Raw genomic sequence first — 55,724 nt, 5'->3', positions numbered from 1 at the left:
GCGACCTCGAGCTCGATGCACGCGCGCCCGGTACGGTTGTCGATCGCGGCCGTATAGAAATTGAGTGCGGTGCCGACTGCCTGATGCAGCAGGCGCCGCACGACGGCGAGGTTGTCCGATTCGACACGGATCGACAGCAGCACGAGTTCGTCGGCAGGGGACCGGCGCCGCGCACGAACGGGCGGCAGATCGCGTGAAGCGGCGGTTTCGGTTCTGGTCGGTTTCATGCTGGCACCCCGGTCGCATCGTGCTCCGCACCGCGGAGATCTCGTCTTGGACATGCCGCTCATTCTAGGAATCGTGGTGACGAGATGGTGTATAGACTCGAACCGGCCCTGAAAAGAACGCATAAAAACGCCATGGCCACCGGCTTTCGTCTTTACAGCTTTTTTATTCCTTGTAAAGAAATTGAACACCGCTTTGATACGCGGATTTCTACACTGTCGCATCCCATTCGCCAGATGAGCATGGGGGCGTCACACGGGCCTGCGCCGGTACGGCAGGGCCCGGTACGCCAACGATCGCGCGGAGATATCGCGCATATGAAAAAAGGGGAAAGCCATGTTGTGGATCACCGGCGCGTTGTCGCTCGCGCTCTTTATCTATCTGTTTCATGCTTTGATCAAGCCCGAGCGGTATTGATCGGCACGATTCAACAGGAATTCGAAAATATCGGTGGATGTCATGAGCGATCTGCTTTTCATTCTGTTCACGCTCGCGTTCTTTGCCTTGACGGCGGGTTTCATCACCGGCCTTGACCGGATCTGAGCGAGCGTCGACATGTTCAACAATCTCATTCAATTTGCGATCGTTCTCGCGATCATGCTGGCGCTGGTGCCCGTCGTCGGGAAATGGCTCGCCCACGCCTTTACGAGCCCGCGCCACGCGTGGGTCGAACGCCGTACCTATGCGCTGCTCGGCGTGAACCCCGACGAAGCGATGTCGTGGCAGCGCTACGGCATGGTGCTGCTGCTCAGCAATGCCGGGATGATGCTGGTCGGCTACCTGCTGCTGCGCATCCAGGACGCGCTGCCGTTCGATGCGCTGCAGCGTGCCGCGCAAAGCCCCGACCTCGCGTTCAACACCGCCGCGTCGTTCATCACGAACACGAACTGGCAGGCGTATGCGGGCGAGAGCAGCCTGTCGAACTTCTCGCAGATGGCTGTCATCACGTTCCTGATGGTGGTCAGCGCGGCGACCGGCGTCGCGGCCGCAGGCGGCTTCATCCGCGGGCTGAGCCGCAAGAGCGCGGCGGACCTCGGCAACTACTGGGTCGACTTCACGCGCGTGACCTATCGCGTGCTGCTGCCGCTCAGCTTCGTGATGGCGCTCGTGTACGTGTGGCAGGGCATGCCGCAGACGCTCGCGTCCGATGCGTGGGCGACCACGCTCGAAGGCGCGCGCCAGCAGATCGTGATGGGGCCGGTGGCCAGCCTCGAATCGATCAAGCATATCGGCACGAACGGCGGCGGCTTCTTCAGCATGAACGCCGCGCATCCGTTCGAGAACCCGACGCCGCTCACCAACACGCTGCACATGCTGTCGATGCTGCTGATTCCGTCCGCGCTGACCTATGCACTCGGCACGATGATCGGCCGGCGCCGCCAGGGCTGGGTGATTCTTGCCGCGTTCGTCGTGATGTTCGTCGGCTTCCTGGCCGTGATCTATTCGGCCGAGCAGCACGGCAATCCGCTCGTGACCGGGCTCGGCGTCGACCAGCAACTGAGCGCCACGCAGCCGGGCGGCAACATGGAAGGCAAGGAGATGCGCTTCGGCATCGCGCAGACGAGCCTGTTCGCCACCGTCACGACGGCCGCGACCACCGGTTCGGTCGACGCGATGCATGACTCGCTGACGCCGCTGGGCGGGCTCGTGCCGATCGCGCAGATGATGCTGAACAACGTGTTCGGCGGCGACGGCGTCGGGCTGATCAACCTGTTCACGTTCGCGATCCTCACGGTGTTCCTGGTCGGGATGATGATCGGGCGCACGCCGGAGTTTCTCGGCAAGAAGATCGAGGCGCGCGAGATGAAGCTCGTGATGCTCGCGGTGCTCGCGCATCCGTTCAGCATCCTCGGCTTCACCGCGGTGGCGTCGATGCTGCACTCGACGATGGACAGCCTCGCGAACCTCGGCCCGCACGGCTTCAGCGAAGTGCTGTACGCGTACACGTCGGGCACGGCCAACAACGGTTCCGCATTCGCGGGCCTGAACGCGAACACGCCGTTCTTCAACACGACGATCGGCTTCGCGATGCTGATCGGCCGCTACCTGACACTGCTGCCGATGCTCGCGGTCGCGGGCAGCCTCGCCGCGAAGAAGAGCGTGCCGGAAAGCGCGGGCACGCTGTCCACGTCGACGGGCCTGTTCGCCGGCCTGCTGATCTTCGTGATCCTGGTCGTCGGTGGTCTCACGTTCCTGCCGGCGCTCGCGCTCGGCCCGGTCGTCGAGCACCTGATGATGTCGGGCGGCCAACTGTTCTGAGGAAAACATCATGATGCAAGGCAATCGCCAGGCAGCGGCCGCCGCCGCGCCGGCACCCGGTTCTTCGTTCGGCGCGGCGACGCGCGGCCTCGTGCGGCCCGTGATCGCGTCGTCGGTGCTGTTCATGCTCGTCACCGGGATCGCGTATCCGCTGCTCACCACGGGCGTCGCGAACGTGCTGTTCCCGTCGCAGGCGCGCGGCAGTCTCGTGCAGCGCAACGGCACGACGGTCGGCTCGGCGGTGATCGGGCAGAACTTCACGCACGCCAGCTACTTCCACGGGCGGCCGAGCGCGACGACCGGCACCGATCCGGCCGATCCGTCGAAGACGGTCGACCAGCCGTACAACGCGGCGGGCAGCGGCGCCAGCAACCAGGGCGCCACCAGCAAGAAGCTGCTCGCGGATATCGCGCAGCGTGTGCGTGCGTACCGGCAGGAGAACGCGCTCGCGGCCGGCACGCCGGTGCCGGCGGATGCGGTGACCGCATCCGCATCGGGGCTCGATCCCGAGATCTCGGTCGCGAATGCGCGGCTGCAGGTGGCACGCGTCGCGCAGGCACGCGGCGTCGAGGCCGCGCAAGTCACGGCGCTGGTCGACCGGATCGCCACACCGCGCCAGCTCGGCGTGCTCGGTGAACCGCGCGTGCGCGTGCTCGACCTGAACCTGGCGCTGGACCGCGCATTCGGCCAGGCGGCCGGCGCGAAGCAATAGCAGGAACCACGGAGTCACTCATGTCCCATATCGAAACCCCGATCACCCCCGCGGCCATGCCGCTCGGCGGCGTGCCGCCGATGCGCTGGACGGCCGTGCTGCGCGAGGCGTTCCGCAAGCTCGCGCCGCGCGTGCAGTTGAAGAACCCGGTGATGTTCGTCGTGTATCTCGGCAGCATCGTCACGACCTTGCTGTGGCTGCAGGCGCTGACCGGCAAGGGCGACGCGCCGGCCGGCTTCATCTTCGCGGTCGCGTGCTGGCTGTGGTTCACCGTGCTGTTCGCGAACGCGGCCGAGGCGCTGGCCGAAGGGCGCGGCAAGGCGCAGGCCGACGCACTGCGCGCGGCACGCAAGCGCGTGTATGCGAAGGTGCTCGACGAGCCGAAGCAATTCGGCAGCACCAGCCATCGCGTGCCGAGCGACGAACTCGCGGCCGGCAGCATCGTGCTCGTCGAGGCTGGCGACACGATCCCCGCCGACGGCGAAGTGATCGACGGCGTTGCGTCGGTCGACGAATCGGCGATCACCGGCGAATCCGCGCCGGTGATCCGCGAGTCGGGTGGCGATTTCTCGTCGGTGACGGGCGGCACGCGTGTGCTGTCCGACTGGATCATCGTGAAGATCACCGCGCAACCGGGTGAGGCATTCCTCGACCGGATGATCGCGATGGTCGAAGGCGCGAAGCGCGGCAAGACGCCGAACGAAGTCGCGTTGACGATCCTGCTCGTCGCGCTGACGATCATCTTCCTGCTCGTGTGCGTGACACTGCTGCCGTTCTCGCAGTTCAGCGTGCTGCTGAACGCGTCGGGCACGGCGGTGAGCCTGACCGTGCTGATCGCCTTGCTCGTCTGCCTGATTCCGACGACGATCGGTGCGCTGCTGTCGGCGATCGGCATCGCGGGGATGAGCCGCATGATGCGCGCGAACGTGCTCGCGACGTCGGGCCGCGCGATCGAGGCGGCCGGCGACGTCGACGTGCTGCTGCTCGACAAGACCGGTACGATCACGCTCGGCAACCGCGAGGCCGTGCAGTTCCGGCCGGCGCCGGGCGTGGACGAGCGTGCGCTGGCCGAGGCCGCGCAACTGTCGTCGCTTGCCGACGAGACCCCGGAAGGGCGCTCGATCGTCTCGCTCGCGAAGCAGCGCTTCTCGCTGGACGTGGCGGCAGCCGCTGGCAGCATCACCGTGCCGTTCAGCGCACGCACGCGGATGAGCGGCCTCGATATCGGCGAGCGCCAGGTGCGCAAGGGCGCGGCGTCGGCGATCCGCGCGCACGTCGATGCGCTCGGCGGTGTGTTTCCTCAAGCGGTCGAGACGGCGGTCAACGATATCGCTCGACGTGGCGGTACGCCGCTCGTCGTCGCCGACGGATCGCGCGTGCTCGGCGCGATCGAGCTGAAGGACATCGTCAAGCACGGGATCGCCGCGCGCTTTGCCGAACTGCGCAAGGTCGGCGTGAAGACCGTGATGATCACCGGCGACAACCGGCTCACCGCGGCGGCGATCGCGGCGGAAGCCGGCGTTGACGACTACCTCGCCGAAGCGACGCCCGAAGACAAGCTGCGGCTGATTCGCGAGCACCAGGCGAAGGGCCATCTCGTCGCGATGACGGGTGACGGCACCAACGACGCGCCGGCACTCGCGCAGGCCGACGTGGCCGTCGCGATGCACAGCGGCACGCAGGCGGCGAAGGAAGCGGCCAACATGGTCGACCTCGACAGCAACCCGACCAAGCTGATGCAGGTGGTCGAGGTCGGCAAGCAGATGATCATGACGCGCGGCGCGCTGACCACGTTCAGCGTGGCCAACGATCTCGCGAAGTATTTCGCGATCATCCCGGCCGCGTTCGTCGCGACCTATCCGGCGCTCGGCGCGCTGAACGTGATGGGGCTGCACAGCCCGACGTCGGCGATCCTGTCGGCGGTGATCTTCAATGCGCTGATCATCGTCGCACTGATCCCGCTCGCGCTGAAAGGCGTGAAGTATCGCGCGGAGCCGGCCGAGAAGCTGCTGGGGCGCAACCTGCTGATCTACGGTGTGGGCGGGATCATCGCGCCGTTCATCGGCATCAAGCTGATCGACATGCTGTTGACGCCGTTTATCTGACCGAACGCGCCGTCGCGGCCCCGCTCACGCCTTCGTGGCGTGTGCGGGGCCGTTCGGCGTTTCAATTGCCGGAAGCGATCATGGATGTGAATGTGAACGTGAGCGAAGCGAATCGACGGGCAACAGGGCAGCGGGACACCGCCGCCCGCCGCAGCGAGGCCGGCACGCGCCGCGACCGCTGGCGCGGCGTGCTGCGCGCGTGTGCGGCGCTGGCCGACCGCATCGCGGGCGCAGGGCCCGACACGCGGCCGACGCTGGCCGTGCGTGAAGCGCGACCGCGCACGCACGTGTGGGTGTCGCAGTACGCGGTGCCGCTGCTGCTCGCCACGCTCGTGTGCGCGCTGGCGACGCTCGCGGCGAGCGCGCTGCTGCGCGTGTTCGACCTGTCGAACGTCGTGATGCTGTTCCTGATGACCGTCGTGCTGATCGCGCTGCGGCTCGGTCGCCTGGCCGGCGCGTGGGCGGCGTTCGTGTGCGTCGGCTGCTTCGACTTTTTCTTCGTCGAGCCGAGACTGTCGTTCGCGGTGTCCGATACGCAGTACGTGTTCACGTTCGCGCTGATGCTGGCCGTCGCGCTCGCGATCGGCCAGCTCGCGGCGCGCCTGCGCGCGGAGGCGCGGGCCGCACGCGCGAACGAGAAGCGCTCGGCCGCGCTCGCGCGGGTCGCGCATGACCTGTCGGCCGCGATCGAGACCGAGCAGATCGCGTCGATCTGCACCGGCACGATCGCGCCGCTGCTCGGTGTGCGCGTCGCGCTCGTGCTGCCGGATGCGGATGACCATCTGATGCCGGCGCAGCACGCCCGGTTCGTCGAAGCGCCGATCGCCCGCTGGGTCTACGAGAATGCGCGCGGCGCCGGGTGCGGGCTGCCGCCGTTCGAGCGTGCGGCCGCGCAGTACCTGCCGCTGAAGGCGCCGATGCGCGTGCGCGGCGTGCTCGTGCTGTTCGGCGACGCGCAGCCGGTACCCACCGACCCCGACGATCGCCGCCTGATCGACGCATTGTGCTCGTCGATCGCGATGGCGCTCGAACGCGTGCACTACGTCGGCGTCGCGCAGCATACGCTGGTCCGGATTGAAGGGGAGCGGCTGCGCAACGCGCTGCTCGCCGCGGTGTCGCACGATCTGAAGACGCCGCTGACCGCGATCCGCGGGCTCGCCGAAACGCTGGAGCGGCCCGAGCGGCTGGCCGACGGGCAGCCGGCCGCACTCGCGCACGGCATTCGCAACCAGGCCGAGGCGCTGCACGGGCTCGTCGTGAACCTGCTCGACCTCGCGCGGATGCAGAGCGAGGGCGTGCGGCTGAATCGCGAGTGGCACATGCTCGACGAGATCGTCGGCAGCGCGCTCGCGCATTCGGCCGGCGTGCTGGCCGGCCGCGACGTGAGCGCCGACTTGCCGGCCGACCTGCCGCTGATCGACGTCGACGCGCTGCTGATCGAGCGGGTGCTGATGAACCTGCTCGACAACGCGGCGAAGTACGCGGGCACGGATGCGGCCGTAGCGGTGCGGGCACGCGTGTTCGGCGAAACGCTGTACGTGTTCGTCGAGGACGACGGGCCCGGCTTCGTCGCACGCAACACCGAGCCGCTGTTCGAGCCGTTCGAGCGCGAACGCAAGGAATCGTCGATCAGCGGCGTGGGGCTCGGGCTCGCGCTGTGCCGCAGCATCGTCAACGCGCACGGCGGCTCGATCCGCGCGGTACCACTCGATCCGCACGGCGCGCGGTTCGAGATTCGCCTGCCACTGGGCGCGCCGCCCGATATCGAACACGAGAGCCGGACATGATCAGATCGCGCGTACTTATCGTCGAGGACGAATCGGACATCCGCCGTTTCGTGCGGATGGCGCTGGAACAGGAAGGGCTCGACACCTGCGAGGCGTCGACGGCCCGCGAGGCGCGAATGTATGCGTCGAGCAGCAAGCCCGATCTCGTGATCGTCGATCTCGGGCTGCCGGACGACGATGGCAAGACGTTCATCCGCGAATTGCGCGAGTGGTCGACGGTGCCGGTGATCGTGCTGTCGGCGCGGCAGCAGGAAGTGGAGAAGGTCGCGGCGCTCGACGCGGGCGCGGACGATTACCTGCCGAAGCCGTTCGGCGTGCCCGAACTGCTGGCGCGGGCGCGCGCGCAGTTGCGGCGCGCGGCGTTCGTGTCGGCCGACGGGCAATCGTCGTCGATCGTGCGGTTCGGCGACGTGACAGTCGATCTCGGCAAGCACGAAGTCGCGCGCGGCGGCGAGCCGGTCCACCTGACGCGCCTCGAATTCCGGCTGCTCGCCGCGCTGATTCGTGCGCGTGGCGGCGTGATCGCCGCGCGGCAATTGCTGGCGGAGGTGTGGGGCATCCACGACGCGGAGCGCGCGCACTACGTGCGCGTGTACATGACGAACCTGCGGCAGAAGCTCGAACCGGTGCCGGCGCGCCCGCGGCACCTGCTGACCGAGCTGCAATTCGGCTACCGTCTGGTCGGTCTGGAAACGGTCGGAATGGCGGACGGGCCGCGCGGTGCGGCGTAGGCAGGTCTAGACAAGTGAAAGGCGCCCCTGGCGGCGCGTGTACGTCTGGAGAAAGCTGTTGTTTAGCTTGTCGTAATTCGCAATTAATTGAAATTTAAGGAAAAATCGCATTCATGAAACAATCCGCCGACAACTAGTGATAAACACGGATTGCTGGCAAACCTGCAGAAAAGGCAAAGTTGTATGTACAACTTGGGGTGTCGCCGGAAGGGGCGATCTCCGGGTTGGAAGGGTTCACGGCGGCGCGGATCGCCCGACGGGACCCCTGCCCAGTTCGCCTCTGACAGGAACGCCATGAAGAAACTCGCGCTCAGTATTGCCCTTGCCTGCATCGCGGTCGGTGCCCACGCCAAGGATTGGTCGACGATCCGGTTCGGCGTCGACGCCAGCTATCCGCCGTTCGAATCGAAGGACGCAAGCGGCAAGGTCGTCGGCTTCGACGTCGATCTCGGCAACGAGATCTGCGCCCGCCTGAAGGCGAAGTGCGTGTGGATCGAGAACGACTTCGACGGGATGATTCCCGCGCTGAAGGCGAAGAAGTTCGACGGCGTGCTGTCGTCGATGTCGATGACGCCGGCGCGCGCCGAGCAGATCGCGTTCTCCGACAAGCTGTTCAACACGCCGACGCGCCTCGTCACGAAGAAGGGCGCGAACCTGCAGCCGACGGCCGAATCGCTGAAGGGCAAGTCGGTCGGCGTCGAGCAGGGCACCATCCAGGAAACCTACGCGAAGGCCTACTGGGCGCCGAAGGGCGTGCAGGTCGTGCCTTACCAGAACCAGGACGGCGTGTACCAGGACCTGATGTCGGGCCGCCTCGACGCAGCGCTGCAGGACGCGGTACAGGCCGACATCGGCTTCCTGAAGACGCCGCGCGGCGCGAACTTCGACTTCGCCGGCAAGGACATCGACGATCCGAAGACGCTCGGCAACGGCGCCGGCATCGGCCTGCGCAAGGACGACGCCGACCTGAAGGCGAAGATCGACCATGCGATCGCCGACATCATCAAGGACGGCACGTACAAGAAGATCGAGAAGAAGTACTTCGCGTTCGACGTCTACGGCGGCTGACCGTCCATGCGGCGCGCACCGGCTGTGGCGCGCGCCGCGCTTTTTTGGGTGCAACCCGTTTCGCGTGATGCGTCCGACTTGATGAGCAGGTCGCATCAGGTAGTGCGCAGATATCGTTTGATGCGGGGTTAATGGCTGTCGAAAATCCAGCCACCTCGTTCTGGATCCCTCATATGATCTTCCAAGGATTTGGTCCGCTGTTGTGGGCCGGCACGGTGGAAACCGTGAAGCTCGCGGTGCTGTCGCTTGCCGCGTCGCTCGTGCTGGGCCTCGTCGGCGCGAGCGCGAAACTGTCGACAAATCGTGTGCTCAAGTCGATCGGCACCTTCTACACGACGCTGATCCGCGCGGTGCCGGACCTCGTGCTGATGCTGCTGCTGTTCTACGGGATCCAGATCCTGCTGAACAACTTCACCGACATGCTCGGCTGGGACCAGATCGACATCGATCCGTTCGTGGCGGGCGTCATCACGCTCGGCTTCATCTACGGCGCGTACTTCACCGAGACGTTCCGCGGCGCGTTCCTCGCGGTTCCGCGCGGCCAGCTCGAAGCGGGCTTCGCGTACGGGATGAGCGGCTGGCGCGTGTTCCGCCGCATCCTGTTCCCGCAGATGATGCGCTTCGCGCTGCCCGGCATCGGCAACAACTGGCAGGTGCTCGTGAAGGCCACCGCGCTCGTGTCGATCATCGGCCTCGCCGACGTCGTCAAGGCGTCGCAGGACGCGGGCAAGAGCACGCTCGATTTCTTCTTCTTCACGCTGGCTGCAGGCGCGATCTACCTCGCGATCACGACGGTGTCCAATGTCGTGCTGCATCACCTCGAGAAGCGTTATTCCGTTGGCGTCCGGAGGCTCGCACTGTGATCGAACTCGTCAGCCAGTACTGGCAAAGCTATCTCTACACCGACGGCTACCGCTTCAGCGGCCTCGCGATCACGCTGTGGCTGCTGGTCGTGTCGATCGCCCTCGGCTTCGCGCTCGCGGTGCCGCTCGCCATCGCACGCGCGTCGTCGAACCGCTGGATCTCGACCCCCGTGTGGCTCTACACGTACGTGTTCCGCGGCACGCCGCTCTACGTGCAGCTGCTGATGTGCTACACGGGCATCTACAGCCTGCAGGTCGTGCACAACCACGTCTTGCTCGACACGTTCTTCCGCAACGCGATGAACTGCACGCTGCTCGCGTTCGTGCTGAACGAATGCGCGTATGCGACCGAGATCTTCGCGGGTTCGATCAAGGCGACGTCGGCCGGCGAGATCGAGGCCGGGATGGCCTACGGGATGTCGCGCTTCAAGCTTTATACGCGGATCATCCTGCCTTCCGCGCTGCGCCGCTCGCTGCCGAGCTACAGCAACGAAGTGATCCTGATGCTGCACGCGACCACGCTCGCGTTCACCGCGACCGTGCCCGACATCCTGAAAGTCACGCGCGATGTCAACTCCGCGACCTACATGTCGTTCCAGGCGTACGGCATTGCGGCCGTGATGTACGCCCTCGTCGTGTTCACGCTCATCTGGGCGTTCCGCAAGCTCGAGACGCGCTGGCTCGCGTACCTCTCGCCGCGCGGCCATTAACGCTTTCGCAAGATTCGCAAGGAAGGACCAAGCATGTACAAGCTCACCGTTGACAACCTGCACAAGAAGTTCGGCGACAACGAGGTGTTGAAGGGCGTGTCGATGAAGGCGAAGGCCGGCGACGTGATCAGCATCATCGGCTCGAGCGGCTCCGGCAAGAGCACGTTCCTGCGCTGCATCAACTTCCTCGAGCAGCCGTGCTCCGGGCAGATAACGATCGGCAGCGAGCCGATCCAGACCACGCGCGACCGCAACGGCTCGCTGCGCGTGACCGACCAGAAGCAGCTGCAGCGGATGCGCACCAAGCTGTCGATGGTGTTCCAGCACTTCAACCTGTGGGCACACATGACGGTGCTCGAGAACGTGATCGAAGCGCCGATGGCCGTGCTCGGCGTCAGCAAGGACGAAGCGATCGCGCGGGCGCGCAAGTATCTCGAGAAGGTCGGCCTCGCGCCGCGTGTCGAGGGGATGTATCCGTCGCATCTGTCGGGCGGCCAGCAGCAGCGCGTCGCGATCGCACGTGCGCTCGCGATGGAGCCGGAAGTGATGCTGTTCGACGAGCCGACGTCGGCGCTCGATCCGGAGCTCGTCGGCGAAGTGCTGAAGGTGATGCAGAAGCTCGCGGAGGAAGGGCGTACGATGGTCGTCGTCACGCACGAGATGGGCTTCGCACGCAACGTGTCGAATCACGTGATCTTCCTGCACCAAGGGAAGATCGAGGAGGAAGGGGATCCGCAAGAGATTCTCGTGAATCCGAAGAGCGAACGGCTCGGGCAGTTCCTGTCGGGGCGGTTGAAGTAAGCCGGCTGGCGGCGTCGCGGACTGCCCGGGACGCCGCACACTGGAACGCTAAATGCTTGTCACGCGTGATCCTTTCGATGAAGGAGCACCGCGATGAGCACACCCACCACCACTGCCTTTTCCCATGTAAAGCCGCAGGACACCGCCTATCACGGCGAAGGCCTGCGCGATTTCTTCCTCTATCGCGATCTCGGTATCGCGGCCGCGACGAACGGCAAGGTCGTCGCGCAGCTCGTCAGGGCGAATCATGCACCGGAGGCGGGCACCGGCTGGCACCGCCACGAGGCCGAGTTCCATATCGTGATCATGCTGAAGGGCTGGGCGCGCTTCATGTACGGCGAGCGCGAGACGCTGGTGAGCGCCGGCGACTGCGTGCATCAGGCGCCGGGAATCGTCCACTACCTGTTCGACTACTCGCCGGACATGGAGTACCTGGAGATCGTCGGGCCCGCCGATTTCAAGTCGATCGACGTCGAAGGGCCGTGCGCCGTGCCGCCGCCGACGCCGTGGGGGGAGGTGGGGGCATAGCTTCGTGATTTCCCGACAAGCATCATCTGTCCACTTGCGATAAACCGCCTTCGGGCGGTTTTTTCGTTGCGCGTTCCACAAAAGCTTCCGTGCGTTCTGCTCGCACCTGCGATCCGCTTGCCCCTTCGTCACATTCTTTCGAATTCCGAATGGTTGCGAAGCTGAAGATCTGGAAAGAAAGGAAAGGCATTCGTCAGCTTCGATCCGTCGACAGCGCCGCGTTGTCAAAGATCGTCAATTGCGGGTGGATGCGGTGCACGGCCTGTCGACGACCGGCGTTAAGGAAGTACCAGCCGGATCACCGGTTGACTTACCCGGGAGAGTTTCATGAAGCGCATCGCGAAGATCCTGACGGCCACCGCAGTGGCATGTGCCGTTCTTGCTCCGGCACTGGCCGAAGCGCATTCGCACCGTGTGTGTCATTTCGATCACCACCACCATCGCGTGTGCCGCTGGGTGCGGTAACCGCGACTTTCCCGGGGATCCCCGGAACGCATTCTTCATTCAGGCAAATCAGGAGAGGACTATGAAAAAGACGATGTTGATCGCCGCGCTGGTCGCCGGCATGGGTATGTCGATCGGTGCGTTCGCGCAGGTTCCGGCCAGCGCGCCGGCCGGCACGACCGGTCTGTGCAAGGACGGCTCGTTCTACTCGGGCGCGTCGAAGAAGGGCGCATGCGCGGGCCACAAGGGTGTGAAGACCTGGTACGGCGCATCGTCGGCGGCAGCCGCGAGCGCACCGGCCGCAGCGCCGGCAACGGCAGCCTCCGCAGCCCCTGCATCCGGCACCGCGCCGGCGAAGAGCGCGGCCGCGACGACCGCGGCGGCAGCACCGGGCGGCGGCGCGGGCAAGGTGTGGGCCAACGACAGCACGAAGGTCTATCACTGCTCGACCGACAAGTACTACGGCAAGACGAAGCACGGCAGCTACATGTCGGAAGCCGACGCGAAGGCGAAGGGCTACCACGCGTCGCACGGCAAGGCCTGTTCGTAACGCAGGCTGACGCGCGAGGCCGCTTCCTCGCGCGTCGTCCGCACGCTGCTGCACCTCACGCCCCGCCTTCCCCGGCGGGGCGTTTCATTTTCAGTGCCGTCCGGCTTCAGTGGGCGTGATTCGATTGCGTGTCGGTCGCTGCATCGTGCGCGGTTGCGCGGGCATCGAGCAGCGCGCGCAGCGTCACGTAGTGCGTGCCGTCCGCGTTGCCTTCCGCACCCGCGGTGCGATCGTACGGCTCGTTGTCATGGATCGTCGCCCGCACGATCGGGTAGATCTGCGTTTCCCATCGGCTGCCGTTGAACACACCGTAGTGGCCCGCTCCAGTCTGCACGTGGTGCGTCTTCAGATACGGTGGTAACCCCGAACACAGTTCCTGCGCGGCCACCGTCTGGCCCACTGCGCAGATATCGTCCTTCTCGCCTTCGATCGTCAACAGTGCGGTGCGATGAATCGCCGCCGGTTCGACGAGCCGGTCGCCGACCGTCAGCTCGCCACGCGCGAGCGCGTATTGCTGGAACACCTTCTCGACCGTTTCCAGATAGAACTCGGCAGTGAGATCGGCGGTGGCGAAGTATTCGTCGTAGAAGTGCCGCAGCGTGTCGGCTTTCGCCGGATCGCCTTTTGCGCGCTCGTAGTACATGTCGGCGAACGATGCCGCATGGCGATCCGGATTCATCGACATGAACGCGCCGACCTGCACGAAGCCCGGATACACGCAGCGCTGCGCCCCGACGAAGCCCGCCGGCACGACGCTGATCAGGTTCCGCGCAAACCATTCGATCGGCTGGCTCGTCGCGAGCGCGTTGACCTTCGTCGGATTCACGCGGCAGTCGATCGGCCCCGCCATCAGCGTCAGGCTCGCGGGCTGCGCCGGATCGCCGCCGGCGGCCATCAGCGCGACCGCCGCGAGCGCGGCGACGGTCGGCTGGCAGATCGCGAGCACATGCGCGTCCGGGCCGATCTGGTGGATGAAGTCGATCACGTGCATCACGTATTCGTCGAAGCCGAATCGTCCGGCCGTCAGCGGGATGTCGCGCGGGTTGTGCCAGTCGGTGATGTACACGTCGTGGTCGGCCAGCATCGTATGCACCGTGCCGCGCAGCAGCGTCGCGAAATGCCCGGACATCGGCGCAACGATCAGCACGCGCGGCTGGCGCGCAACCGGCAGCGCCTTGCGGAAATGCAGCAGCGTGCCGAACGGCGTTGCCGCGGCGGCCTCCTCGACGATCGGCACCGTTTCGCCGTCGACGACGATCGACGCGATGCCGAACGGCGGACGCCGGTGCGAGAACGCGCAGCATTCGAGCAGTTCGCACAGCGCGTCGAGCATGCGGCCGGTCGGCGTCGCGGTGGCGGGCGGCCACAGCGACATCGTCGCGCGTGCGGCGGCGGCCCATGCGCGCGCCGGGCGCGTGCATTCGGCAGACCATTGATAGAACGGATAGGCAAGCAGATTCATGACCGTCGCTCGTTGTGCCGCGTTGCATCGAACGAGGCAAGCCATGTGCCAGCCCGCGGCTGGCACGCGCGTTGCACGTGGTTCGGGAGCGCGGCGACGCAGGCCGCACGCGACAACCGGCAACGGCACGCGATGCGTGGCCATGCCGATCTGGCGTGCGGCACGTGCCGCGCCAGTGTGCGGCGTTGCGCCAGTTCGGCGAATGTGCCGCACCGGCATGGTGCGGATGACGCCGCGTGGCGTCCGTTTTCGGTGCAGGGGCACGAACGGCTTTGGACAGGGGAGCGACATGGAAGTCACCGGACAGACGACGTTGACCATCAGCAGCCGCAATTACTCGTCGTGGTCGATGCGCGGCTGGCTGCTCGCAAAGCTGAGCGGGATTGTGTTCGAGACGGTCAGCGTGCCGATCGATGCCGCGTCGCGCGCGGAGTTGCTGCTGCTGTCGCCGTCGATTCTCGTGCCGTGCCTGACGCACGACGGCAACACGGTGTGGGACACGCTCGCGATCGCCGAATACCTGAACGAGATCCGGCCACAGGCGCGGCTGTTGCCGGAAGAACGGCAAGCCCGCGCGCATTGCCGCTCGATCTGCGGCGAGATGCATTCCGGTTTCAGCGCGTTGCGATCCGCGTTGCCGATGAACCTGCGCGCGCATTTCCCCGGCTTCCGGATCTGGTCGCGCGCGCAGCACGACATCCAGCGGATCGTGACGATCTGGCGCGAGTGCCTGGCCGCGTACGGCGGCCCCTGGCTGTTCGGCGCGGAGATCGGCATCGCCGACGCGATGTATGCGCCGGTCGTCACGCGCTTCCTGACCTACGACGTGAAACTGGAGCCCGATGTGGCCGAGTACTGCATGCGGGTGCTCGCGCATCCGTTCGTCGCGGAGTGGATCGAGGCGGCGAAGGCGGAGCACGAAGACATCGACGAACTCGACATGGAGTTCTGACGCGCGGAGTGGCTTGGCGCTTTCAATTGCACTACACGAATACGCATCGAAACGAACTTTTTGGTGTGGCTTCGAGCCTCGCAAACGTTTTACCTTGATTTCGCGTCGAAACGAGGACGAATTCCCTAAAGGATGTTGAGCCCGATGACGTAAACGGGTCACGGGGATGACTCGCGATCGCATGCTTCCGACCTGCGACGCGCAGTCCGCAACATTCAGCGCAGCAGGGGAATCGACTTGAATCGTCAGCAATCGTGGACGCGTACGGCGGCGCCCGGGGAAATCATTTACGCCGAGGGGTTCGCGGGCGAGCCCGTCATCTTTCTGATCACCGACGGCAAGGTCGAGCTGTCCACGCGCTGCGACGACAAGCGCGTCGTCGTCGCGACGCTCGGCCGTGGCGAGTTCTTCGGTGAGTCGGCGCTGCTCGGGGCCGAGCCGCGTGCCCAGACCGCGAAGGCGCTTTCATTCTGTCAGCTCACGGTCGTGCCGGTCGGCACGCTCGACGAAGAAATCGAGCGCGTGTCGGCGCTGCTGCGCCACATCGTGCGGACGATGATCCGGCGCGTGAAGCGCAAGGACGACCAGCTCGCGACCTATACGCACGCCGACTTCATGCCGGGCGTGCTGTCGTATGCGCATGTGCTGGCGCTGATGGCGGGCACCGAGGCGCGCGAGGGCGGCGATGCGTGGACGCGCCGGCCGATGCAGGCCCATGCGGCCGAAACCTCGGTGCCGCTCGCTGACGTAATCCGCAAATGCCGCGCGATTGCCGGCCACTCGCGGCCGCACGTGCTCGCGATGCTGCGACGCATGGAGAAGCTCAATCTCGTCACGATCGAAGCCGCGCAGGCGGACCATGCGGGCGGGGCAACCGACTATGCGGCGTCGTCGGACGCGCGCCAGGTCGTCACGTTCGACGCCGCGCGCGTGATCGATCGTGCGCAACAGGTTGCCGATCACGATCTCGACCTGTCGATCAACAGCGAACTCGAACTCATCGAGCTGGCCGATCTCGAGTCGCTGATCGGCGTCGAGAAGACCATGCTGCTCAACAAGCTGTCGAACGGCGAAATCGCCGACGAAGTGTTTGCGTTCCGCAAATCGAAGGTGCTCAGTTACGTCGAACAGAAGGGTGTCGCGTACTTCTCGCGACGCAATGCGCGTCGTGGCGAGGTGCGCTCGCTGGAGGATCTCGTGTCGATCGACCAGCGCACGCTGTTCGACGTCATCAGCGCGTTCGATACCTACGATCTCGCGAAGCTGATCGCGAATCTCGACGATCGCGCGGTGGCCGACAAGCTGTTCTCCGTGATGACCGAGGCGCGGCGCAACGAGGTGTCGTGGGTGATGCGACGCGAGCTCAAGCTCGATCCGGTCGAGATCGAGGACATCGAGCAGCGCGTGCTGGATGCCGTTCGCGCGGCGAAGGCGCCGGCGGCGGGCGCAGCGCCCGTCGCGTCGGCATCGGATGCATGACAAGGGGGCGCACATGGATCTGTTGACGCTGGCCGGCGTGGTGCTTGGGGGCGCTGCGATCGTGTTCGGTTTCGCGCTGGAAGGCGGGCATTTCTCGATGCTGTTCCAGTTCGAGGCGCTCGTGATCGTGCTCGGCGGCACACTCGGCGCGGTGATGATCCAGAACACCTGGGCGCGCTTCTTCGACGCGGTGAAGCAGTTGCGGCTCGCATTCGTGAGTGCGCGCGAGGTCGATCGCAAGAACCTGTCCGACCTGCTCGAATGGGGCGACCGCGCGAAGCTCGACGGGCTGCTCGCGTTCGAATCGATGGACGTGAGCGGCATCCATCCGTTCGCACGCCGCGGGCTCGAACTTCTGGCGAACGGTGTGTCGACCGCCGTGCTCGAGGATGCCTTGCAGCGCGAACTCGACGCCTACGAACGCAGCCGCCTGGCCGCCGCGCGCGTGTGGCAGCAGGCCGGCGGCTATGCGCCGACGTTCGGCATTCTCGGGTCGGTGCTCGGGCTCGTGCAGGTGACGAGCCATATTCTCGAACCGGCGCAGCTCGGGCCGGGCATCGCGGTTGCATTCATCGCGACGCTGTACGGGCTGGCGTTCGCCAACCTCGTGTTCCTGCCGCTTTACGGCAAGCTGCGCGCGCAGATCGACAGCGAGCTGCGGTTTCGCAAGCTGTATCTCGACGGCTTGCTGGCGATTTCGCGCAAGGAGTCGCCGCATACGATCGAAACGCGCCTGACCGGCGACGTGCGCGGGCGCGCGGCCGAGTCGCTCGCGTGATGAGCGTGCGTCGCACGACGAACCCGGAATTCCAACCGCATGACTGCTCGAACTGACGGCGCCTCCGCTGCCGATCGCGACGACGAACACGACGGCGCGCAATCCGGCCGCTGGCTGATTTCGTACGCGGATCTCATCACGACGCTGATGGTGCTGTTTCTCGCGCTGTATGTGCTCCAGCTCGCGAAATACAACGCACTCGATGCGCGGTACCAGACGCTCGCGCGGCATGCCGAAAGCGCGGCGAGCGCATCCGCTGCCGCTGCCGTGACGCCTGAGCACTCGCCGCCCTGGCTCGCGTTGCTAGATTCGTTGAAGTCGAACGGCCGGATCTCGCTCGTGAAAGCGCCCCATGGCGTGGAGATCGGTATCGACGCGAAGATCCTGTTCAATGTCGGCGATGCACGCTTGTTGCCCGATTCGTCGCCCGTGCTGAACCAGATCGCGCAGGCACTGAGCGATCACGCGACCGGCGACATTCTCGTCGAAGGGCATACCGACAGCGTGCCGATCGCGAACGCGAAATACGAATCGAACTGGGAGCTGTCGTCGGCGCGCGCGGGGAGCGTCGTGCGTTACCTGACCGAGCGCGGCGTCGCCCCGCACCGGCTCGCGGCGATCGGGCGCGCCGATACGCAGCCGCTCGTCGCGGGTGACGATGCGGCCGCACGGGCGCGAAACCGGCGGGTCACGATCTTCGTTGCATACTGATTGGCGCTGAATTTTTGTTGTTCGCGCATCTATAGGCGGCCGCCTACGCCCACCTGACAAGAACATAACGAATCTCGCATGATGAACATCTGAAATCAGCGATGCGGTTCTGCGCGTGCATGCCGATAACCCAAACTGGCTCAGACCGAGCGGTTATCGAGGGTTCCCCATGCATTTCTGGCGCAAGCTTTCCATACAGAACAAGCTGATTCTCAGCATGACGAGCTGCCTGCTCGTGTTCGTCGCGATCTCGAGCGGACTCAGCCTCCGTCTGATCGGCAACGCGGTGCGCGATCGCGTCGTCCGCGAAGAGCTGCCGACGGCCGTCAATGGTATCCGCGCCGACGTGCAGCGGCAGATGGCCGGGCCGATCGCTGCTTCGCGGATTCTCGCGCGCGATGCGTTCCTGCTGCAATGGGAAGCTGACGGCGAGCCTGATGCCGGCACGCGCAACTGGATCCAGCTCGCGAAGAACGTGAAGGATGAGCAGAAGGCTGCGTCGGTGCAGTGGGTGTCTGTGAAGAGTGGCAACTACTACAACGAGTCCGGGCTGCAGCGGAAGGTGACTGACAAGGATCAGTGGCTGACCGGCTTTTTGTCGTCCGGCAAGGCGTTCGACGTGAACATGGACCGTGAGGTGACGGTCGGCGGTTACATGATGTTCATCAACAGTCGTGTCGAGCTCGACGGTGTGCCGATCGGTGCGGCGTGTATGAGCTTGTCCGTCGATGCGCTCGCGAAGGGTATTGCTGCCTATCGGATCGGCGAGACCGGGTTCGCGTATCTCGTGCGTCCTGATGGCGCGATCATGATGCATCGCGATACGGCGCTGATCGATGGGAAGCATTTCATGAAGGACCAGCAGGGGTTGCCGGGCGATGCGTCGTCGACGCTGCTGGCCGGTCAGCCGTATGCGTACCTGAGCTACAACGGCGACGGCGGCGCGCGTTTCATCGCGACGTCGTTCATTCCGGAGTTGAATGCGTATGTGGTCGTCGAGGTGCCGCAGGCGGAACTGCTCGGGCCGGTGACGCGTGCGATTCGCAGCGCGGCGCTGGTTGCGGCGGTGGTGGGGCTTGGTGTCGCGCTGCTCGTGATCTGGCTGGTGGGTCGTGCGATTGCCGCGCCGATTCGTCGCGCGGCGACGCTGCTGTCGGAGATCGCCAGCGGTCAGGGTGACCTCACGCGCCGGATGACGGTTGAGAGCCAGGACGAGATCGGGCAGTTGTCGGATGCGTTCAACCGGTTCGTGTCGTCGCTGTCTACGCTGGTTCATAGCATTCGCGCGGCTTCCTCGTCGATTGCGACCGGGTCGGCGCAGATTGCGACGGGGAATGCGGATCTCAGCGAACGTACCGAAGGGCAGTCGAGCAACCTGGAACGCACGGCTTCGTCGATGGAAGAAATCACGGCCGTGGTGCGGAACAACACCGAAACGGCGACGACGGCCGCGAAGATGATCAACGGTGCTTCCGATACGGCGGCGCGCGGCGGGCAAGTGGTGGGTGAAGTCGTGACCACGATGCAGGAGATCAGCGACGCGTCGCAGCGGATCTCCGAGATCATCGTGATGATCGACAGTATCTCGTTTCAGACGAATATTCTTGCGCTGAATGCGGCTGTGGAAGCGGCGCGGGCTGGCGAGCAGGGGCGCGGATTTGCGGTGGTGGCTTCGGAAGTGCGGAATCTGGCGCAGCGTAGTGCGCAGGCGGCGAAGGAAATCAAGGTGCTGATCGAGCATAGCGCGGGGACGGTGAATACCGGGTCGCGGCTGGTGAGTGAGGCCGGGAAGGTGATGCGCGATGTTGTCTCGCAGGTTCAAGGCGTCAGCGCGATGATGAGCGAGATCGCCGAAGCGAGCCTGGAGCAGAGTGCCGGGATCGATCAGATTGGCGATGCGGTGCAGTCGCTCGATCAGATGACGCAGCAGAATGCTGCGCTGGTGGAGGAAAGCGCGGCGGCTGCGGCGAGCTTGAAGCAGCAGGCGGCAGAATTGACCCGGCTGGTGTCGGCTTTCAAGGTGGATGAGTAAAGTCTTGGTGACGCTTTAGAATGTGTCGCTATTGAAGGACGGCTACCGTGGAGTCACGGCAGCCGCTTTGCCATTCAGGCGCTCATAGTTGCGCTATCGCGATTATTTAGCGAAATAAAAGGATGTGATCATTTGGTTAACTATTTATTCTCAGGTTGCCATGTCAAGTAACCCTGCTTGGATCGCGTCTTGGAGTACAGAGGACGGACTTGCGCCCGTCGATAGCGGGATGACGAGGCGAAATCTGGCCCTTGTGATAGTAAGGTAGAGTTCACGAAGAGTCTGCTGCTCAATCGCAGTAGCAAGCGCATCGTTGTTAGAGACACGGGGTGGTACAACTCCTTGCTCCAACCCGACGGCGACAACGGCGTCAAACTCTTGCCCGCCGACATATGCGGGCCTAGTTAGAACGACCAGAGGTTGAGTCGGCGGCAATCTTACGCCGCGCTCTTCCAGCACCTGAAGGGGCAGATCTGTTCCGCGTAGTGCACTCAGGACATCATCCCAGTATTGATCTGCGTGGCAAATTACTCCTATTTGACGGATGTTTGCTTTGCGAAGGTCGCGGATGCGTCGCAGAACAAATTTCCCTAATTTACTTTCGGCTCCGCCAATTTCGACTTTCGGTCGAGCAACAAGAGGATGGTTTTCATCCTCCATTTTATCTGCTATGCCGGTGAAGTCCGGGAAATCAGCCCCGAAGAGGTCCGTGCTTCGCTGAATAACGAAGAATGCCAATCTAACAATATCACGAGTTGAGCGATGAATAGATGATAGATTTTCACTGGCCATGCCTGTAATTCCAAGCGAGGCGAAACCGGCGCTTGATTGACCATATATGTCTTGCGCCTCGTCGAGTGCAAGGACTATGGGGACGTGTTGAGATTTTCCGTTTGTCAGGAATGGAAATACTCTGCGTTCGTTTTCGTTGAACAGCTGGGTCTCGTCAACAAATACGTAATCGTACCCAAGGTCTTTTCTTTTCAGTTCCCATATTGGCGTGCGCAGCCTGCCTAGAAGCGACAAGGCGATATCGTCAGTGTCAAGAACTTGAAGTCCTTCAAATATGGTAGCTCGATAGCGCTCGAACACGTAGAACATAAAAAGTCTTTCGCTTTCGCTGAGCAATCCATGTAGGCGACTCAGTTGCTGTTCGGATTCTACGTATCGACGCTTGTCATTTTCCAGTCCATGTCCTTTGATGGCACTGGAGATTTCGGCCATGGCAAGTTTTACGAATGGGCGCATTAAATCCGGTTCTCTTTTTATCTCGGATAGTAATGTGCTGTTTCGTACAACTACTTCCATGTCTATAAATGCTTGTCCGATCGAGGACGTTAACTCATTAAACTGAAATTCTTTGGCGGCCTCGGCATCAGGGTCAATAATGGATGAGAATTCTAGTCCTAGTTGTTGGATGCCGTATTCGGTTAGGGTCATTACGTCAATGATCCTGTTGGTACCCCTCATCTCAGATCCATTCTCGAGGACGTCGAATTTCTCGATGACCTTCGTTGCCATGGCTGCGTTATGAGCTATGTAAAGTACGCGCACCGGAGTATTTCTTTTTTTTGCAATGTCTAAGCATCTAAGTGCGAGCAATTGCATGAGTAGGGTTTTCCCAGATCCCCCTGGCCCGACAATGCGTAAAGGATGCAAATCAATTGCCTGAGAGTTCAAGATGCGACGTTGATTGTTTGACAATGGACTCGTTGAATCTAGCCACTGATCGAAGCTTAGGCCGATTGATTTGATTAAATCTACACTGGCGAAAGCCCGATCCGATGCGCTAACTTCGACGTTGGCATATTCGTCCCAGTGGCCTCCATCCAGCCATGTGAATGTTGATAGTGCATCGGATAAACCTTTCAAGTCATTTTGATCCGCGGCAGGAATCCTGCGTGGTGACATTAAGATGTCGGATACATCCCGGTAAAGAGAGTTGATGTGAGAGAATTCCTGCTCTGCGGTTTCTGAAAGCTTGTTGAAGTCGTGCATGGGGCCAGCGCAGACAAATGCCCTATTGCCGGTGCTAACTGCGTCGATATTTCTCTCGATGAAGCCGACGCTATACTGGCGCGCGGTAGAGCCCCGTCCAGCCAAACAAGTATGAGTGCCATTGGCATAGGATCGATGAATAAATGCACCATCAATTCGATAACCGCGTAAGCGTTGATTGAGAACATATAAGCAGCGCTCAAACACCTCACGGGAAATTTCGGGTCTGTTTGCTAAGCCGGCAGCTGAGTCTAATCTAATAAATCCCCAAGCTTCTGCTCCGGTGCCGCTTAAATAGTCAATATTCCAAAATGCTAGAACTTCACCGTTTGTTGTGCCAGCAAGGCGCGCGGGACCTTGTGAAAATTCTTTTCCTATTAAGTTGTCGCTCGAGCTTGGGTTTAATGAAAAGCGCACTAACTCATCGACTACAGTTGGCTTGCTCAGTAACCAATCGGCTGTCGGTTGGGTGATTGCAAAATATTTCATTTTGGAAATCCAAGGTCAGAAATGTAGTTTCCGATTGTTGTCTGAGTAAAATCTGGTGAGCCGACGCGAACATGCATGGCAGCATATCTGGTAAGTAGGTCGGCAAAAAAGCCACTTTTTAGTACCGCCCGCTTCATTGGTCGAATCTCTGCAAATGCAGCCGCGGCTGGAACTTTTTTTGCCACTTTCGCGACGGAGGAATGCCAATCTCGGGTCGCGATTTCTTGCGCTTCATCGAATAAATCGACAGGGGCAGTAATCGGATAGCGAAAAAGAACTAACGAGTGAGAGTCGATTGCCGACCACTCTATTGGTTGGTTGTCTTTTGGGAGAAAATGTAAGTCGATGGAGTGTGAATTTTTTATTATATTCTCGTAGAGTGTTTTTGCTGATTTTGTTCCGAGTGCGTTGCATATCAATTTCGCGTCGCATTCAGATAATTCGCCATCGTGAATTTTCTTTAATATTTCAATACAGGCAATTGATTTTTCGGCGGCCGATTTTTCTTTTAATCCGGTTTTTGTGTCGGATGTGAGGTCATTTAGCTTCACTTCCGTGCGAATTATTGTGTCGATTGGTGGGGGTGAGAAGCGGCCGTTCGATGTAGCTAAGTCACCGATGTTCAATGTGGTTAGCTGTCCACGTAATTCCCGCATCACCACGGGTAGAAATGCGCTCGTGGAGAAATAGCTGCTCAAACTTATGATTGGTAGATAAGTGATTGTTTCTACTTTTCCTTGTGCAAGATCGCAGGGAGGGGTAATTACAATTCCCGCGCGACGACGCATCCCAAGTAACCCGTAGGTCGGGAGGTTTACCCAGATATCTCCGGCGGAGTGCTGAGTTTCGGGATTTGAATCGTAATAGTCGTTTGCACCTATCGGGAGGTTTGGTGGCATATTTTTTTGTGGTGTGGTCTCTAAGGGACTGTACACCACTGTCGATGAAAAGTGTGGCGTTAGAGCTATTCCGAATGATGAATCGGGTAAACCATGATTCTTATCTTGAGGTTGAATTTTGATGGGTGTGACTATTTGCGAGCGAAGTCGCTATTGCAATAGAGTCTTGTGCGAAAACTGTCGAATTGCTTCATCCATGAGGTTGTCTAATAAGTGATGTCCGACGAGTTTCTGGATAGACCAGGCAAGGTGTGGTCGACATAGTGTGATTGATTAAAAGCGCCAGTACCGCACCGATTGCAAACCCTCGCAACACGTCTCCCTCTACCTAACGGCCAATTCCCTTCAATTCCCCATTTCTGAGATGCCAGCCCAACTACACTGGTCATGAGGCCTCGCCTCTAGACCATCGAAAGTTGAACGCATCCCCCTTCGCCACGACGGTCGAAAAGCTCGTTTTGACCAACAAGACACAGGGGAAGAGGAGAAAGAAGGGGAAACCCAAGGCATCAAAGAAGCGCGGGCCGCATGGGCGGCAACCCATACGACCCGCTGACCACCACCAACTCACACAAGGAGTCGGCAATGGATAACGCCTATATTAAGATGTCCAAAGAAGCTCAAACGGTATCCCGAGGTTGAACTGATCCTCGACAACAAACCGGACCTTCCGCAGGAGGGCCAGCCGTACATGCCATGGATGCGCGCCATCGACGCGCATTTCGATATGTTCGGATTCCTACCAGGTGATCGCGTATATCTCGTATTCGATTTCGATCTTCGGATCATCACCATCAAACCTGATCGGAGCGCGCTGAACTGGCGAGAGCAGCCTTACGGTGCGGCTGCCCAAGAAGAGGAACAGTCATAATCAACAAGGGCCGCTTCGCGCGGCCCTTGTTGCAGGATTGCTATTTCGGCCCGAACACAACCGAGAGCGGGGGGCTATTGCGGGAGCCGTGTCCGTGTTGATGCTCACCTTTAACGATTGTCGTGACTGGTGTATGCGGAGGGACCCACGCAACCGCGAACCCTAACCCGCCCGCACTTTTACGATCTTCCCCCGCTGCAACACATATTCGACGCGCTCCCCCTGACCGGCCACCACGCCGATATCCTCAAGCGGATTCCCATCGAGCACGACCAGATCCGCGATCGCTCCCGCCGCAACCACCCCGAGCTGCCCCTCCATGTTGACGATCTCCGCCGCCACGGTCGTCGCCGACCTGAGCGCTTCCAGATTCCCCAGCACCTCCGCCCGAATCCGAAACTCTCCGCACTGGAATGCGTGCATTTCCCCGAGCAGATCCGACCCGAACCCCATCTTCACGCCGGCGTTCGCATAGATTTCCAGCGATTCGCGCCCTTTCTGCTGAACGGAAGCCACCTTTGCGCCCGATTCGGGCGGCATCCCGAACTCCGCGCCGTGTTTGGCAAGCGCGTCATAAGTGACAAGCGTGGGCACCACAAACGCCCCATGCTCATGCATCAGCTTCGCCGCAGCCTCATCCACAAGATTCCCATGCTCAATCGTCCTCACCCCACAGCGCACCGCCCGTGCAATCGCCCGCCCCGTATACGCATGTGCCATCACATAAGTATTCGCAGCCTCGGCTTCATCCACGATCGCCCGAATCTCATCCTCCGAATACTGCGTGTTCGCAATCGGATCGGTCGGCGAAGCAACGCCCCCTGACGCCATGATCTTGATCTGCGTCGCGCCTTTCTGAATTTCTTCACGTACCGCGAGCCGCACACCCTCAACCCCGTCCACCACCCGAGCAATCGCCCCCGTCCTGAAACAGCTCGAGCAAGGCTCCAGCAAATCCCCGCGCGGCCGAAAGTCCCCATGTCCGCCGGTCTGCGACAACGCCTTTCCCGACGGAAAAATCCGCGGCCCCGACACCAGCCCGGTCTCGACCGCCTGCATCAAACTCCAGTCCGCACCGCCTGCATCACGCACACTGGTGAAGCCACGCGACAACATCGCATCGAGAATCGGCAACGACCGAATCGCCGCAAGAATATTCGGCTGCGTCGCATTCGCGCCGAGATTTGCATTCGAAGCCAGCACATGCACATGGCAATCGATGAACCCCGGCATCACGGTCTTGCCGCGCACGTCGATCACCAGCGCATTCGGAAAATCCACCGGCCGATCGGTGACTTCGACGATCCGGTCGCCGTCGATCACGACATGATGATGGTCGAGCAGCACGCCCCGTTCGAGATCGAGTACGTTGCCGCCTTGAAGCACGGTAATGGTCATGGAGAAGATCCTTATCGAGTCGTTGACGTGTTGCGCCGTGCGTCCTTCACGAAGCGCGTCCCGATGAAGCTGACGGCCGCCGCGAGGGTCACGTAGAAGGCCGGCGCCATGTTGCTGCCGGTGCGTGCGATGAGCCACGTGATCAGGAACGGCGCGAAGCCGCCGAAGATCGTGACCGCGAAGTTGTAGGCGACGGACAACCCGGTCGACAGCACCTTGGTCGGGAACAGTTCGGCGAACGCTGCGAGGATCGGCCCCGTGTAGGTCGCGATCAGCACGCCGAACACGGCCTGGAACACGATCAGCGACGTGAACCCGGGCGCATGGTTGATCCACGCGAACATCGGCCACGCGAGCACGAAGATGGCAAGCGCCGATCCGGACAGGAACACGCGTCGTCCCCACACGTCGGCGAGCCGGCCGACGATCGGCGAGCAGCACATGATCATCAGCCCGCCGACCATGCCGGCCGCGAAACCGGTCGATTGCGGCAGATGCAGCGTGCGCACGGAATAAGTCGGCATGTAGAAGAGCAGCACGTAGGTGCAGACGGTCCACAGAATGACCATCGAAAAGCTCGCGAACGTCTCGCGCGGGTAGGTGGAGAGCACTTCCTTCAGCGGCGAGCTTTCTTTCGCCTGCGCTTCGACGGCACTGAACGCGGGCGTCTCGTCGAGATGGCTGCGGATGAAGTAGCCGACGGGCCCGACGATGATCCCGAGCAGGAACGGCAGTCGCCAGCCCCAGCTATGCAGCGCCTGCACGTCGAGCGACGTCGTGACGAACGTGCCGGTCGCGGCGCCGAGCAGCACGGCGAAGCCGATGCTCGACTGGATCCAGCTCGAGTAGTACGCGCGCTTCTCCGGCGGCGCGTATTCGGTGAGGAACGCGGTGGCGCCGCCCATCTCGCCGCCGGCCGAGAAACCTTGCAGCAGCCGCGCGACGACGATCAGCAGCGGCGCGGCGATACCGGCCTGTTCGTAGGTCGGCGCGAGCCCGATGAGCGCGGTGCCGGCGGCCATCATGAGGATGGTGAGCGACAGCGCGGCCTTGCGCCCGACCTTGTCGGCGTAGATGCCGAGCACGATGCCGCCGACGGGCCGCATGAAGAAGCCGACGCCGAACGTCGCGACGGTCAGCAGCACGGACGTCAGTTCGTTGCCGGTCGGAAAGAACAGTTTCGCGATGATGACCGCGAAGAAGCTGTAGACGGTGAAATCGAACCATTCGAGACCGTTGCCGATCACGGTCGCGACGATGGCGCGGCGGCGCTGCTGCACTGCCGCATCGACGGCAGGCGCGGCGCGCGGGGAAAGCGTTCCTTGCATGGTCTCTTCCTTGGTCAGAAGACGGGACGGGCGCCCCGCGTGAACCCCATGCTAAGGACAGCGCGATTTTTTTCTGAAACGAAAGATTCGCATGCACGCATGCGCTGGGCGCATGCGTCGCGTTCAGGGTAGGTCAGGGCGCCGTCTGCCGCTCCGCCTGTTCGAACAGCCAGCGCGTGAACAGGCGTGCGGCGTGGTTCTGCGCGCGGTCGTTGGGCGAGATCACGTAGTAGCCTCCACCGTGGCTCGCGGATGCGTCGGTCACGCGCACGAGCAGCCCGGCCTCGATGCATGCGTCGATCATGTAGCGCCAGCCGAGCGACACGCCCTGGCCGAGAATCGTCATCTGCACGATCTGCGGATACGAGTTGATCGTGATGTCTTGCGGCTGCGCCTTCTGCCGGTCGATGTCGTTCTGGTTGAACCATTCGGACCACGACATCCACTGACGCTGCCCGTCCTCGAGGCGCAGCAGCGTCTCGTGCGCGAGATCGGCCGCGTCGAGCGTGCGGCCGGCCAGGTAGCCCGGCGCGCAGACGGGAAACACTTCCTCGTCGAAGAGGCGCCGCGCGGTGTATTCGGCGGGCGCCTGCTGGCGCACGTAGTAGACGCCCACGTCGAACTCCGCCGGCGACATCGACGCGAGCCCGTCGCGCACGATCAGCCGCAGCTTGATGTTCGGATACGCGGCGCGAAATTCGGGCAGGCGCGGCGTGAGCCACAGCAGCGCCACGCCGGACGAGCATGCGATCGTCAGTTCGAGATCGCCGTAGGGCTTCATCACGTCGTGCGTGGCTTCCGCGCATAGCGTGAGCAGATGGTGCACCTGCGCCGCGTATTGCTCGCCGGCGATCGTCAGGCGCAGCGAACGATGTTCGCGCACAAACAGCGAGCGGCCGAGGAATTCCTCGAGCTGCTGGATCTGCCGGCTGATCGCGCTTTGGGTCAGGTGCAGCTCGGCGGCCGCGCGCGTGAAGCTCGCGTGCCGCACGGCGGCTTCGAACGCGACGAGGCACTGGAGGGGCGGCAGGGGCGTGATGCGCATGGCGGGCGTGAGGGTCGTGTGGCTCGCGACATCATAAGCGCGGATCACAAGAGAATCGCAAACCCGCGCATGGGTGAAAGCCCGCCCCTCGGGTTGTCGCCTGCCGCTTCAACGCGGGCTTTCGTCGGCCGTCTCGCGATCGTCGATGCGAAAAACGATCGGCCCTCGCGGATAGTTCTTGATATCCGGAGAGAAGTCGTACTTTCCCTCGCCGCAATAATATAAAAACGAAACGATCCAGATCGCGAAGGAGAAGATCAGGGAGAGGCGCCCCCAGATGAAGAAGGCCAGCAGGCCGAGCGCGGCGAGAATGGAGAAAAAGACGACGGCCTTGCGCCACGGCGTCCTGAGTTTCAGCCAGGTCTCCGGGTGAATGCCGGCGGCAATGAAGGTATTGCGATCGAAGCGCAGCCCCTGATGCGCGAGGCCGCACAGAATGGCGACGAGCAGGTCGTGACGATTCTTGAAGCCCGCGCAGCGAATGGCATCGTCGGCGTCGGTCGGGATGAGATTCATGCGCAGCGTATAGGCCGTGGCGGGTTCGCGCGTGGCGCGTCGCCAGAACTGGAAGTTCGCGGGGCTTCTGGTGACGCCGGACGCCGTGTTGTATTCGACGTCATAGGGGCGGTCGGGGTTGGCAACGGCTTCGCGCCATTCGACGCACTGTTCTTTCGGGATGGCGGCCGGTTCCGGACGTGTGCCGAGGCCATAGCGGAAACCGGTCGAGTCGACCTCGAACCAGGCGCCGGCATGTCTCACGCCGCGAATGACGATCCTCACGGCCCACGCGCACACACCCAGTATCGCGAGCCACAGGACGAACACGATGGGGCCTTTGTCGAAAAAGGAACCGTCGTAAAACGGACCGACGAGCAGCCCCGTGAATATCGTGCCGAACAGCAGCGCCAGCCCGATATTGGCCAGGTAGGTGTTGAACAGATCGGGAACGCCTTCGCAGGAAGGGATGCTGTGCAGATGCGCCGGCAGCGTAATGATCCGCGGCGTCGATTCCGCATCCCGGTCCGGTCGAGTCGGCGTGCTGTCGAGTTCGGGCGAGGCGGGGTCGTCGGAAGGTGTCGTCATGGCGCGCGGGATGGCTGTCGAGACCGATTGGATTTGTCATATGGTAGTCGATCTGGCGGGCGTGTCTGCCCACCACCCGGAGGCCGGTAGACGGTAAAAAGCGATACGACGGGCGCGGACTGAAAGGCAATCACATGCCGAAAGGGCGCTGTAGCGCTGCCGTATTCATGCGAAGATTGACCGCACAACACACTCGCCCGAGAACGACGTGACCCCATTCAACGCTGAGAGCAAACCGGACGCCGACCATCCACCGTGGATGCCCGTCGCGATGGCCGAACTCGGCATCCGCCGCCACCCACCCGGCAGCATCAACCCGCGCATCGTCGAATACAACAACCAGACGAACCTGGTCGGCTACGACGACAAAATTTCCTGGTGCTCGTCCTTCGTCAACTGGTGCATGAAGCACGCCGGCATTGGCGGCACCGGTTCCGCACTCGCACGCTCATGGCTCGAATGGGGCCGGCCGCTGGAGCGCCCCGTCTACGGTTGTATCGCGATCCTGACGCGCGACGATCCCGCGAGCTGGAAAGGGCATGTCGGTTTCTACCTGCGTCACGACGACGAACAGGTGTATCTCTTCGGCGGCAACCAGCTGGAAGAAGTCCGTGAACTCGCGTACCCGTTGAACGAAGTGATCGGATACCGCTGGCCCGACGCTGGATGACCTCGCAGCGGCAGCGGACACAAAACTGCAATCTCCGCCGTATCTGCCGCTGCTAATCTGTCACGCACTGTATTGACCCACCCGGAGCCCGTCGGCGCGCCAACCCGCAGCCGCCGGCCTCAGCACCCTCAAGGAGCCAGCAGTGCAAACCGGTAATCTCCGCCTCTACGCAGATACGCAATACACGAGCCCATACGCAATGTCGGTCTTCGTTGCGCTCGAGGAAAAAGCGCTGCCTTACGAACTGGTAACCGTCGATCTCGGCAACCGCGCGCATTTCGCCCCCGACTATGCGGCGACGTCGCTGACGCAACGCGTGCCGACGCTCGTGCACGACGATTTCGCGCTGTCGGAATCGTCGGCGATAACCGAGTATCTCGACGAGATATTTCCGGGCACGCGGCTCTATCCGGTCGAGCCGCGCCAGCGTGCACATGCACGACAGGTGCAGGCATGGCTGCGCAGCGACCTGATGCCGGTTCGTACGGAGCGGTCGACCGAAGTGCTGTTCTACGGGCCGTCGAGCGAGCCGCTGTCGAGCTTGGCGCAAGCCGCCGCGCAGAAGCTGTTCGCGGCTGCCGACAAGCTGCTCGCGCCGGGCGCGGCCAACCTGTTCGGCGAGTGGAGCATTGCCGATGTCGACCTGGCGGTGATGCTGAACCGTCTGGTGCTGAATGACGATCCGGTGCCGCAGCGCCTCGCCGACTATGCGCGTGCGCAGTGGGAGCGGGCGTCGGTGCAGCGCTGGGTGAAGCTGAAGCGGCCGCCGTTGTAAATCGCGGGGGCAAGGGGCGCGGTGCGACAGAGAGGGGGCTGGCTGCCCGCGTGCCGCGTCTCAGACCGTCCCCCATGCAACCAAAATCGGCGTGCTAGAGTAAGCCGACTTTCCCCCTTCACCCGAATCCTCCCGAACCGCCATGAGCTATCTTCCCCAACTCGCCGCAGTCGGCGGCGTGATGTTGCTGGCGTGCGTCAGCCCCGGTCCCGACCTGATCGCCGTTTCATCCCATGCGCTAGGCAATCGCCGCGCGGGCCTGCTGGCTGCGCTGGGCATCGCGTCGTCGCATGCGGTCTGGGCCGCGATGGCGATTTTCGGGCTCGGGCTGATCGTCGCGAAGCTCGCGTGGCTGTACGAGGCGATTCGCATCGCCGGTGCCGCGTATCTGATCTATCTGGGCATCAAGACGCTGTCGGGCCTGCGTCAGTCGGCACAGCAGGCTGAAGCCGCGAGCCAGCCGGTCGTTCGCGGCGGCGTGCATGCCTACCGGAAAGGGCTGCTGGTCGGCCTGACCAACCCGAAAGCCGCGGCGTTCTTCGGCAGCCTGTTCGTCACGCTGCTGCCCGCGCATGCGCCGGCATGGGTGCATGGCGCGACGCTGGCCGTGGTCGTCGCCGTATCGGTGACATGGTTCTGCACGATCGCCGTGCTGTTCTCGACGAACCGCGTGCAGACGGGCTACGCGAAACTGCGCAAGCCGATCGACGCGGTGATGGGGACGATCCTGCTGGGGCTCGGCGCGAAGCTGGCACTCGACCGATAACGCTGTAATGAGCGTGCTCGGCCCGATCCTCGTCGTGCTCCTGCTGGCAGCCGGCGTGTTCGTTGCGATCCGGTTCTGGCACAAACCCATCACGCGTATCTTCACCGTTATCGTCGCCGTTGTCGCAGGACTGGGTATTGCGTGGGCGGCGGTTTATCTGATCGCGTTGTCGTCGGTCCAATGTCTGGGATCGTGTGGCTGACGGGCGGGGCGCCGGCAAGTGTTGATGCCGGCGCCGTATCGTGATCACGCTCAGTTCTTCGCCACCGCCTCCACCTCCGGCCCACCCGCCGCGTCATTCCTGCTCCACCCACCCCCAAGCGACCGATACAGCGCCACCGCTGCCAGCGCATGCTCGCGCTTGACCTGATTCAACGAATCGGAATCCCGCAGATAAACCTCCTGCGCGGACAGCACATCCAGAAAATCAGTCGCGCCACCCTTATAGAGCTGATTCGCCAACCCAAGCGCCTTATCCGAAGCAGAAAGCGCACTACCAAGCCTGCGCGACGCCTCATCGGAGCTGACGAGGTTCGCGCGCGCATCCTCGACTTCCCTCAACGCCTGCAGCATCGTCTGCCGTAACCCGAGTTCCGACTCGCGCATCCGGCTTTCGCTCTGCGAGATATCGGCGGTAATCCGTCCCGCATTGAAGATCGGGCTAGTCGCGCTCAACGCGGCACTGAACAGGTTATCGGTCAACGTAGGCAACCCGAGATAGGAAGCGGCGAGAATCCCGTCCGTCAGGTTCAACGAAAACTTCGGATACCGCTCGGCCTTTGCCACACCGACTTGCGCCGCCCGCCGCTCGACCTGCGCATACGCGGTCAGCACATCCGGCCGCCGCAGCAACGCCTGCGAAGGCAACGTCCCCGGCGCACCCACCGGCGGCGCCGGAATCTCGCCGGCCTGCGCAAGCACGAGCCGATCGACCGATTCCGGCGTGCGCCCCGAATACACGGCAATCAGATTGAGCTGATGTGCAATCTGCGCCTGCGTCGGCGGAATCCGCGCTTCGAGTGCATCGAGCTGGTTCTGCGCACGCGTGACGTCGAGCTCAGTCGACAGCCCGAACGCCTGCCGCTTGCGCGTGAGTTCGAGCGCATGCTGCCGGATCTTCGCGTTGTCCTGCAGGATCTTCAATTCCTGCTGCGCCCAGCGCAGATCGACATACGCGGAAGCCGCATCCGCCGCGAGCGCGAGCCGCATCGCATCTTCCGCATGCTTCTGCCCGACGAGTTCGGCCTGCGCGGCGAGCAGGTCGAGCCGTTCGCCGCCGAACACGTCGGGCGACCAGCTCAGCGCGAGCCCCGCACCCGCCTGCCGCACATACCCGAGCGGCGGCGGCGTGTTCTGGCGCGCGTCGGCCGCATGCGCAGTCGCGTCGAGTTCGGGCAGCAGCACCGCACGCTTCTGCACGGTCAGCGCCTGCGCCTGCTTCACGCGTTCGGCTGCTGCCTGCAGATCGAGGTTGCCGTCGAGCACGGTGGCGATCAGCCGGTCGAGCACGGGATCGTGGAATTGCGCCCACCACGCGGCGGCGTCGATGTCCGCGCGCGGCACATCGGTATCCCAACCATCCGGCGCGAGCGTGCGAACCGAATCCTGAAGTGCCGGATGCTGCGCGGGCTGCACCGCACATCCTGCGGCGAGTGCGCTGACGGCGAGGGCGACGAGAAGTTTTTTCATGATGGTGATGACCTCAACCTCAGTGTGCGTCCGGCGGCGGCGCGTTCAGGGAAATGGGTTTGGAGAAGACGACGGCGATCAGCGCGACGACGAAGCACAGCGACAGCGCGTAGTACGCATCTGCGTAAGTGAGCGTCAGCGCTTCGCGATAGATCAGGTGGTGCAGGTTCGCGAGCCCGGCTTGCGCGGTGTCCAGCGTGTTGCCGGCCACCGACGTCCAGTACGCGGCCTGGCGATCGAGCAGCGACGCGACCTGCGGCTGGCCGGCGCTCACGTGCTCGTTCAGGCGCAGGTAGTGAAAGTTCAGCCGGTCGTTGAGCATCGTCGCGCTCACCGCGATGCCGATCGCACCGCCGAGGTTGCGCATCAGGTTGAACAGGCCGCTGGCCGATTTCAGGCGCGACTGCGGCAGCGAGCCGAGCGCCATCGTCACGATCGGCGGCACGCTGAACTGCTGGCCGATGCCGCGCAGCGCTTGCGGCAGCAGCAGTTCGCGCCAGCCCCAGTCATGCGTGATCGGCGTGTACAGGTAGCAGCCGAGCCCGAAGCAGATCAGCCCGAACACGAGCAGCGCGCGCAGGCTGAAGTAGCGCGCGGCGAACGCATACGCACAGAGTGCGACCAGCTGGAACGCACCGACCGACAGCAGCGCCATGCCGATCTGCAGCGAGCTGAACGCGCGCACCTGCGCAAGAAACAGCGGCGTCAGGAACACGGTCACGAAGATCCCGATGCCGGTCACGAACGACAGCAGGCTGCCGATCCCGAAGTTGCGCACCACGAGCGCACGCAGGTCGACGATCGGATCCTTCGCGGTCAGCGCATGCACGATGAACAGGAAGCCGCAGATGCCGGAGATCCATGCGCAGATCATGATGACGTCGTCGCCGAACCAGTTCTTGCGCGGGCCTTCCTCCAGCACGTATTCGAGGCAGCCGAGGAAGCCCGACATCAGCACGATGCCGAGATAGTCGCCGCGCTTGATGAGGCTGAGGTCGGGTTCGTCGATGTGCACGTAGCGCGGCACGAGTGCGGCCACCGCGATACCCGGCACGAGGTTCAGGTAGAACAGCCAGTGCCACGACCACTGGTCGGTGATCCAGCCGCCGATCACGGGGCCGATCGCCGGTGCGAGCGACGCGAGCGCGCCGATGGTCGTCGATGCGATCAGCCGCTGCTTGCCGGGGAACAGCACGAACGCTGTGGTGAACACGGTCGGGATCATCGCGGCGCCGAGCGCACCCTGCAGCCCGCGAAACAGGATCATCGAGTTGATGTCCCATGCGACGCCGCACAGCATGCTGGTGATCGTGAAGCCGACCGCCGATGCGGCGAACAGCCAGCGCGTCGACATCACTTTCGACAGCCAGCCCGACATCGGGATCACGATGATCTCGGCGATCAGGTAGGCCGTTTGCACCCACGACAATTCGTCCTGGCTGGCCGACAAGCCGCCGCCGATGTCGCGCAGCGACGACGCGACGATCTGGATGTCGAGCGTCGCCATGAAGAAGCCGACGCACATCAGCGCGAACGCGAACACGCGCTGTTTGGTCGGTTGCGACGCCGGGTCGCCGGAAAACGCGGTGGTCATCGTCGTCTCCCGTTCAGCTCGCGCGGCCGGTATGCACGGTCACGACCGCGGACAATCCGGGGCGCAGCACGTGATCGAGGCCCGGCTGCGGATCGAGATGCACGCGCACGGGTACGCGCTGGACGATCTTCGTGAAGTTGCCGGTCGCGTTCTCGGGCGGCAGCACGCTGAAGGTTGCGCCGGTGGCGGGCGCGAGGCTGTCGACGCGGCCGTGCAGTTTCGTGCTCGACGCATCGAGCGACACGTCGACGCGATCGCCCGCGTGCATCTTGCGCAGCTGGTCTTCCTTGAAGTTCGCGTCGATCCACAGCCCGGCAGCCGGCACGACCGTCAGCAGCGGCACGCCGACGTTCGCGAGCATCCCGACGCGGCCCGTGCGATTGCCGACGTAGCCATCGACCGGCGAGCGGATCGTCGTGTATTCGACGTTGAGCGCGGCGACGCGCTGCGCGGCGAGCGCGGTGTTCACGCGGGCCTGCGCATCGGCGAGCTGCGCGCCGAGCACGTCGAGCTGACGTTTCGACGCGAGCAGCGCGGCGTCGCTGCGCTCGACGGCGGCACCGGCCTTCGAGTAATCGGCGTCCGCGCGTTCGACGATCTGGTTCGACACGGCGTCGGATTTCACGAGCTCGCGGTAGCGCACGCGATCCGATGCGGCACGCGTGAGTTCGGCCGACGACGCGTTCTTGTCGGCTGCCTGCTGGCCGATCACCGCGTATTGCAGTTGCTGCTTCGCCGCGAGTTCGGTCACGGCGGAGCGGGCGCTGTCGACTTCGGCGCTGGCCTGCGCGAGCTTTGCGTCATAGTCGCGCGCATCGAGTTGCACGAGCACGTCGCCGGCCTTCACGCGCTGGTTGTCGGTCACGAGGATCTTGTCGACGAAGCCGTTGACCTTCGGCGCGAGCACCGTCACGTCGCCGCCGACATACGCATCGTCGGTGCTTTCCTGGAAACGCAGCACGAACAGCCAGTCGAGCGCGGCGGCGGCGGCGACGATGACGACGGCACCCACCGCGATGCGCATCCACGGCACGCGGCGCTGTTGCTTCGCGGGCTGGTCGAGTGTGGCTGCTTCACGGGATGAGGCAGCGGCTTGGGTCGTATCCATCGATTCACCTATGTATATGCACTTATCAAGTCGATCGACGGCATGTCGTCGATCGGGGAAAGGGCTAGCGTTCCGGCAGGTTGTGCGTGATCCGGAACAATTCGTCTCTCAGGCGGGCCGCCTGCGTCGACCCGAACCGCTGCTCGAACGCTTCCTGCGCGGCGAGCCAGTGCACCTGCGCGTCGGCGATCTTCGTTTCGCCGTGCGCGGTCAGCGCGAACGTCTGGCGGCGGCATCGTGGCTCGATCCGGCCGGCCACCAGCGCCGCGCCGACGAGCGGCTTGAGCGCGCGCAGCAGCGCGGTGCGTTCGATCACCAGCACGGTCGACAGTGTCGCCATCGTCAGGCCCGGCCGGTCGCGCAGCAGCGCGAGAATGCTGTACTGCGACGGCGTCACGCCCGCCCGCGACAGATAGCGCTCGTAGAACTGCGAGATCCGGCGGGCGGCTTGCCGGACCGCGAAGCAATCGTCATCGGTGAGCGTCGTCTTGTGCATGTACACATATTAGGGTGAGGGGCGGTGCGAATCGATGGTCGGGGCAGGATCAGATTGGTGTCGTGGCTGTACCAATCGGCGGCAGACCGGGGCGTTCGCGCGCCGGATCAGGCCGCCGCCGGAACAATCCAGCCTTCGCGGTCGCAGTAGGCGGCCGTGTAGTCGATGAACGCCTTGACCTTCGCGGGCAGCAGCGCGCGGTTCGCGTACGCGAGCTTGATCTCGACGAACGCGTCGACGAGATCGGCGTCGGCCAGCAACTGCACGAGCGCGCCCGACGCGAGCTGGGCGCCGACGAGCGTTTTCGGCACGACGCCGATGCCGAAGTCATGCAACACCATTTCGCGGTTGAAGACGGGGCTGTTCGACGAGATGTCGAAGCGGAACGGCACGGTCAGCGTGTTGCCGTCGACGCGGAACGACAGCGCGGGCCGGCGCAGCGACGGCGACATCGGCACGAACAGATGGTCGGCGAGGTCGGCGGGCGTGACCGGGCGCGAATGGGCGCGCAGGTACGCGGGCGTCGCGACGATCACGAGCGGAATCCGTTCGACGAGCCGCACGACGGTCGATTCGTTCGTCAGCATGTACGGCACGACGATGCCGATGTCATAGCCTTCGCCGACCAGATCGACCGGGCGCTCGGTCAGCGTCACGTCGAGGCGTACCTTCGGGTGTGCGGCCTTGAAGCCGGCGATCAGCGGCACCAGCTGGTTCAGCGCGGCCGTCGTGTGTGCGACGAGGCGCAGCAGACCCTCGGGCTCACGCGTGTGCGTCTGCGCTTCGGCTTCGAGCGAGTCGAGTTCGTCGAGCACGGCCGCGCAGCGCTCGTAAATGCGCTCGGCCGTTTCGGTCAGCGACACCTGGCGCGTGGTCCGGTGCAGCAGCCGGCTGCCGAAGCGCGCCTCCAGATCCGCGACCGCGCGCGACACGACAGGCCGCGCGAGGCCGTGCATGTCGGCGGCGCGCGTGAAGCTGCGCATCTCCACCACCGACCGGAAAATCCGCAGCTTGTCGATGTAGTCCATGTCCGTCTCCTTGACGCGAGGCCGGCCACCGGCCTTGTTACGGCGGAGTGTACATTGACTTTATGCATATGCACATATAAATTGCCAAGCATGAACGACACCTCGATTGCCCACGCGTGCAACTGCCTCGCGCTGCGTCAGGCGGCGCGCTTCGTCACGCAACTGTACGAGCGCCATCTGGCCCCGGTTGGCGTCACGCCCGCCCAGTTCTCGATCATGGCGAACCTGACGCGCACGCCTGGCCTGCTGATGAGTGAACTCGCCGATGCGCTCGTGATGGATCGCACAACGCTGCTGCGCGCGCTGAAGCCGCTGCAGCGCGACGGCTTCGTCGCGACGGCCGCGTCCGAACACGATACGCGCGCGCATGCGCTGAGCCTCACGAAGCTGGGCGAGCGCACGTTCGCGCAGGCAAAAGTCGCATGGCAGGCCGCGCAGGACGAATTCGAGACGCAGTTCGGTCGCGACCGCGCGAAGGCGCTGCGCGACGAACTGTTCAGTGTGACCGCGGAACGCTAGACGAGCTGGCGGCAAACTGGAGCGGAATTCGAGCCATTGGCCTCTTTAGTGGCGCTCGCGGGAGGGAATTGGTTTTTGAAACTGTCCGGTTCGATGGCGATCTGGACAGTTTTTATTTCCAGTTGTAGAGTCCCCTGACGGATTTCACGGGCCGGCGCCGCCGGCACGCGTCAGAGGAGCCACCGATGCTGCAGTTGAGTGACCGCGACAGCGCGATGCTGCGCGGGGATTTCGGCGAGGGCGTCGCGCGCGCGATGCGGATCGTCGTGCGCACGGCGCAAGTGATGTCCGCGCCGCACCTGATCGACATCACGTCCGCGCATATCGACGGCTGTCTTTACCACGGCCAGACCAGCCTCGACTTCGTCGAGTATTTCGTCGACACCGGCGCGAAGGTCGCGGTGCCGACCACGCTGAACGTCGGTTCGCTCGACCTGATCCATCCCGAGCTCTACCACGGCGACCGCACGATCCAGCGCGACGCGCAGCGCCTGATGGATGCGCATCTGCAGCTCGGCTGCGAATCGAGCTTCACGTGCGCGCCGTACCAGTTGAAGAACCGTCCCGCGAAAGGCGAGCAGATCGCCTGGGCCGAATCGAACGCGATCGTGTTCGCGAACTCGGTGCTCGGCGCGCGGACGAGCCGGTACGGCGATTTTCTCGACCTGGCCGCGGCGATCACCGGGCGCGCGCCGTATGCGGGGCTGCATGTCGAAGCGAACCGCGCCGCGCGGATCGTGTTCAACGCGCCGGACTTCCGCCGCCTGGCGTCGCGCGACATCTATTTCGCCGCGCTTGGGCTGCTGATCGGCAGGATCGCGGGCGCGGTCGTGCCGGCGATCGTCGGGCTGCCGGCGGACACCACCGAAGACGAACTCAAGGCGCTGGGTGCGGCTGCCGCGTCGAGCGGTGCCGTCGCGCTGTTCCATGCGGTCGGTGTGACCCCCGAGGCGCCCACGCTCGATGCCGCGTTGCACGGCCAAGCGGCGCAACGCACGGTCGACGTCACGATGGCCGATCTCGACGCGATTCGCCACACGCTGAACCACGGCGCGGCCGGCGACGCGCTCGTCGCGGTGGCGCTCGGCACGCCGCATTTCTCGCTGGCCGAATTCCGCACGCTCGACAGCTTGCTCGACGCGTTCGACGGCAAGCCCGCCTGCGATTTCTACGTGAACACGAGCCGGTTCATCCTGTGGGAGCTGGAGGAGGCCGGTCTCGCGGAGAAATTCGCGGCACGCGGCATCCAGATCGTCGTCGATACCTGCACGTACATCACGCCGGTGATGAAACAACTGTCGGGGCTCGTGATGACCAATTCGGGGAAATGGGCGTCGTATGCGCCCGCGAACATCGGCGTGACGGTCGCGTACGGCAGCATGCGCGAATGCGTGCGCTCGGCGTATGAAGGAAAGGTGCGATTCGATGACTGACGCGACAGGCAAGCTGTTGACGGGCGACACGCTCGTGCCGGGCAGCGCATGCGCGCTGACGTTCGTGCTCGACAAGCCGCTCAGCTTCTGGGGCGGCTACGACTCGGGCGCGGGAAAGATCGTCGATCGCGGGCATCCGCAGGCCGGCGCGAGCCTCGCCGGCAAGGTGATGGTGATGCCGCATGCGAAGGGCTCGAGTTCGAGCAGCAGCGTGCTCGCGGAGGCCGTGCGCAACGGCACGGGGCCGGTCGGGATCGTGCTGAAGGAGCGCGACCTGATCATCTCGATCGGCGCGATCGTGGCCGCCGAGCTGTATGCGATCGCGGTGCCGGTGGTGTGCGTGACCGATGACGTGTACGACGCGATCGTCGCCGCGACGGGGGACGTGCGGATCGAAGCGGCCGAGGGTGACGGTGCTGCGAAGATTTACGTCGGCGACGCGGCGCCTGACGCCGGCTCCCCCAATCCGCCTGCTGCCTCCCGGTAAGCACTCGGCGTCTGCCCGGCCCAGCGCCGGAACGCGCGCGTGAAATTGGCCGGGTCGGTGAATTGCAGCCGCTCGGCGATCGTCTTCAGGTCGAGATCCGACGCGGCGAGCAACTGCTTCGCGTCGCGAAACCGCGCTTCGTCGAGCAATTGCCGATAGCTTGAACCGGCTTCCTCCAGGCGGCGCCGCAGCGTGCGCGTCGACACGAGCAGCGCGTCGGCGAGCGTCTCCGGCCCCGGGTAATCGCCGGCGCCACGTGCCAGCTCCGCGCGCACGCGTTCGACCAGATCGCCTTCCTCCTGACGCACCTGCGCATACTCGCGTTCCACCTGCACGAGCGCCTGCCGGTGCGCGACTTCGTCGGCGAGCGGCAGCGGCCAGTCGAGCACATCGCGCGCGATCCACAGCGCGTTCGCGGCACAACCGAATTCGACCGGCGGCAATTGATCGCGATAGCGCGCGAAATAGGGCGGCTCAGGCCACACGAATTGCAGCTTGATCGGTGGCGATGCGCGCCCGGCCCATTGCGAGATGTTCTGCGCGAGCCCCGTCAGCACGAATTCGAACATCACGTGATGCTGCAGCACCGGGCTGGCTTGCACGCCGTGCAGTTCGAGCGTCGCGCCGCGTTCGTCTTCGTCGTAGGTCAGGCGATATTGGCGGTTGCGCATCCGGAAGTAGCGCTGCGTGACGGCGAGCGCCTCGCGGATGTCCCGCGCGGTCAGCGTCGCGTAGCCGAGAAAGCCGTGCACGGTCGGCTTCAGCAGCAGCCCGAACGCGAGCCCGATGCCCGGATCGCCGCCGATCTCGATCGCGTTGAGCACGAGCCGCCCCCATTGCGACGGCGCGACGCGCGCGTCCGGTTCGGCCAATACGGCGTCGCGCAGGCCCGTGCCGGCGCGCACCGCGGCCAGATCGACACCGCGCTCGGCCAGCGCCTGCAGCAGCAGGCGCGTATAGGCGACCGGAATCGTCGGCCGGCGCAGCCCGAGGCGGTCCTTGGCGAGAGGGGAGGTCATGTCGTCTTGGCCGGAAATGACAAGCATTATGGCTGTTTGCCCCCTCACGTTCAAGGCGGCGCGCGCCTACGATGTCACGCATCGCTTATTGGCACGAATTGGCACGCTCATCATGACCACGACCTTTCCCCACCTGCTCGCCCCGCTCGATCTCGGCTTCACGACGCTGAAGAACCGCGTGCTGATGGGCTCGATGCACACGGGCCTCGAGGACAGCCGCAAGACGCTGCCGCGGCTCGCCGAATATTTCGCCGAACGCGCGCGCGGCGGCGTCGGCCTGATCGTGACGGGCGGTTTCGCGCCGAACGTGGCCGGCTGGACCAAGCCGTTCGGCGGCACGCTGATGACGTCAGCCGCCGCGCGGCGGCATCGCCAGATCACGGATGCCGTGCACGCGGAAGACGGCAAGATCGCGCTGCAGATCCTGCATACGGGCCGCTACGGCTATCACCCGTTCGCGGTCGCGCCGTCGAAGATCAAGTCGCCGATCTCGCCGTTCGCGCCGCATGAACTGAGCGCGGGCGGCGTCGAGCGGCAGATCCGCGCGTTCGTCCGCTGCGCGAAGCTCGCGCGTGAGGCCGGGTATGACGGCGTCGAGATCATGGGCTCCGAGGGCTACCTGATCAACCAGTTCATCTCGATGCATACGAACAAGCGCACCGACCAGTGGGGCGGTTCGTACGAGAACCGCATCCGGCTGCCGATCGAGATCATCGAGCGCACGCGCGAAGCGGTCGGCCGCGATTTCATCCTGATCTACCGGCTGTCGATGCTCGACCTGATTCCGGACGGCAGCGACTGGAGCGAAACCGTGCAGCTCGCGAGGGCCGTCGAGCGCGCGGGCGCGACGATCATCAACACGGGGATCGGCTGGCACGAGGCGCGCGTGCCGACGATCGCGACGTCGGTGCCGCGCGGCGCGTTCGCCTGGGTGACGAAGAAGATGAAGGGCGAGGTCGGCATTCCGCTCGTGACCACCAACCGGATCAACCGTCCCGAAGTGGCCGAGCAGATCCTCGCGGACGGCTGCGCGGACATGGTGTCGATGGCGCGCCCGCTGCTCGCGGATGCCGAGTTCGTGGTCAAGGCCGCGCAGGGCCGCGCCGACGAGATCAACACCTGCATCGGCTGCAACCAGGCGTGTCTCGATCATGCGTTCAAGAACAAGATCGCGTCGTGCCTGCTGAATCCGCGCGCGTGCCACGAGACGGAGCTGAAATACACGCCCGCCGCGCAACCGAAGCGCATCGCGGTGGTCGGCGCGGGTCCGGCCGGGCTCGCATGTTCGACCGTGCTCGCGCAGCGCGGCCATCAGGTCGACCTGTTCGACGGCGCGGCCGAGATCGGCGGCCAGTTCAACATGGCGAAGCGGATTCCGGGCAAGGAAGAGTTTCACGAAGCGCTGAGCTACTTCGGCCGCCAGGTCGAGCTGACCGGCGTGAACCTGCACCTGAACCGCCGCGTCGACGCGAGCGACCTGATCGCGGGCGGCTACGACGAGATCGTGCTCGCGACCGGCGTCGCGCCGCGCGACCCGAAGATTCCGGGGCAGGACGGGCCGAACGTGCTGAGCTACATCGACGTGCTCGCGGGCAGGCAGCCGGTCGGCCGGCGTGTCGCGGTGATCGGTGCGGGCGGGATCGGCTTCGATGTCGCCGAGTATCTGGTGCAGGAAGGTGAATCGCCGGCGCTCGATCTGGAAGAGTGGAAGGCCGAATGGGGAGTGACCGACCCGGCCGCGACGCGTGGCGGCGTGACGCGTGCGCAGGTGGCGGCGCCCGCGCGTGACGTGACGCTACTGCAGCGCAAGGCCGCGCCGCTCGGCAAGGGGCTCGGCAAGACGACCGGCTGGATTCACCGCGCGACGCTGAAGATGAAGCAGGTGAAGATGATCGGCGGCGTGAACTATGAACTGATCGACGCGCGCGGGCTGCATGTGTCGTACGGTGAGCAGCGCACCGATCACGAGTTGATCGAGGCCGACACGATCGTGCTCTGCGCGGGGCAGGAGCCGCAGCGCGCGCTGCTCGCGCCGCTGCAGGCGGCCGGGCGCTCGGTGCACCTGATCGGCGGCGCGGAACTGGCCGCCGAACTCGACGCGAAGCGCGCGATCGATCAGGGCGCGCGGCTCGCGGCCCGGTTGTAACGGGCGGTTGCTGCCGCGTTCGTGACGATGTTCGTCGCGTGACGGCGCGTTGCCGGCGCGACGAACCACAATTTGCCATTTGATCCGCTGATCCGCTGATCCGCCGACACGCCGACACGCCGACACGCCGATACGCCGATACGCCGATACGCGCGCACAGGCCATCAATGTAGCGGGTGTCCCGCGCCACCACGCAACGTGGCGGCACGACCCCGGCAAGCGCGAGCGGCCGGCGCCGTTCAGGCCGCCTCTGCCCGCTCTTCCTCTTCCGCGTCGAGCATCGCCTTGACGATCAGGTAGATGGCCGGCAGATCATCATCGTCGCGACGCCAGTCGACCGGCTCTTCGACGTCCGAGGCGACCAGGCGGCTGTCGCGTAGCCGGATGAACGCGTCGACGACGGCCGGATCGTTGCGGTTCAGGAAGCCGGCATTCGAGAATGCCAGCTCTTCGACGTTCAGCAGCGCCTGCCAGCTCATCGTGCGGACGGCCGCAGGATGGGTGCGGCGCCGCAGGCCGAGCGCCCGCTGCGCGGGGCCGCCGGCGACACGCTGCAGATCGACGACCGCCCGTTGCGCGGCGCGCTCGAAGTGGACGGGGTTGAAGCCGGGTTGCTCGGGATCGAATGCGGATGCCTGGAACATGGTCGCCTCACAAAAGTCCGTTCGTCTGTGAATGACGGAATTCGGGTCAAATGGTGCAAAAGCACTGTAAATATATACAGTGTTTGGCGCGGTTTCAAGCCCCGGATGAAGGATTTTGTGCGATGGCCACCGAAGCGGGCGGCCGCACCGGGCAAGCGAACGATCTACACCGCTGCCGCGATCGTCTCCCGCAACCACCGGTGGGCCGGATCGCGATGCACGCGTTCGTGCCACAGCATCGACATTTCGTAGCCGGGCACGTCGACGGGCGCTTCCACGACCCGCAACGCGGGCACGTCGCGCACCAGCCGCTCGGGCACCATCGCGACGAGATCGGTGCTGGCGACGGCCGACATCACGAACAGGAAGTGCGGCACCGACAGCACGACGCGCCGCGTGGCCCCCACCTTTGCGAGCGCTTCGTCGGTCACGCCGAAGAAGCCGGCGCCGTCGGGCGACGTGATCACGTGCTCGAGCGTGCCGAACTGCGCGAGCGTGGGGCGCCGTTTCAGCTTCGGGTGACCGGCGCGGCCAATGAGCACGTAACGCTCGACGAACAGCGGCAGCCGCCGCATGCCGGCCGGCGATCCTTCGGTCGTGTGGAAGGCGAGGTCGATGCCATTTCGTTCGGTATCCTGCTCGATTCGTGGCGGCACGAGCTCGACGATCGCGAGCCGCGTGCCGGGGGCGGTCGAACGCAGCGTGTTCAGCGCGGGCAGGACGATCGTCGATTCGCCGTAGTCGGTCGCCGCCACCCGCCACGTGTTCTGCGCGGTGGCGGGATCGAACGGCGTGGCGGGGATCACCGCGCGTTCGATCGCTTCGATGGCGTCCCGCAACGGCTCGCGCAGCGCCTCCGCGCGCGCGGTCGGCCGCATCCCGCGCGGCCCCGGCAGCAGCAGCGGATCGCCGAACAGGTCGCGCAGCTTCTGCAACTGCACGCTCACCGACGGCTGCGACATGTTCAGCTTCTCGGCCGTGCGCGTGACGTTGTGCTCGGCGAGCAGCACGTCCAGCGTGACGAGCAGATTGAGATCGAGTCGCCTGAGATTATTCATGGCTATACCTGCAATATCAGGAATTCATTTCAAATATACCTTCGGTCGCGGCATCCTGCAGTCATTCAATCAACGGAGTACCGAACATGAATGTGCTGATCGTCTATGCCCATCCCGAACCGCGTTCGCTGACCGGCGCGTTGCGTGATTTCGCCGTCGAGCATCTCGAAGCGGCCGGCCACACGGTGCAGGTGACCGACCTGTATGCGATGAACTGGAAGGCGGCGTTCGACGCGGACGACATGACCGGGCGTGACCCGGACGCGCGTTTCGATCCGTCGAACGACTCGAAGCACGCGTTCGCAACCGGCACGCAGCGCGAAGACATCGTGCGTGAGCAGGACAAGCTGAGGTGGGCCGATGCGGTGATCCTGCAGTTCCCGCTGTGGTGGTTCTCGATGCCGGCGATCATGAAGGGCTGGTTCGAGCGCGTGTACGCGTGCGGCTTTGCCTACGGAGTGGGCGAGCATTCCGACACGCATTGGGGCAATCGTTACGGCGAAGGTTCGTTTGCCGGCAAGCGCGCGATGCTCATCGTCACGGCAGGCGGGTGGCAATCGCATTACAGCCCGCGCGGCATCAACGGACCGATCGACGACGTGCTGTTCCCGATCCAGCACGGGATGCTGTATTACCCGGGCTTCTCCGTGCTGCCGCCGTTCGTGATCTACCGGGCGGGGAAGATGAACGAAGCGCGCTTCGACGAAACGCGTGCGGCGCTCGGCAAGCACCTGGACGAACTGTGGACGACGCAGCCGATTCCGTTCCGGCGGCAGAACGCGGGAGATTACGAGATCCCGGCGTTGACGCTGAAGGACGAAATCGCACCGGGGAAGGTGGGCTATGCGGCGCATCTGGCGCACGAGTATTGATGACGCATGGCAGGCCCGCGCGAGAGGGCGGCGCGCGGGCATGTCGACACCTGCGCCCGAATCAAGTAGTTTCCGGAGATCGACGCGATTCGTCTGCACAATAGGCCGGCATGGCCCGCGCAGCGAATCGGTCTCGACGGAGAACAGCAACGATGACTTTCGAACAACCGGGCCAGGCAGAACCGATCGATGACAACCGCGCCGTCCTGCTGATCACGCTCGAAGCCGGCGGCTATCTGACGGAGGAGCAGGCGGCGCGTGTCACCCAGCGTCTGAGGGACGCACCGGCCGAGTTTCCCGATACCGATTCGGCGCGCAACATGCTCGACTGGCTGATCGCCGAGGGCTACACGACGGCGGACGCCGAGGCGAAAGCGACGCATGAGCTGCTGGACGGCAGCTACGCGAGCGCCGACGAGAAACTCGTCCTGATGACGATGCTGGAGGAGATCGATCCGCCCCGGTTCAAACAACGTCTGGATGAAACGGTTGCGTCGATCCGGCGCGAGCAAAAGAAGAAGCAGATGCTGATCGGCTTCGGCGGCCTGGCTGCCGCGCTGGCGGTGGGCGCCTACCTGTTGTGGCCCGCATCGGCGCCCGCGTGCGGCGCGTCGAGCACCACCACGGCGCTGAATTCGCTGTTGTTCGACGCGCGCAGGGACATGATGCGCAAGAACCCGATGCAGATGCTCGAGCAGGGCAGCAAGTCGTTTCCGCACGTCAGCAACCCGCGTGAAGTCGGCTACGACGAGGCCAATCGCGCGCGCGGCTGCCTGGTGGACGTGAGTATCGCCGACGAGCACGCGACGATCGGCTATGTGGTCCGGCACGACGACAAGGACAAGAGCGCCTTTGTCGTGCAGATGTTCCCGCCCGAATACGTGACGGTTCGCTACAGTGCGCAGGGCCTCGATCCGAAGCTCGGCGCACCGCTCGGCCGCGACGTCATCAGCACGGCTTTCATGGCGGGCGTCGCGCAACTCGACAAGGCGGTGTCGGCGCGCATGCCGAGCTACGGCAAGCCGATGTTCGGCGACGACAAGCCGACGACGCTGGCGAGCAGCGTGCTGGGCGTCATGCCGGCCGCCGACTGCCGGCAGATCGACGGCGACCATGTATCGTGTCCGCTGCTGATCGATTATCGCGACCGGCTGCTCGGCGCGATCGGCGCGCCGTCGATGCTGCAGTTGAAGGGGGATTTCACGTTCGTCAAGGACGGCAACGGCTGGAAAACCGCCGACGATTTCGACAAGACGCTGATGGAAGCGATCGTCGCGCGACGCGTCGCGAAAGTGTATGGCGACGAAGTCGCCGACAAGATGGAGGCGCAGAAGCAGAAGTAGGTCACGCGGCAACCCGATCTACCGCTGCGAATGACGAAATGAAACGGGCGGCCCGCGAAGCAATCGCGGGCCGCCCGTGTTTTCAGTGCTCGACCGCCTGCTTAGCGATCGTCTTCCCGCACCGACGACGGATGCCGGCACAGCGCCCGCACTTCCATCTCCATATACGGGAACAGCGGCAGCTGGCTCAGCAGGTCATGCAGTTGCTGCACGCTTTCGACGTCGAAGATGCTGACGTTCGCATACTGCCCGGCGATCCGCCACAGATGCCGCCAGGTTCCTTCGTTCATCAGCCGCTGGCACATCGCCTTTTCTTCCGCCTTCAGCGTGGCCGCCTTGACCGGATCCATGTCCGTCGGCAGACGGACGGTCATTTCCACATGAAACAGCATCCTGCACTCCTTGCGTTATCGGTTCGTCGAATCGGAAGGCCGCTCACGCCTGCGCGCGGGCCCGCTCGACGTCGCTGCCCGGTACGTCCTGCTTTTCCTTGAGCAGCGAGAAATCGAAGTCGATCAGCGCGAACTGCCCGTCGACGCCATACGGCTTGCCTTCCGCGCCTTCGGCCTGCTTCACCGGCGGGATCAACCCGTCGCGCGTCGCGAAGGCGAAGTCGTCCCACAGATGCGGATCGCCATCGATGTTGATCTGCGTCGTCAGCTTACGATAACCGTCCGCCGAAACGAAGAAGTGAATGTGCGCCGGACGATGGCCGTGGCGGCCGAGCTGGTCGAGCAGCTGCTCGGTCTTGCTGCCCGGCGGCACGCTGTAGCCGACCGGCAGCACGCTGCGGAAGCTGTAGCGGCCTTCGGCATCGGTGCGGATCGAGCGGCGCAGGTTGAACGCGGGCTGCGACTGATCGAAGTACGAGTAGTTGCCGAGATGGTTCGCGTGCCACACCTCGACCAGCGCGTTCGCGAGCGGCGCGCCGTCCTGGCCGAGCACCTGGCCGCGCATGATGAGCGTCTGGCCCGGATCGGTGCCGTCGTCCAGACGCGCATGGCCGACCGATTCCGGCGCACCGGCGACATACAGCGGCCCTTCGATCGTGCGCGGCGTGCCGCCCTGGATGCCGGCCTTTTCCTCGGCTTCGTCCATGCGCACGTCGAGGAAGCGCTCGAGGCCGAGGCCCGCGGCGATCAGCCCGAATTCGCGGCCGGCTTCGTTCAGGTAGTTCAGCGCCGTCCAGAATTCGCTCGGCTGCACGTCGAAGTCCTCGATCGTGTAGCAGATGTCCTGCACGATCCGGTTGACGATCGCGCGCACGCGCGGGTTGCCCGGCTTCTCGGCGGCGTCGTCGAAGGTCTTCAGCAGTGCGTCGATGGCTTGCTTGTTCATCTGTGTCTCCGGTTTCGGTTGTCGTGTGGGGTCAGCGGGCGTCGCGTCGCATCCGTTCGATGCGGGCCCAGTCGAAGGTGATGCCGAGGCCGGGCGCTGCCGGCAGGTGCAGCTTGAAATCCTCGTAACGCAGCGGCTCGACGAGGATTTCCTCGGTGAGCAGCAGCGGGCCGAACAGTTCGGTGCCCCATTTCAGCGAGTCGAACGTGCTGAACAGTTGCGCGGACGCCATCGTGCCGGCCGCGCCCTCGAGCATCGTGCCGCCGTACAGTTCGATGCCGGCCGCCGTCGCGATCGACGCGACACTCGCCGCACCCTGCAGGCCGCCCGATTGCGCGATCTTCACCGCGAACACGTCGGCCGCGCGGTCTTGCGCGAGCGCGAACGCATCGACGGGGCCGTGCAGCGCCTCGTCGGCCATGATCGGTACCTGCGCGAGTTGCGTGAGGCGTTTCAGCCCCGCGCGGTTGGTCGCGGCGATCGGCTGCTCGACGAGGCTCACGCCGGCTTCCGCCAGCCGTGCGCCGGCCCAGATCGCGTCGGTTTCGCTCCATGCCTGGTTCACGTCGACGCGCACGTCGCCGCGCTCGCCGAGCGCGCGCTTGATCGCGATCACGTGCGCGACGTCGTCGGCCACGGCGTTCGAGCCGATCTTCAGCTTGAACGCGCGGTGGCGGCGCGCGTCGAGCATCGCTTCGGCTTCCGCGATGTCGCGCTGCGTGTCGCCGCTCGCCAGCGTCCAGGCGACGTCCACCGCATCGGTCCGGCGGCCGCCGAACAGCTCGGACAGCGGCACGCCGAGGCGGCGCGCCTGCGCATCGAACAGCGCGGTCTCGATCGCGCATTTTGCGAAACGGTTGCCCTGGAACAGCTTGCGGGCGCGCGCCAGCGCGGCGCCCGGACGCGTTGCATCCATGCCCTGCAGCAGCGGTGCGAAGTAGGTGTCGATGTTGACCTTGATGCTTTCGGGGCTCTCCTCGCCATACGCGAGACCGCCGATGGTCGTCGCCTCGCCGACGCCTTCGATACCGTCCGTGCATCGAACACGCACCAGCACGAGGGTCTGGCAATTCATCGTGGCGACCGACAATTTGTGGGGCCGAATCGTTGGCACGTCGACGAGCAGCGTCTCGATGCGTTCGATGGTGGCGGCAGTTGCTATCATGCGATTCCTCCTGTTGGTGCACATGGTAGGAATTCCCGCCCCGCGTCGTCCAACACTCTTTCCGACTACTTCCATACCTTTGAGGCATGAAATGGAATTGCGTCAGCTCCGCTACTTCATCGCCGTCGCCGAGGAAATGAACATCACGCGGGCGGCGGAGCGGCTGCACATGACGCAGCCGCCGCTGAGCCGCCAGCTCCAGGCGATCGAGGACGAGATCGGGTTGCCGCTGTTCGAGCGCGGTGCGCGGCCGCTGAAACTGACGGATGCGGGGCGCGTGTTCTATGCGCAGGCGAAGCGCCTCGTCGACCAGGCCGACGAGCTCGGCCCGCTGACGCGGCGGCTCGCGCAATCGTCGGAGCGGATCGTGATCGGCTTCGTGCCGTCGACGCTGTACGGCGCGCTGCCGGACGTGATTCGCGCGTTTCGCGAGGCGCAGCCGGACGTCGAGCTGTCGCTGATCGAAATGTTCACGCTCGAACAGCTCGGCGCGTTGAAGGGCGGGCGGATCGACGTGGGGTTCGGCCGGCTGCGGTTCGACGACGATCAACTGGTGCGCGAGGCGCTGATCGAGGAAAAGCTGATCGCGGCGCTGCCGCTCGGGCATCCGCTCGCCGATCCGGCCCGGCCGCTGACGCTCGCGGATATCGCGAACGAGACGCTGATCGTCTATCCGAGCACGCCGCGGCCGAGCTTTGCCGATCAGCAGCTGTCCGCGTTGCGCGACGGCGCGCTGGTGCCGGCGGCCGTCCACGAGGTGCGCGAGCTGCAGACGGCGCTCGGGCTCGTGGCCGCGCAGGTCGGCGTGTCGCTGGTGCCGGAGAGTGTGGAGGGGGTGCGCGTGAAGGGCGTGGTCTACCGGCGGTTGCCGGAGCCGGCCGCGACGTCGCCGATCATCATGAGCCGTCGGCTGCACGGCGAAAGCGCCGCCACGGCTGCGTTTTGCGCGATTGCACGGGAGATGATCGTGCCGGCGGCGTGACGATCGTCATTGCTTCCATAAATCGCAACTAACGGTCTGTTTCAGCAGGCGTAGATAAATGCGGGGAGGGTGGCGCGGTTTCATGTCGTGCCGTGCAACGTCGCGACCGGCCATGCAAGCCGCCGGGCGCGCGAGCGTACACGGCGCTAGCGCTTCCCGTCGAGCGTTTCCGACGGCGATTCCCCGAATTTCTCCCGATACGCGATCGCGAACCGGCCGAGGTGCGTAAACCCGCAGTCGAGCGCGACATCGGCGATCCGCCGGTTGGACGTCGCGCCGCGCAGCAGTTCGCGCGCATGGTCGAGCCGCGTCGCGCGCAGGTATTGCATCGGGCTCATCCCGCGGAACTGCAGGAACGCGTCGCGCAGCGTCCGTTCCGGCACGTTGGCGGCCTGGACGATATCGGCGAGTTGCAGCGGCTGCGCGTAGTGCGCGTTCACGAACTCCTGCGCGCGCCGCACGAAGCCCGGCGCCGGGTCGCGGTGCGACGCCTGCAGCACGGACGGCGGGTGGCCTTCGATCAGCAGGTCGATCAGCAGGTGCTCGAGCTGCGATGCGACGCGCGGGTTCGCGTTCGCGCGTTCGAGCAGTTCGGGCGAGCGCGCGACCAGCATCAGTTGCTGGCGCCATGCGGCGAGCGCGGCGTCGCTGACATGCAGCACGGGATCGAGCATCGCGCGCGGGTCGCCCGTCAGCGAGCCGACGGTCGCCGCATCGATGCGCAGCACGAACTGCTCGCAATCGGCGGACAGCACCGCGTCGAAGCGTTCGCCGGGCGCACACAGCACGCCGGTCTGGCCGTCGACGCCGAGCTGCCGGCCCATCGCGCGCACCTCGGCCTGGCCGGACAGGCAGAACATCAGCAGGTAATAGCCGTCGACCGCGTCGACCTGCACGCGCATCGCGTCGCCGAATGCGATCGTGCCGATCCCGAGCCCGCCGAGCCGGACGAAATCCATGTGCGACGCACCCCGCGTGCGGCCGCTCGGCAGCAGCGCATGCGGCTGCATCACGCGCGAGATCCGCTCGCGCGTCTCGTCGAGATCGCGGGATTCGAACAGCCGGTGCGCGCGCAGCGCGAACGGCTCGAACGACGTTGGGGACATGGGCCTCAGCCTTGGTATGGGCGACATGCGCGTCGATCCGATCAATGGGTCGCGATCGTGCGCCGGGTCGTGTGTGCCGTCATGCTAGCGCAGAAATCCGCCGAAAGTGGATATTGCACCGCCGCAATCGCACTTTCCGGATAGACGGCGAATATTAGCTTTTCAAAAATCGGCTCCATGCATTCAACGAAACGGATCGACCAGGAGTCCGACATGGAGCAGACAGAATCGCCCGTCGTTTTCGCCGCCCGCGGCGACGCGTCCGACGTGACCTTCCCGCACGAAGACGGCTCGCGCGTGCCGTACAAGGTGTTCAGCTCGCGCGCGGTCTACGATCGCGAGCAGGAGCGGATCTTTCGCGGCCCGACGTGGAACTTCGTCGCGCTGGAAGCGGAAATCCCGAACGCCGGCGACTTCAAGAGCACGTTCGTCGGCGATACGCCGGTGGTCGTCACGCGTACCGAGGACGGCACGCTTTCCGCGTGGGTGAACCGCTGCGCGCACCGCGGCGCGCAGGTGTGCCGCAAGTCGCGCGGCAACGCGAGCTCGCACACGTGCGTCTATCACCAGTGGAGCTTCGACAATTCGGGCAACCTGCTCGGCGTGCCGTTCCGGCGCGGCCAGAAGGGGATGTCCGGGATGCCGGCCGACTTCGACCCGAAGCAGCACGGGCTGCGAAAGCTGCGCGTCGACAGCTATCGCGGGCTCGTGTTCGCCACCTTCAGCGACGACGTGATGCCGCTGCCCGACTATCTCGGCGAGCAGATGCGCCCGTGGATCGACCGGATCTTCCACAAGCCGATCGAGTATCTCGGCTGTACGCGCCAGTATTCGAAGTCGAACTGGAAGCTGTACATGGAGAACGTGAAGGATCCGTATCACGCGAGCATGCTGCACCTGTTCCATACGACCTTCAACATCTTCCGCGTCGGGATGAAGGCGCGCTCGATTCCGGATGCGAACCACGGGCTGCACAGCATCATCACGGTGACGAAGACCGGTGACGACACGTCGGCCGCCTACAAGCAGCAGAACATCCGTTCGTTCGACGAAGGCTTCCATCTGGAAGACGAATCGATCCTCGATCTCGTGTCGGAATACGACGAGGACTGCACGAACCATATCCAGCCGATCTTCCCGCAGCTCGTGATCCAGCAGATCCACAACACGCTGGTCGCACGCCAGATCCTGCCGAAAGGCCCCGACAACTTCGAACTGATCTTCCACTTCTTCGGCTACACGGACGATACGCCCGAGCTGCGCGCGCTGCGCATCAAGCAGGCGAACCTCGTCGGGCCCGCGGGCTATATCTCGATGGAGGACACGGAGGCGACCGAGCTCGTGCAGCGCGGCACGGTGCGCGACGGCGACGCGACGTCGGTGATCGAGATGTCGCGCGGCAATCCGGACCAGCAGGACACGGTGATCACCGAAAGCCTGATCCGCAAGTTCTGGGTCGGCTACCAGAAGCTGATGGGCTATTGAAGCGGGAGCGCGGAACGATGGAAAACCTGACGGAAGACATGAAGACGTGGTTCGAGATTTACATGCTCCAGAACCGCTATATCGGGCACCTCGACAACAACCGGCTCGAAGCATGGCCGACGATGTTCACCGAGGACTGCACATACGAAATCGTGCCGAAGGAAAACGCCGACCTCGGGCTGCCGGTCGGGATTGTCCACTGCACGAACCAGCGGATGCTGCGCGACCGCGTGGTGTCGCTGCGGCACGCAAACATCTACGAAGAGCATACGTACCGGCACATGACGTCGGGCCTGACGATCGTTGCGGAACGTGACGGCGAGATCGACACGGAGAGCAACTACGTCGTCGTGCAGACGCGCAGCAACGGCGAGTCGAACGTGTACCAGGCCGGCAAGTACTACGACACGGTCGTGCGCACGCCGGACGGGCTGCGCTACAAGACCAAGCGGGTGATCTACGACACGTCGCGCGTGCAGACGCTGCTCGCCACGCCGATCTGATACGCAAGCAAGGAACAGACATGACCGAAGCAACGCTTACCGAGTGGCATTCGCTCGGCGCTTTCGACGAATTCTCCGAAGACGAACCGGCGGCGCGCGTCGCCGGCCAGAAGCCGATCGCCGTGTTCCGGATCGGCGACGAACTGTTCGCGATGCACGACCTCTGCACGCACGGCCATGCGCGGCTGTCCGAAGGCTATGTGGAGGACGGCTGCGTCGAATGCCCGCTGCACCAGGGGCTGATCGACATTCGCACCGGCGCGCCGAAATGCGCGCCGATCACCGAGCCGGTGCGGACCTATCCGATCCGGATCGTCGACGGGCAGGTGGAAGTCAATGTCGGCTGATCCGTTCGTGATCGTCGGCGCCGGCCACGCGGCGCGGCGCACGGCCGAAGCGCTGCGCGAGCGCGACGCCGCGGCGCGCATCGTGATGATCGGCGCGGAACGCGAGCTGCCGTACGACCGGCCCGCGTTGTCGAAGGATGCGCTGCTGACCGACGGCGGCGAGCAGCGTGCGTTCGTGCGCGATGCCGCGTGGTATGACGCGCAGCGCATCGAGTTGCGGCTCGGCACGCGTGTCGATGCGATCGAGCGGGATGCGCAGCGTGTGCGGCTCGACGACGGCGCGACGCTGCCCTATGCGCGGCTCGTGCTTGCGACGGGCTCGCGGGTGCGCACGTTCGGCGGGGCGATCGACGAAGTCATCACGCCGCATTACGTCCGCACCGTCGACGATGCGCGTGCGCTGCGCGCGCAGCTTTCGCCGGGCCGTCGCGTGGCGGTGCTCGGTGGCGGCTTCATCGGTCTGGAGGTCGCGGCGGCGGCGCGTCAGCTCGGTTGCGACGTGACGGTGATCGATCCCGCGCCGCGCTTGCTGCAGCGTGCGTTGCCGGACGTGGTCGGCGCGTACGCGCATCGGTTGCACGATGCACGCGGCGTGGTCTTCCAGATGGCGACGCTGCCGCGCGCGATCCGTCGCGCACCGGGCGGCGGCGCGATCGTCGAGACCGATCGTGGCGATGTGCAGGCGGACATCGTCGTGATCGGCATCGGCGTGGTGCCCAACGTCGAGCTCGCCCAGGCGGCCGGGCTCGAGGGCGACAACGGGATACGCGTCGACGCGGGCTGCCGCACGGCCGATCCCGCGATCTTCGCGGCGGGCGAGGTGACGATGCACTTCAATCCGCTGCTCGGGCGTCACGTGCGGATCGAATCGTGGCAGGTCGCCGAAAACCAGCCGGCCGTCGCGGCCGCGAACCTGCTCGGCGCCGACGAGACCTATGCCGAGTTGCCGTGGCTGTGGTCCGATCAGTACGACTGCAACCTGCAGATGCTCGGGCTGTTCGGCAGCGAACGCACGATCGTCGTGCGTGGCGATCCGGCGAATGGGCCGTTCACGGTGTTCGGGCTGGGCGACGACGGCAGGATCGTCGCGGTGGCCGCGGCGAATCTCGGGCGCGACATCGGCGCATCGCGCCGGCTGATCGCGGCGGGGGCCGTGCCCGATCCGGTGAAGCTCGCCGATCCGGCGGTGAACCTGAAGACGTTCATGTAGCAGGCGCACGGTCGTCCGGCCCGGCATGCAGTCACGATGCCGGCCGGCGCCGCCGTGTGCGATCCGCCGGTCCGATCCGGCGGGGTGCGGCCCGCTCGACGCGCGTCGCAATGTTTGTCGGCAACACCGCAACCGGTGCATATTAGCGGCATCGTTCGTCCGACCGGTTGCCCATGACGCCAGACAAAGCCCTCGAACTGAAACGCAGCAAGCGCCGTGCGCTGTGGCTGCTGCTGGCCGCCGTCGCGGTGTTCGTCACGACGATCCTGCTGCCGCGCGGCCCGTGGGTCGACGGCTTCAAGGCCGTGGCCGAAGCCGCGATGGTCGGCGCGCTCGCCGACTGGTTCGCGGTGGTCGCGCTGTTCCGCCGCGTGCCGATCCCGTTCGTGTCGCGCCATACCGAGATCATTCCGAAGAACAAGGACAAGATCGCCGACAACCTCGCGGTGTTCGTGCGCGAGAAGTTCCTCGGCCCCGACGCGCTCGCCGCGCAGATCCGCCAGCACGATCCCGCACGGAAACTCGGCGCATGGCTCGGCGAGCCGGCGAACACCGAGGCGCTCGGCGGCTATGTGACGAAGCTGATGAGCTTCGCGCTCGACATGACCGACGACGCACGGATCCAGTCATTCG

The 55,724-nt window shown here is 64.5% G+C and carries 55 protein-coding genes (2 of these 55 only partly in view); 35 read left to right on the top strand and 20 right to left on the bottom strand.

Translation table 11 applies throughout. The annotated features are described in order from the left end of the window. Window positions 1-227, bottom strand: the 5' portion of a protein-coding gene (locus LGN19_RS09640) for a hypothetical protein (protein ID WP_226214248.1). It extends 88 nt beyond the left edge of the window; only the first 227 of its 315 coding nucleotides appear in the window; it begins with the start codon at window positions 225-227; its stop codon lies off the left edge, out of view. 334 nt (window positions 228-561) lie between these two features. On the opposite strand from LGN19_RS09640, the gene kdpF reads away from it, so the two are divergent. From kdpF to LGN19_RS09575, 13 genes are all read left to right on the top strand, one after another. Continuing rightward, window positions 562-642: a K(+)-transporting ATPase subunit F gene (gene kdpF, locus LGN19_RS39890; RefSeq protein WP_063623159.1), complete on the top strand. Its 81-nt coding sequence runs from the start codon at window positions 562-564 to the stop codon at window positions 640-642. 138 nt (window positions 643-780) lie between these two features. Next, window positions 781-2,484, top strand: coding sequence for a potassium-transporting ATPase subunit KdpA (kdpA, locus tag LGN19_RS09630; protein WP_226214246.1), 1,704 nt, complete (start codon window positions 781-783; stop codon window positions 2,482-2,484). Window positions 2,485-2,494: 10 nt separating this feature from the next. Next, entirely contained in the window at window positions 2,495-3,196 is a 702-nt protein-coding gene (kdpC, locus tag LGN19_RS09625; RefSeq protein ID WP_226214244.1) for a potassium-transporting ATPase subunit KdpC, read from the top strand. A 56-nt stretch (window positions 3,197-3,252) separates the two neighbouring features. Further along, window positions 3,253-5,301, top strand: a complete 2,049-nt coding sequence (gene kdpB, locus LGN19_RS09620; protein WP_226214584.1) for a potassium-transporting ATPase subunit KdpB — start codon at window positions 3,253-3,255, stop codon at window positions 5,299-5,301. 80 nt (window positions 5,302-5,381) lie between these two features. Further along, a complete protein-coding gene (locus tag LGN19_RS09615; RefSeq protein WP_174976761.1) occupies window positions 5,382-7,088 on the top strand; it encodes a DUF4118 domain-containing protein in 1,707 nt (568 codons plus the stop codon). Beyond that, the gene (locus tag LGN19_RS09610) at window positions 7,085-7,819 is read left to right on the top strand and encodes a response regulator (RefSeq protein ID WP_174958240.1); all 735 of its coding nucleotides are present in this window, start codon (window positions 7,085-7,087) and stop codon (window positions 7,817-7,819) included. Before LGN19_RS09615 ends, LGN19_RS09610 begins: the two co-directional genes overlap by 4 nt. A gap of 294 nt (window positions 7,820-8,113) precedes the next feature. Next, window positions 8,114-8,887: an ABC transporter substrate-binding protein gene (locus LGN19_RS09605; protein ID WP_174958239.1), complete on the top strand. Its 774-nt coding sequence runs from the start codon at window positions 8,114-8,116 to the stop codon at window positions 8,885-8,887. Between the two features lie 173 nt (window positions 8,888-9,060). Beyond that, a complete protein-coding gene (locus LGN19_RS09600; RefSeq protein WP_174949025.1) occupies window positions 9,061-9,750 on the top strand; it encodes an ABC transporter permease in 690 nt (229 codons plus the stop codon). Beyond that, the gene (locus LGN19_RS09595; protein WP_174958237.1) at window positions 9,747-10,460 is read left to right on the top strand and encodes an ABC transporter permease; all 714 of its coding nucleotides are present in this window, start codon (window positions 9,747-9,749) and stop codon (window positions 10,458-10,460) included. Before LGN19_RS09600 ends, LGN19_RS09595 begins: the two co-directional genes overlap by 4 nt. 33 nt (window positions 10,461-10,493) lie before the next feature. Next, window positions 10,494-11,261, top strand: a complete 768-nt coding sequence (locus LGN19_RS09590; RefSeq protein ID WP_174958236.1) for an ABC transporter ATP-binding protein — start codon at window positions 10,494-10,496, stop codon at window positions 11,259-11,261. Window positions 11,262-11,354: 93 nt separating this feature from the next. After that, window positions 11,355-11,789 (top strand): cupin domain-containing protein, encoded by a 435-nt coding sequence (locus LGN19_RS09585; RefSeq protein ID WP_174976763.1) that lies wholly within the window; start codon window positions 11,355-11,357, stop codon window positions 11,787-11,789. A 327-nt stretch (window positions 11,790-12,116) separates the two neighbouring features. After that, window positions 12,117-12,254 (top strand): HHHH-motif protein, encoded by a 138-nt coding sequence (locus LGN19_RS09580; protein WP_167347852.1) that lies wholly within the window; start codon window positions 12,117-12,119, stop codon window positions 12,252-12,254. 61 nt (window positions 12,255-12,315) lie between these two features. Then, window positions 12,316-12,783 carry a DUF3761 domain-containing protein gene (locus LGN19_RS09575; RefSeq protein ID WP_089432284.1) on the top strand — a complete coding sequence of 156 codons (468 nt, stop codon included), beginning with the start codon at window positions 12,316-12,318 and terminating at the stop codon, window positions 12,781-12,783. A gap of 106 nt (window positions 12,784-12,889) precedes the next feature. Here LGN19_RS09575 and LGN19_RS09570 read toward each other — a convergent pair whose 3' ends face one another. Then, window positions 12,890-14,245: a polyhydroxyalkanoate depolymerase gene (locus tag LGN19_RS09570; protein ID WP_226214242.1), complete on the bottom strand. Its 1,356-nt coding sequence runs from the start codon at window positions 14,243-14,245 to the stop codon at window positions 12,890-12,892. A 289-nt stretch (window positions 14,246-14,534) separates the two neighbouring features. On the opposite strand from LGN19_RS09570, the gene LGN19_RS09565 reads away from it, so the two are divergent. From LGN19_RS09565 to LGN19_RS09545, 5 genes are all read left to right on the top strand, one after another. After that, a complete protein-coding gene (locus LGN19_RS09565) occupies window positions 14,535-15,197 on the top strand; it encodes a glutathione S-transferase family protein (RefSeq protein WP_226214240.1) in 663 nt (220 codons plus the stop codon). 237 nt (window positions 15,198-15,434) lie between these two features. Then, on the top strand, window positions 15,435-16,676 hold the full coding sequence (locus tag LGN19_RS09560; protein WP_226214238.1) for a cyclic nucleotide-binding domain-containing protein: 1,242 nt from the start codon (window positions 15,435-15,437) through the stop codon (window positions 16,674-16,676). A 13-nt stretch (window positions 16,677-16,689) separates the two neighbouring features. Then, window positions 16,690-17,454 carry a flagellar motor protein gene (locus LGN19_RS09555; protein ID WP_174958230.1) on the top strand — a complete coding sequence of 255 codons (765 nt, stop codon included), beginning with the start codon at window positions 16,690-16,692 and terminating at the stop codon, window positions 17,452-17,454. Between the two features lie 39 nt (window positions 17,455-17,493). Next, a complete protein-coding gene (locus tag LGN19_RS09550) occupies window positions 17,494-18,165 on the top strand; it encodes a flagellar motor protein MotB (RefSeq protein ID WP_226214236.1) in 672 nt (223 codons plus the stop codon). A gap of 169 nt (window positions 18,166-18,334) precedes the next feature. Further along, window positions 18,335-20,197, top strand: coding sequence for a methyl-accepting chemotaxis protein (locus tag LGN19_RS09545; protein WP_226214576.1), 1,863 nt, complete (start codon window positions 18,335-18,337; stop codon window positions 20,195-20,197). A gap of 150 nt (window positions 20,198-20,347) precedes the next feature. Here the strand turns inward: LGN19_RS09545 and LGN19_RS09540 are convergent, their stop codons facing one another. Further along, the gene (locus tag LGN19_RS09540; RefSeq protein WP_226214235.1) at window positions 20,348-22,684 is read right to left on the bottom strand and encodes a UvrD-helicase domain-containing protein; all 2,337 of its coding nucleotides are present in this window, start codon (window positions 22,682-22,684) and stop codon (window positions 20,348-20,350) included. Beyond that, entirely contained in the window at window positions 22,681-23,583 is a 903-nt protein-coding gene (locus tag LGN19_RS09535; protein WP_226214233.1) for a hypothetical protein, read from the bottom strand. The genes LGN19_RS09540 and LGN19_RS09535 overlap by 4 nt, the downstream gene beginning before the upstream one ends. A gap of 691 nt (window positions 23,584-24,274) precedes the next feature. On the opposite strand from LGN19_RS09535, the gene LGN19_RS09530 reads away from it, so the two are divergent. Then, window positions 24,275-24,454, top strand: coding sequence for a hypothetical protein (locus LGN19_RS09530; RefSeq protein ID WP_226214231.1), 180 nt, complete (start codon window positions 24,275-24,277; stop codon window positions 24,452-24,454). A 162-nt stretch (window positions 24,455-24,616) separates the two neighbouring features. Here LGN19_RS09530 and LGN19_RS09525 read toward each other — a convergent pair whose 3' ends face one another. From LGN19_RS09525 to LGN19_RS09510, 4 genes are all read right to left on the bottom strand, one after another. After that, complete coding sequence (locus LGN19_RS09525) at window positions 24,617-25,852, bottom strand: metal-dependent hydrolase family protein (RefSeq protein ID WP_226214229.1); 1,236 nt, start codon at window positions 25,850-25,852, stop codon at window positions 24,617-24,619. Window positions 25,853-25,863: 11 nt separating this feature from the next. Continuing rightward, window positions 25,864-27,180: an MFS transporter gene (locus LGN19_RS09520; protein WP_122949060.1), complete on the bottom strand. Its 1,317-nt coding sequence runs from the start codon at window positions 27,178-27,180 to the stop codon at window positions 25,864-25,866. Between the two features lie 133 nt (window positions 27,181-27,313). Further along, on the bottom strand, window positions 27,314-28,225 hold the full coding sequence (locus LGN19_RS09515) for a LysR substrate-binding domain-containing protein (RefSeq protein WP_226214574.1): 912 nt from the start codon (window positions 28,223-28,225) through the stop codon (window positions 27,314-27,316). Window positions 28,226-28,333: 108 nt separating this feature from the next. After that, window positions 28,334-29,308, bottom strand: a complete 975-nt coding sequence (locus tag LGN19_RS09510) for a hypothetical protein (RefSeq protein ID WP_226214227.1) — start codon at window positions 29,306-29,308, stop codon at window positions 28,334-28,336. Window positions 29,309-29,567: 259 nt separating this feature from the next. Between LGN19_RS09510 and LGN19_RS09505 the strand changes: the two genes are divergently transcribed. The 4 genes from LGN19_RS09505 (at window position 29,568) to LGN19_RS09490 (ending at window position 31,721) form a co-directional block, all read left to right on the top strand. Further along, window positions 29,568-29,978: a TIGR02594 family protein gene (locus LGN19_RS09505; RefSeq protein WP_226214573.1), complete on the top strand. Its 411-nt coding sequence runs from the start codon at window positions 29,568-29,570 to the stop codon at window positions 29,976-29,978. A gap of 142 nt (window positions 29,979-30,120) precedes the next feature. Then, on the top strand, window positions 30,121-30,753 hold the full coding sequence (gene yfcF / locus LGN19_RS09500) for a glutathione transferase (protein ID WP_175221738.1): 633 nt from the start codon (window positions 30,121-30,123) through the stop codon (window positions 30,751-30,753). Window positions 30,754-30,895: 142 nt separating this feature from the next. Beyond that, window positions 30,896-31,519, top strand: a complete 624-nt coding sequence (locus LGN19_RS09495; protein ID WP_175221739.1) for a LysE family transporter — start codon at window positions 30,896-30,898, stop codon at window positions 31,517-31,519. 7 nt (window positions 31,520-31,526) lie between these two features. Further along, window positions 31,527-31,721 (top strand): hypothetical protein, encoded by a 195-nt coding sequence (locus LGN19_RS09490; protein WP_226214225.1) that lies wholly within the window; start codon window positions 31,527-31,529, stop codon window positions 31,719-31,721. A gap of 50 nt (window positions 31,722-31,771) precedes the next feature. On the opposite strand, the gene LGN19_RS09485 is transcribed toward LGN19_RS09490, so the two are convergent. From LGN19_RS09485 to LGN19_RS09465, 5 genes are all read right to left on the bottom strand, one after another. Beyond that, window positions 31,772-33,208 carry an efflux transporter outer membrane subunit gene (locus tag LGN19_RS09485; RefSeq protein ID WP_226214223.1) on the bottom strand — a complete coding sequence of 479 codons (1,437 nt, stop codon included), beginning with the start codon at window positions 33,206-33,208 and terminating at the stop codon, window positions 31,772-31,774. A gap of 19 nt (window positions 33,209-33,227) precedes the next feature. Beyond that, a complete protein-coding gene (locus tag LGN19_RS09480; protein WP_226214221.1) occupies window positions 33,228-34,802 on the bottom strand; it encodes a DHA2 family efflux MFS transporter permease subunit in 1,575 nt (524 codons plus the stop codon). A 13-nt stretch (window positions 34,803-34,815) separates the two neighbouring features. Then, window positions 34,816-35,910: an HlyD family secretion protein gene (locus LGN19_RS09475; RefSeq protein ID WP_226214219.1), complete on the bottom strand. Its 1,095-nt coding sequence runs from the start codon at window positions 35,908-35,910 to the stop codon at window positions 34,816-34,818. Window positions 35,911-35,974: 64 nt separating this feature from the next. After that, window positions 35,975-36,406, bottom strand: a complete 432-nt coding sequence (locus LGN19_RS09470) for a MarR family winged helix-turn-helix transcriptional regulator (protein ID WP_226214217.1) — start codon at window positions 36,404-36,406, stop codon at window positions 35,975-35,977. Window positions 36,407-36,513: 107 nt separating this feature from the next. Next, window positions 36,514-37,434 carry a LysR family transcriptional regulator gene (locus LGN19_RS09465; RefSeq protein ID WP_226214215.1) on the bottom strand — a complete coding sequence of 307 codons (921 nt, stop codon included), beginning with the start codon at window positions 37,432-37,434 and terminating at the stop codon, window positions 36,514-36,516. A gap of 90 nt (window positions 37,435-37,524) precedes the next feature. Between LGN19_RS09465 and LGN19_RS09460 the strand changes: the two genes are divergently transcribed. The 3 genes from LGN19_RS09460 to LGN19_RS09450 all read left to right on the top strand — a co-directional run bounded on the left by LGN19_RS09460 (window position 37,525) and on the right by LGN19_RS09450 (window position 39,873). Further along, the gene (locus tag LGN19_RS09460; protein WP_226214213.1) at window positions 37,525-37,953 is read left to right on the top strand and encodes a MarR family winged helix-turn-helix transcriptional regulator; all 429 of its coding nucleotides are present in this window, start codon (window positions 37,525-37,527) and stop codon (window positions 37,951-37,953) included. Between the two features lie 185 nt (window positions 37,954-38,138). Then, window positions 38,139-39,386 carry an aconitase X gene (locus tag LGN19_RS09455; RefSeq protein WP_226214211.1) on the top strand — a complete coding sequence of 416 codons (1,248 nt, stop codon included), beginning with the start codon at window positions 38,139-38,141 and terminating at the stop codon, window positions 39,384-39,386. Beyond that, on the top strand, window positions 39,379-39,873 hold the full coding sequence (locus LGN19_RS09450) for an aconitase X swivel domain-containing protein (protein ID WP_226214192.1): 495 nt from the start codon (window positions 39,379-39,381) through the stop codon (window positions 39,871-39,873). The genes LGN19_RS09455 and LGN19_RS09450 overlap by 8 nt, the downstream gene beginning before the upstream one ends. Here LGN19_RS09450 and LGN19_RS09445 read toward each other — a convergent pair. Continuing rightward, window positions 39,813-40,919: an AraC family transcriptional regulator gene (locus tag LGN19_RS09445; protein WP_226214190.1), complete on the bottom strand. Its 1,107-nt coding sequence runs from the start codon at window positions 40,917-40,919 to the stop codon at window positions 39,813-39,815. The genes LGN19_RS09450 and LGN19_RS09445 overlap by 61 nt on opposite strands. Window positions 40,920-41,004: 85 nt before the next feature. On the opposite strand from LGN19_RS09445, the gene LGN19_RS09440 reads away from it, so the two are divergent. Continuing rightward, the gene (locus LGN19_RS09440; RefSeq protein ID WP_226214188.1) at window positions 41,005-43,038 is read left to right on the top strand and encodes an NADPH-dependent 2,4-dienoyl-CoA reductase; all 2,034 of its coding nucleotides are present in this window, start codon (window positions 41,005-41,007) and stop codon (window positions 43,036-43,038) included. A gap of 239 nt (window positions 43,039-43,277) precedes the next feature. Here LGN19_RS09440 and LGN19_RS09435 read toward each other — a convergent pair whose 3' ends face one another. After that, entirely contained in the window at window positions 43,278-43,682 is a 405-nt protein-coding gene (locus LGN19_RS09435) for a DUF2471 family protein (RefSeq protein ID WP_122949076.1), read from the bottom strand. A gap of 164 nt (window positions 43,683-43,846) precedes the next feature. Continuing rightward, window positions 43,847-44,740, bottom strand: coding sequence for a LysR family transcriptional regulator (locus LGN19_RS09430; protein ID WP_174958207.1), 894 nt, complete (start codon window positions 44,738-44,740; stop codon window positions 43,847-43,849). An 86-nt stretch (window positions 44,741-44,826) separates the two neighbouring features. On the opposite strand from LGN19_RS09430, the gene LGN19_RS09425 reads away from it, so the two are divergent. Then, window positions 44,827-45,612 (top strand): NAD(P)H-dependent oxidoreductase, encoded by a 786-nt coding sequence (locus LGN19_RS09425; protein ID WP_122949078.1) that lies wholly within the window; start codon window positions 44,827-44,829, stop codon window positions 45,610-45,612. 152 nt (window positions 45,613-45,764) lie between these two features. Beyond that, complete coding sequence (locus LGN19_RS09420; protein ID WP_226214186.1) at window positions 45,765-46,955, top strand: hypothetical protein; 1,191 nt, start codon at window positions 45,765-45,767, stop codon at window positions 46,953-46,955. 101 nt (window positions 46,956-47,056) lie between these two features. Here LGN19_RS09420 and catC read toward each other — a convergent pair whose 3' ends face one another. From catC to LGN19_RS09405, 3 genes are read right to left on the bottom strand one after another with little or no spacing between them, the layout of a single operon-like run. Next, window positions 47,057-47,347 (bottom strand): muconolactone Delta-isomerase, encoded by a 291-nt coding sequence (gene catC, locus LGN19_RS09415; RefSeq protein WP_011355923.1) that lies wholly within the window; start codon window positions 47,345-47,347, stop codon window positions 47,057-47,059. Between the two features lie 43 nt (window positions 47,348-47,390). Further along, window positions 47,391-48,293 (bottom strand): catechol 1,2-dioxygenase, encoded by a 903-nt coding sequence (gene catA, locus LGN19_RS09410; RefSeq protein WP_226214184.1) that lies wholly within the window; start codon window positions 48,291-48,293, stop codon window positions 47,391-47,393. Window positions 48,294-48,324: 31 nt separating this feature from the next. Next, the gene (locus LGN19_RS09405) at window positions 48,325-49,458 is read right to left on the bottom strand and encodes a muconate/chloromuconate family cycloisomerase (RefSeq protein ID WP_226214182.1); all 1,134 of its coding nucleotides are present in this window, start codon (window positions 49,456-49,458) and stop codon (window positions 48,325-48,327) included. 91 nt (window positions 49,459-49,549) lie between these two features. Between LGN19_RS09405 and LGN19_RS09400 the strand changes: the two genes are divergently transcribed. Then, on the top strand, window positions 49,550-50,440 hold the full coding sequence (locus tag LGN19_RS09400; protein ID WP_226214180.1) for a LysR family transcriptional regulator: 891 nt from the start codon (window positions 49,550-49,552) through the stop codon (window positions 50,438-50,440). A gap of 146 nt (window positions 50,441-50,586) precedes the next feature. Here the strand turns inward: LGN19_RS09400 and andR are convergent, their stop codons facing one another. Then, the gene (gene andR, locus LGN19_RS09395; RefSeq protein ID WP_226214179.1) at window positions 50,587-51,546 is read right to left on the bottom strand and encodes an anthranilate 1,2-dioxygenase regulatory protein AndR; all 960 of its coding nucleotides are present in this window, start codon (window positions 51,544-51,546) and stop codon (window positions 50,587-50,589) included. A gap of 213 nt (window positions 51,547-51,759) precedes the next feature. On the opposite strand from andR, the gene andAc reads away from it, so the two are divergent. From andAc to LGN19_RS09370, 5 genes are all read left to right on the top strand, one after another. Further along, window positions 51,760-53,031 (top strand): anthranilate 1,2-dioxygenase large subunit AndAc, encoded by a 1,272-nt coding sequence (andAc, locus tag LGN19_RS09390; protein ID WP_175017169.1) that lies wholly within the window; start codon window positions 51,760-51,762, stop codon window positions 53,029-53,031. A gap of 17 nt (window positions 53,032-53,048) precedes the next feature. Then, the gene (gene andAd / locus LGN19_RS09385) at window positions 53,049-53,534 is read left to right on the top strand and encodes an anthranilate 1,2-dioxygenase small subunit AndAd (RefSeq protein WP_059521536.1); all 486 of its coding nucleotides are present in this window, start codon (window positions 53,049-53,051) and stop codon (window positions 53,532-53,534) included. Between the two features lie 20 nt (window positions 53,535-53,554). Then, window positions 53,555-53,881: an anthranilate 1,2-dioxygenase ferredoxin subunit AndAb gene (gene andAb / locus LGN19_RS09380; protein WP_122949083.1), complete on the top strand. Its 327-nt coding sequence runs from the start codon at window positions 53,555-53,557 to the stop codon at window positions 53,879-53,881. Next, window positions 53,871-55,091, top strand: coding sequence for an anthranilate 1,2-dioxygenase system ferredoxin--NAD(+) reductase (andAa, locus tag LGN19_RS09375; protein ID WP_226214177.1), 1,221 nt, complete (start codon window positions 53,871-53,873; stop codon window positions 55,089-55,091). Before andAb ends, andAa begins: the two co-directional genes overlap by 11 nt. 173 nt (window positions 55,092-55,264) lie before the next feature. Next, a protein-coding gene (locus LGN19_RS09370) for a DUF445 domain-containing protein (protein ID WP_122949085.1) crosses the window boundary here: on the top strand, window positions 55,265-55,724 show its start. It continues 827 nt past the right edge of the window; the window shows 460 of its 1,287 coding nt (coding positions 1-460); it begins with the start codon at window positions 55,265-55,267; its stop codon lies beyond the right edge, outside the window.

Source organism: Burkholderia sp. AU30198 (genome assembly GCF_020419825.1).
In the GTDB taxonomy this organism is placed as follows: Bacteria; Pseudomonadota; Gammaproteobacteria; order Burkholderiales; family Burkholderiaceae; genus Burkholderia.
This window is presented reverse-complemented; position numbering and strand designations above follow the sequence as displayed.

Excerpts from the sequence above, each read along its gene's own strand:
- kdpF (WP_063623159.1), top strand. The coding sequence starts at position 562 with ATGTTGTGGATCACCGGCGCGTTGTCGCTCGCGCTCTTTATCTATCTG.
- kdpA (WP_226214246.1), top strand. The coding sequence starts at position 781 with ATGTTCAACAATCTCATTCAATTTGCGATCGTTCTCGCGATCATGCTG.
- kdpC (WP_226214244.1), top strand. The coding sequence starts at position 2,495 with ATGATGCAAGGCAATCGCCAGGCAGCGGCCGCCGCCGCGCCGGCACCC.
- kdpB (WP_226214584.1), top strand. The coding sequence starts at position 3,253 with ATGCCGCTCGGCGGCGTGCCGCCGATGCGCTGGACGGCCGTGCTGCGC.
- LGN19_RS09615 (WP_174976761.1), top strand. The coding sequence starts at position 5,382 with ATGGATGTGAATGTGAACGTGAGCGAAGCGAATCGACGGGCAACAGGG.
- LGN19_RS09610 (WP_174958240.1), top strand. The coding sequence starts at position 7,085 with ATGATCAGATCGCGCGTACTTATCGTCGAGGACGAATCGGACATCCGC.
- LGN19_RS09605 (WP_174958239.1), top strand. The coding sequence starts at position 8,114 with ATGAAGAAACTCGCGCTCAGTATTGCCCTTGCCTGCATCGCGGTCGGT.
- LGN19_RS09600 (WP_174949025.1), top strand. The coding sequence starts at position 9,061 with ATGATCTTCCAAGGATTTGGTCCGCTGTTGTGGGCCGGCACGGTGGAA.
- LGN19_RS09590 (WP_174958236.1), top strand. The coding sequence starts at position 10,494 with ATGTACAAGCTCACCGTTGACAACCTGCACAAGAAGTTCGGCGACAAC.
- LGN19_RS09585 (WP_174976763.1), top strand. The coding sequence starts at position 11,355 with ATGAGCACACCCACCACCACTGCCTTTTCCCATGTAAAGCCGCAGGAC.
- LGN19_RS09580 (WP_167347852.1), top strand. The coding sequence starts at position 12,117 with ATGAAGCGCATCGCGAAGATCCTGACGGCCACCGCAGTGGCATGTGCC.
- LGN19_RS09575 (WP_089432284.1), top strand. The coding sequence starts at position 12,316 with ATGAAAAAGACGATGTTGATCGCCGCGCTGGTCGCCGGCATGGGTATG.
- LGN19_RS09570 (WP_226214242.1), bottom strand. The coding sequence starts at position 14,245 with ATGAATCTGCTTGCCTATCCGTTCTATCAATGGTCTGCCGAATGCACG.
- LGN19_RS09565 (WP_226214240.1), top strand. The coding sequence starts at position 14,535 with ATGGAAGTCACCGGACAGACGACGTTGACCATCAGCAGCCGCAATTAC.
- LGN19_RS09555 (WP_174958230.1), top strand. The coding sequence starts at position 16,690 with ATGGATCTGTTGACGCTGGCCGGCGTGGTGCTTGGGGGCGCTGCGATC.
- LGN19_RS09550 (WP_226214236.1), top strand. The coding sequence starts at position 17,494 with ATGACTGCTCGAACTGACGGCGCCTCCGCTGCCGATCGCGACGACGAA.
- LGN19_RS09545 (WP_226214576.1), top strand. The coding sequence starts at position 18,335 with ATGCATTTCTGGCGCAAGCTTTCCATACAGAACAAGCTGATTCTCAGC.
- LGN19_RS09540 (WP_226214235.1), bottom strand. The coding sequence starts at position 22,684 with ATGAAATATTTTGCAATCACCCAACCGACAGCCGATTGGTTACTGAGC.
- LGN19_RS09535 (WP_226214233.1), bottom strand. The coding sequence starts at position 23,583 with ATGCCACCAAACCTCCCGATAGGTGCAAACGACTATTACGATTCAAAT.
- LGN19_RS09530 (WP_226214231.1), top strand. The coding sequence starts at position 24,275 with ATGCCATGGATGCGCGCCATCGACGCGCATTTCGATATGTTCGGATTC.
- LGN19_RS09525 (WP_226214229.1), bottom strand. The coding sequence starts at position 25,852 with ATGACCATTACCGTGCTTCAAGGCGGCAACGTACTCGATCTCGAACGG.
- LGN19_RS09520 (WP_122949060.1), bottom strand. The coding sequence starts at position 27,180 with ATGCAAGGAACGCTTTCCCCGCGCGCCGCGCCTGCCGTCGATGCGGCA.
- LGN19_RS09515 (WP_226214574.1), bottom strand. The coding sequence starts at position 28,225 with ATGCGCATCACGCCCCTGCCGCCCCTCCAGTGCCTCGTCGCGTTCGAA.
- LGN19_RS09510 (WP_226214227.1), bottom strand. The coding sequence starts at position 29,308 with ATGACGACACCTTCCGACGACCCCGCCTCGCCCGAACTCGACAGCACG.
- LGN19_RS09505 (WP_226214573.1), top strand. The coding sequence starts at position 29,568 with ATGCCCGTCGCGATGGCCGAACTCGGCATCCGCCGCCACCCACCCGGC.
- LGN19_RS09495 (WP_175221739.1), top strand. The coding sequence starts at position 30,896 with ATGAGCTATCTTCCCCAACTCGCCGCAGTCGGCGGCGTGATGTTGCTG.
- LGN19_RS09490 (WP_226214225.1), top strand. The coding sequence starts at position 31,527 with ATGAGCGTGCTCGGCCCGATCCTCGTCGTGCTCCTGCTGGCAGCCGGC.
- LGN19_RS09485 (WP_226214223.1), bottom strand. The coding sequence starts at position 33,208 with ATGAAAAAACTTCTCGTCGCCCTCGCCGTCAGCGCACTCGCCGCAGGA.
- LGN19_RS09480 (WP_226214221.1), bottom strand. The coding sequence starts at position 34,802 with ATGACCACCGCGTTTTCCGGCGACCCGGCGTCGCAACCGACCAAACAG.
- LGN19_RS09475 (WP_226214219.1), bottom strand. The coding sequence starts at position 35,910 with ATGGATACGACCCAAGCCGCTGCCTCATCCCGTGAAGCAGCCACACTC.
- LGN19_RS09470 (WP_226214217.1), bottom strand. The coding sequence starts at position 36,406 with ATGCACAAGACGACGCTCACCGATGACGATTGCTTCGCGGTCCGGCAA.
- LGN19_RS09465 (WP_226214215.1), bottom strand. The coding sequence starts at position 37,434 with ATGGACTACATCGACAAGCTGCGGATTTTCCGGTCGGTGGTGGAGATG.
- LGN19_RS09460 (WP_226214213.1), top strand. The coding sequence starts at position 37,525 with ATGAACGACACCTCGATTGCCCACGCGTGCAACTGCCTCGCGCTGCGT.
- LGN19_RS09455 (WP_226214211.1), top strand. The coding sequence starts at position 38,139 with ATGCTGCAGTTGAGTGACCGCGACAGCGCGATGCTGCGCGGGGATTTC.
- LGN19_RS09450 (WP_226214192.1), top strand. The coding sequence starts at position 39,379 with ATGACTGACGCGACAGGCAAGCTGTTGACGGGCGACACGCTCGTGCCG.
- LGN19_RS09445 (WP_226214190.1), bottom strand. The coding sequence starts at position 40,919 with ATGCTTGTCATTTCCGGCCAAGACGACATGACCTCCCCTCTCGCCAAG.
- LGN19_RS09440 (WP_226214188.1), top strand. The coding sequence starts at position 41,005 with ATGACCACGACCTTTCCCCACCTGCTCGCCCCGCTCGATCTCGGCTTC.
- LGN19_RS09435 (WP_122949076.1), bottom strand. The coding sequence starts at position 43,682 with ATGTTCCAGGCATCCGCATTCGATCCCGAGCAACCCGGCTTCAACCCC.
- LGN19_RS09430 (WP_174958207.1), bottom strand. The coding sequence starts at position 44,740 with ATGAATAATCTCAGGCGACTCGATCTCAATCTGCTCGTCACGCTGGAC.
- LGN19_RS09425 (WP_122949078.1), top strand. The coding sequence starts at position 44,827 with ATGAATGTGCTGATCGTCTATGCCCATCCCGAACCGCGTTCGCTGACC.
- LGN19_RS09420 (WP_226214186.1), top strand. The coding sequence starts at position 45,765 with ATGACTTTCGAACAACCGGGCCAGGCAGAACCGATCGATGACAACCGC.
- catC (WP_011355923.1), bottom strand. The coding sequence starts at position 47,347 with ATGCTGTTTCATGTGGAAATGACCGTCCGTCTGCCGACGGACATGGAT.
- catA (WP_226214184.1), bottom strand. The coding sequence starts at position 48,293 with ATGAACAAGCAAGCCATCGACGCACTGCTGAAGACCTTCGACGACGCC.
- LGN19_RS09405 (WP_226214182.1), bottom strand. The coding sequence starts at position 49,458 with ATGATAGCAACTGCCGCCACCATCGAACGCATCGAGACGCTGCTCGTC.
- LGN19_RS09400 (WP_226214180.1), top strand. The coding sequence starts at position 49,550 with ATGGAATTGCGTCAGCTCCGCTACTTCATCGCCGTCGCCGAGGAAATG.
- andR (WP_226214179.1), bottom strand. The coding sequence starts at position 51,546 with ATGTCCCCAACGTCGTTCGAGCCGTTCGCGCTGCGCGCGCACCGGCTG.
- andAc (WP_175017169.1), top strand. The coding sequence starts at position 51,760 with ATGGAGCAGACAGAATCGCCCGTCGTTTTCGCCGCCCGCGGCGACGCG.
- andAd (WP_059521536.1), top strand. The coding sequence starts at position 53,049 with ATGGAAAACCTGACGGAAGACATGAAGACGTGGTTCGAGATTTACATG.
- andAb (WP_122949083.1), top strand. The coding sequence starts at position 53,555 with ATGACCGAAGCAACGCTTACCGAGTGGCATTCGCTCGGCGCTTTCGAC.
- andAa (WP_226214177.1), top strand. The coding sequence starts at position 53,871 with ATGTCGGCTGATCCGTTCGTGATCGTCGGCGCCGGCCACGCGGCGCGG.